The sequence below is a fragment of the Bradyrhizobium zhanjiangense genome (assembly GCF_004114935.1).
Taxonomy (GTDB): Bacteria; Pseudomonadota; Alphaproteobacteria; order Rhizobiales; family Xanthobacteraceae; genus Bradyrhizobium; species Bradyrhizobium zhanjiangense.
The window spans coordinates 9,122,751-9,178,509 of record NZ_CP022221.1; the positions used below are offsets into that span (position 1 = coordinate 9,122,751).

General features: G+C 64.8%; 55 protein-coding genes, 1 tRNA gene, 1 pseudogene and 1 riboswitch (1 of these 58 running past the window's edge). Of the genes and pseudogenes, 19 read left to right on the forward strand and 38 right to left on the reverse strand.

What is annotated here, in order from left to right:
• Positions 1-128, reverse strand: partial view of a PAS domain-containing protein gene (locus tag XH85_RS43590; RefSeq protein WP_245473874.1) — the 5' end (the start) only. It extends 685 nt beyond the left edge of the window; the window shows 128 of its 813 coding nt (coding positions 1-128); the start codon lies at positions 126-128; its stop codon lies off the left edge, out of view.
• Between the two features lie 178 nt (positions 129-306).
• Here XH85_RS43590 and XH85_RS43595 point away from each other — a divergent pair, with 178 nt between their 5' ends.
• From XH85_RS43595 to XH85_RS43605, 3 genes are all read left to right on the forward strand, one after another.
• On the forward strand, positions 307-1,230 hold the full coding sequence (locus XH85_RS43595) for a CE1 family esterase (protein WP_128937632.1): 924 nt from the start codon (positions 307-309) through the stop codon (positions 1,228-1,230).
• A 132-nt stretch (positions 1,231-1,362) separates the two neighbouring features.
• Positions 1,363-1,713 (forward strand): RidA family protein, encoded by a 351-nt coding sequence (locus tag XH85_RS43600; RefSeq protein WP_128936860.1) that lies wholly within the window; start codon positions 1,363-1,365, stop codon positions 1,711-1,713.
• A 200-nt stretch (positions 1,714-1,913) separates the two neighbouring features.
• Positions 1,914-2,279, forward strand: a complete 366-nt coding sequence (locus tag XH85_RS43605; protein ID WP_128936861.1) for a nuclear transport factor 2 family protein — start codon at positions 1,914-1,916, stop codon at positions 2,277-2,279.
• 187 nt (positions 2,280-2,466) lie between these two features.
• Here the strand turns inward: XH85_RS43605 and XH85_RS43610 are convergent, their stop codons facing one another.
• The 10 genes from XH85_RS43610 to XH85_RS43655 form a co-directional block, all read right to left on the reverse strand.
• Positions 2,467-3,318, reverse strand: a complete 852-nt coding sequence (locus tag XH85_RS43610) for an amidohydrolase family protein (RefSeq protein ID WP_128936862.1) — start codon at positions 3,316-3,318, stop codon at positions 2,467-2,469.
• A gap of 3 nt (positions 3,319-3,321) precedes the next feature.
• Positions 3,322-4,299, reverse strand: coding sequence for an aldo/keto reductase (locus XH85_RS43615; RefSeq protein WP_128936863.1), 978 nt, complete (start codon positions 4,297-4,299; stop codon positions 3,322-3,324).
• Between the two features lie 109 nt (positions 4,300-4,408).
• Positions 4,409-5,341, reverse strand: a complete 933-nt coding sequence (locus tag XH85_RS43620) for a sugar-binding protein (RefSeq protein WP_061879645.1) — start codon at positions 5,339-5,341, stop codon at positions 4,409-4,411.
• 96 nt (positions 5,342-5,437) lie between these two features.
• A complete protein-coding gene (locus XH85_RS43625; RefSeq protein WP_164935101.1) occupies positions 5,438-6,520 on the reverse strand; it encodes an ABC transporter permease in 1,083 nt (360 codons plus the stop codon).
• Complete coding sequence (locus XH85_RS43630) at positions 6,520-7,278, reverse strand: ATP-binding cassette domain-containing protein (protein WP_091885062.1); 759 nt, start codon at positions 7,276-7,278, stop codon at positions 6,520-6,522. Before XH85_RS43630 ends, XH85_RS43625 begins: the two co-directional genes overlap by 1 nt.
• 12 nt (positions 7,279-7,290) lie before the next feature.
• Positions 7,291-8,613, reverse strand: coding sequence for a xylose isomerase (gene xylA, locus XH85_RS43635; RefSeq protein ID WP_128936866.1), 1,323 nt, complete (start codon positions 8,611-8,613; stop codon positions 7,291-7,293).
• A complete protein-coding gene (gene xylB, locus XH85_RS43640) occupies positions 8,614-10,068 on the reverse strand; it encodes a xylulokinase (RefSeq protein WP_128936867.1) in 1,455 nt (484 codons plus the stop codon).
• An 81-nt stretch (positions 10,069-10,149) separates the two neighbouring features.
• Complete coding sequence (locus XH85_RS43645) at positions 10,150-11,193, reverse strand: LacI family DNA-binding transcriptional regulator (protein WP_128936868.1); 1,044 nt, start codon at positions 11,191-11,193, stop codon at positions 10,150-10,152.
• Positions 11,194-11,327: 134 nt separating this feature from the next.
• Positions 11,328-11,792 carry a GNAT family N-acetyltransferase gene (locus XH85_RS43650; protein ID WP_164935111.1) on the reverse strand — a complete coding sequence of 155 codons (465 nt, stop codon included), beginning with the start codon at positions 11,790-11,792 and terminating at the stop codon, positions 11,328-11,330.
• 42 nt (positions 11,793-11,834) lie between these two features.
• Positions 11,835-12,416: a helix-turn-helix domain-containing protein gene (locus XH85_RS43655; protein WP_128936870.1), complete on the reverse strand. Its 582-nt coding sequence runs from the start codon at positions 12,414-12,416 to the stop codon at positions 11,835-11,837.
• 181 nt (positions 12,417-12,597) lie between these two features.
• Here XH85_RS43655 and XH85_RS43660 point away from each other — a divergent pair, with 181 nt between their 5' ends.
• Positions 12,598-13,590 carry an alpha/beta fold hydrolase gene (locus XH85_RS43660; protein ID WP_128936871.1) on the forward strand — a complete coding sequence of 331 codons (993 nt, stop codon included), beginning with the start codon at positions 12,598-12,600 and terminating at the stop codon, positions 13,588-13,590.
• 4 nt (positions 13,591-13,594) lie between these two features.
• On the opposite strand, the gene XH85_RS43665 is transcribed toward XH85_RS43660, so the two are convergent.
• Positions 13,595-13,668: transfer RNA gene (locus XH85_RS43665), tRNA-Gly, on the reverse strand.
• A 173-nt stretch (positions 13,669-13,841) separates the two neighbouring features.
• Here XH85_RS43665 and XH85_RS43670 point away from each other — a divergent pair.
• From XH85_RS43670 to XH85_RS43695, 6 genes are all read left to right on the forward strand, one after another.
• Entirely contained in the window at positions 13,842-14,420 is a 579-nt protein-coding gene (locus tag XH85_RS43670; protein ID WP_128936872.1) for a methylated-DNA--[protein]-cysteine S-methyltransferase, read from the forward strand.
• Positions 14,421-14,430: 10 nt separating this feature from the next.
• The gene (locus XH85_RS43675; RefSeq protein ID WP_128936873.1) at positions 14,431-15,270 is read left to right on the forward strand and encodes a helix-turn-helix transcriptional regulator; all 840 of its coding nucleotides are present in this window, start codon (positions 14,431-14,433) and stop codon (positions 15,268-15,270) included.
• A 128-nt stretch (positions 15,271-15,398) separates the two neighbouring features.
• Positions 15,399-15,758: an SdpI family protein gene (locus tag XH85_RS43680; protein ID WP_128936874.1), complete on the forward strand. Its 360-nt coding sequence runs from the start codon at positions 15,399-15,401 to the stop codon at positions 15,756-15,758.
• A gap of 104 nt (positions 15,759-15,862) precedes the next feature.
• Positions 15,863-16,222 (forward strand): VOC family protein, encoded by a 360-nt coding sequence (locus tag XH85_RS43685; RefSeq protein WP_164935100.1) that lies wholly within the window; start codon positions 15,863-15,865, stop codon positions 16,220-16,222.
• Positions 16,223-16,431: 209 nt separating this feature from the next.
• Positions 16,432-16,833 carry an SRPBCC family protein gene (locus XH85_RS43690; RefSeq protein ID WP_128936876.1) on the forward strand — a complete coding sequence of 134 codons (402 nt, stop codon included), beginning with the start codon at positions 16,432-16,434 and terminating at the stop codon, positions 16,831-16,833.
• Positions 16,834-16,946: 113 nt separating this feature from the next.
• Positions 16,947-17,414: a hypothetical protein gene (locus XH85_RS43695; RefSeq protein ID WP_164939714.1), complete on the forward strand. Its 468-nt coding sequence runs from the start codon at positions 16,947-16,949 to the stop codon at positions 17,412-17,414.
• 97 nt (positions 17,415-17,511) lie between these two features.
• Here XH85_RS43695 and XH85_RS43700 read toward each other — a convergent pair whose 3' ends face one another.
• The 4 genes from XH85_RS43700 to XH85_RS43715 form a co-directional block, all read right to left on the reverse strand.
• A complete protein-coding gene (locus tag XH85_RS43700) occupies positions 17,512-18,957 on the reverse strand; it encodes an MATE family efflux transporter (RefSeq protein ID WP_128936878.1) in 1,446 nt (481 codons plus the stop codon).
• A 320-nt stretch (positions 18,958-19,277) separates the two neighbouring features.
• Positions 19,278-20,330, reverse strand: coding sequence for a hypothetical protein (locus XH85_RS43705; protein ID WP_128936879.1), 1,053 nt, complete (start codon positions 20,328-20,330; stop codon positions 19,278-19,280).
• A gap of 104 nt (positions 20,331-20,434) precedes the next feature.
• Complete coding sequence (locus XH85_RS43710) at positions 20,435-20,848, reverse strand: PAS domain-containing protein (RefSeq protein WP_128936880.1); 414 nt, start codon at positions 20,846-20,848, stop codon at positions 20,435-20,437.
• A 107-nt stretch (positions 20,849-20,955) separates the two neighbouring features.
• Entirely contained in the window at positions 20,956-22,062 is a 1,107-nt protein-coding gene (locus XH85_RS43715; RefSeq protein ID WP_128936881.1) for a 2'-deoxycytidine 5'-triphosphate deaminase, read from the reverse strand.
• Positions 22,063-22,171: 109 nt separating this feature from the next.
• Positions 22,172-22,251, forward strand: a riboswitch (SAM riboswitch).
• A 73-nt stretch (positions 22,252-22,324) separates the two neighbouring features.
• On the opposite strand from XH85_RS43715, the gene XH85_RS43720 reads away from it, so the two are divergent.
• Entirely contained in the window at positions 22,325-23,512 is a 1,188-nt protein-coding gene (locus XH85_RS43720; protein ID WP_164939713.1) for an O-succinylhomoserine sulfhydrylase, read from the forward strand.
• Between the two features lie 129 nt (positions 23,513-23,641).
• On the opposite strand, the gene XH85_RS43725 is transcribed toward XH85_RS43720, so the two are convergent.
• The 3 genes from XH85_RS43725 to XH85_RS43735 are packed head-to-tail and all read right to left on the reverse strand — an operon-like array spanning position 23,642 to position 26,682.
• Complete coding sequence (locus tag XH85_RS43725; RefSeq protein ID WP_128936883.1) at positions 23,642-24,634, reverse strand: SGNH/GDSL hydrolase family protein; 993 nt, start codon at positions 24,632-24,634, stop codon at positions 23,642-23,644.
• 12 nt (positions 24,635-24,646) lie between these two features.
• Positions 24,647-25,426 (reverse strand): SGNH/GDSL hydrolase family protein, encoded by a 780-nt coding sequence (locus tag XH85_RS43730; protein WP_128936884.1) that lies wholly within the window; start codon positions 25,424-25,426, stop codon positions 24,647-24,649.
• Complete coding sequence (locus tag XH85_RS43735) at positions 25,426-26,682, reverse strand: OpgC domain-containing protein (RefSeq protein ID WP_128936885.1); 1,257 nt, start codon at positions 26,680-26,682, stop codon at positions 25,426-25,428. Before XH85_RS43735 ends, XH85_RS43730 begins: the two co-directional genes overlap by 1 nt.
• Positions 26,683-26,877: 195 nt before the next feature.
• On the opposite strand from XH85_RS43735, the gene apaG reads away from it, so the two are divergent.
• Positions 26,878-27,270, forward strand: coding sequence for a Co2+/Mg2+ efflux protein ApaG (gene apaG / locus XH85_RS43740; protein ID WP_128936886.1), 393 nt, complete (start codon positions 26,878-26,880; stop codon positions 27,268-27,270).
• Between the two features lie 294 nt (positions 27,271-27,564).
• On the opposite strand, the gene XH85_RS43745 is transcribed toward apaG, so the two are convergent.
• From XH85_RS43745 to XH85_RS43755, 3 genes are all read right to left on the reverse strand, one after another.
• A complete protein-coding gene (locus XH85_RS43745; RefSeq protein WP_128936887.1) occupies positions 27,565-28,572 on the reverse strand; it encodes an Hsp33 family molecular chaperone in 1,008 nt (335 codons plus the stop codon).
• 141 nt (positions 28,573-28,713) lie between these two features.
• Entirely contained in the window at positions 28,714-29,637 is a 924-nt protein-coding gene (gene argF / locus XH85_RS43750) for an ornithine carbamoyltransferase (protein ID WP_091884961.1), read from the reverse strand.
• Positions 29,637-30,845 (reverse strand): aspartate aminotransferase family protein, encoded by a 1,209-nt coding sequence (locus tag XH85_RS43755; protein ID WP_164939712.1) that lies wholly within the window; start codon positions 30,843-30,845, stop codon positions 29,637-29,639. Before XH85_RS43755 ends, argF begins: the two co-directional genes overlap by 1 nt.
• A gap of 468 nt (positions 30,846-31,313) precedes the next feature.
• Between XH85_RS43755 and XH85_RS43760 the strand changes: the two genes are divergently transcribed.
• Together XH85_RS43760 and XH85_RS43765 are read left to right on the forward strand one after the other, a co-directional pair.
• The gene (locus XH85_RS43760) at positions 31,314-31,826 is read left to right on the forward strand and encodes a GcrA family cell cycle regulator (RefSeq protein ID WP_091885401.1); all 513 of its coding nucleotides are present in this window, start codon (positions 31,314-31,316) and stop codon (positions 31,824-31,826) included.
• 329 nt (positions 31,827-32,155) lie between these two features.
• Positions 32,156-33,101 (forward strand): annotated as a pseudogene (locus XH85_RS43765) (IS630 family transposase).
• 32 nt (positions 33,102-33,133) lie between these two features.
• Here XH85_RS43765 and phoB read toward each other — a convergent pair.
• From phoB to XH85_RS43815, 10 genes are all read right to left on the reverse strand, one after another.
• Positions 33,134-33,841 carry a phosphate regulon transcriptional regulator PhoB gene (gene phoB / locus XH85_RS43770; protein WP_008143479.1) on the reverse strand — a complete coding sequence of 236 codons (708 nt, stop codon included), beginning with the start codon at positions 33,839-33,841 and terminating at the stop codon, positions 33,134-33,136.
• Between the two features lie 14 nt (positions 33,842-33,855).
• Entirely contained in the window at positions 33,856-34,572 is a 717-nt protein-coding gene (gene phoU, locus XH85_RS43775; protein ID WP_091884957.1) for a phosphate signaling complex protein PhoU, read from the reverse strand.
• 11 nt (positions 34,573-34,583) lie between these two features.
• A complete protein-coding gene (gene pstB, locus XH85_RS43780; RefSeq protein ID WP_128936889.1) occupies positions 34,584-35,402 on the reverse strand; it encodes a phosphate ABC transporter ATP-binding protein PstB in 819 nt (272 codons plus the stop codon).
• Entirely contained in the window at positions 35,399-36,244 is an 846-nt protein-coding gene (gene pstA, locus XH85_RS43785) for a phosphate ABC transporter permease PstA (RefSeq protein WP_128936890.1), read from the reverse strand. Before pstA ends, pstB begins: the two co-directional genes overlap by 4 nt.
• A gap of 1 nt (position 36,245) precedes the next feature.
• Complete coding sequence (gene pstC, locus XH85_RS43790) at positions 36,246-37,235, reverse strand: phosphate ABC transporter permease subunit PstC (protein ID WP_164934782.1); 990 nt, start codon at positions 37,233-37,235, stop codon at positions 36,246-36,248.
• A gap of 171 nt (positions 37,236-37,406) precedes the next feature.
• Positions 37,407-38,420 (reverse strand): phosphate ABC transporter substrate-binding protein PstS, encoded by a 1,014-nt coding sequence (gene pstS, locus XH85_RS43795; RefSeq protein ID WP_091885397.1) that lies wholly within the window; start codon positions 38,418-38,420, stop codon positions 37,407-37,409.
• A gap of 144 nt (positions 38,421-38,564) precedes the next feature.
• Positions 38,565-39,863, reverse strand: coding sequence for an ATP-binding protein (locus tag XH85_RS43800; RefSeq protein ID WP_128936891.1), 1,299 nt, complete (start codon positions 39,861-39,863; stop codon positions 38,565-38,567).
• Positions 39,864-39,896: 33 nt separating this feature from the next.
• Entirely contained in the window at positions 39,897-40,952 is a 1,056-nt protein-coding gene (locus XH85_RS43805; RefSeq protein ID WP_128936892.1) for a putative bifunctional lysylphosphatidylglycerol flippase/synthetase, read from the reverse strand.
• Between the two features lie 382 nt (positions 40,953-41,334).
• Positions 41,335-41,637 (reverse strand): hypothetical protein, encoded by a 303-nt coding sequence (locus XH85_RS43810; RefSeq protein WP_164939677.1) that lies wholly within the window; start codon positions 41,635-41,637, stop codon positions 41,335-41,337.
• 2 nt (positions 41,638-41,639) lie between these two features.
• The gene (locus XH85_RS43815) at positions 41,640-43,034 is read right to left on the reverse strand and encodes an OmpA family protein (protein WP_128936894.1); all 1,395 of its coding nucleotides are present in this window, start codon (positions 43,032-43,034) and stop codon (positions 41,640-41,642) included.
• A 166-nt stretch (positions 43,035-43,200) separates the two neighbouring features.
• Here XH85_RS43815 and XH85_RS43820 point away from each other — a divergent pair, with 166 nt between their 5' ends.
• A complete protein-coding gene (locus XH85_RS43820; RefSeq protein WP_128936895.1) occupies positions 43,201-44,259 on the forward strand; it encodes a polysaccharide deacetylase family protein in 1,059 nt (352 codons plus the stop codon).
• Between the two features lie 128 nt (positions 44,260-44,387).
• Positions 44,388-45,197, forward strand: coding sequence for an SDR family oxidoreductase (locus tag XH85_RS43825; protein ID WP_128936896.1), 810 nt, complete (start codon positions 44,388-44,390; stop codon positions 45,195-45,197).
• A 168-nt stretch (positions 45,198-45,365) separates the two neighbouring features.
• Here XH85_RS43825 and boxB read toward each other — a convergent pair whose 3' ends face one another.
• The 4 genes from boxB to XH85_RS43845 all read right to left on the reverse strand — a co-directional run bounded on the left by boxB (position 45,366) and on the right by XH85_RS43845 (position 51,417).
• Positions 45,366-46,817 (reverse strand): benzoyl-CoA 2,3-epoxidase subunit BoxB, encoded by a 1,452-nt coding sequence (gene boxB / locus XH85_RS43830; RefSeq protein WP_128936897.1) that lies wholly within the window; start codon positions 46,815-46,817, stop codon positions 45,366-45,368.
• A gap of 125 nt (positions 46,818-46,942) precedes the next feature.
• Complete coding sequence (boxC, locus tag XH85_RS43835; RefSeq protein ID WP_128936898.1) at positions 46,943-48,631, reverse strand: 2,3-epoxybenzoyl-CoA dihydrolase; 1,689 nt, start codon at positions 48,629-48,631, stop codon at positions 46,943-46,945.
• A 182-nt stretch (positions 48,632-48,813) separates the two neighbouring features.
• A complete protein-coding gene (locus XH85_RS43840) occupies positions 48,814-49,632 on the reverse strand; it encodes an alpha/beta fold hydrolase (protein ID WP_128936899.1) in 819 nt (272 codons plus the stop codon).
• Positions 49,633-49,875: 243 nt separating this feature from the next.
• Positions 49,876-51,417 carry a benzoate-CoA ligase family protein gene (locus XH85_RS43845; RefSeq protein WP_128936900.1) on the reverse strand — a complete coding sequence of 514 codons (1,542 nt, stop codon included), beginning with the start codon at positions 51,415-51,417 and terminating at the stop codon, positions 49,876-49,878.
• Between the two features lie 121 nt (positions 51,418-51,538).
• Here XH85_RS43845 and XH85_RS43850 point away from each other — a divergent pair, with 121 nt between their 5' ends.
• Positions 51,539-52,447 (forward strand): helix-turn-helix transcriptional regulator, encoded by a 909-nt coding sequence (locus XH85_RS43850; RefSeq protein ID WP_128936901.1) that lies wholly within the window; start codon positions 51,539-51,541, stop codon positions 52,445-52,447.
• 2 nt (positions 52,448-52,449) lie between these two features.
• A complete protein-coding gene (locus XH85_RS43855) occupies positions 52,450-52,845 on the forward strand; it encodes a group II truncated hemoglobin (RefSeq protein WP_128936902.1) in 396 nt (131 codons plus the stop codon).
• Positions 52,846-52,883: 38 nt separating this feature from the next.
• Here XH85_RS43855 and XH85_RS43860 read toward each other — a convergent pair whose 3' ends face one another.
• Positions 52,884-53,216: a PRC-barrel domain-containing protein gene (locus tag XH85_RS43860; protein WP_128936903.1), complete on the reverse strand. Its 333-nt coding sequence runs from the start codon at positions 53,214-53,216 to the stop codon at positions 52,884-52,886.
• 100 nt (positions 53,217-53,316) lie between these two features.
• The gene (locus XH85_RS43865; protein ID WP_128936904.1) at positions 53,317-54,102 is read right to left on the reverse strand and encodes an IclR family transcriptional regulator domain-containing protein; all 786 of its coding nucleotides are present in this window, start codon (positions 54,100-54,102) and stop codon (positions 53,317-53,319) included.
• 110 nt (positions 54,103-54,212) lie between these two features.
• On the opposite strand from XH85_RS43865, the gene XH85_RS43870 reads away from it, so the two are divergent.
• Positions 54,213-55,571: an aromatic ring-hydroxylating dioxygenase subunit alpha gene (locus tag XH85_RS43870; protein WP_128936905.1), complete on the forward strand. Its 1,359-nt coding sequence runs from the start codon at positions 54,213-54,215 to the stop codon at positions 55,569-55,571.
• Positions 55,572-55,759: the final 188 nt, after the last annotated feature.

Below are 55,759 nucleotides of genomic sequence, written 5' to 3' on the forward strand. Positions count from 1 at the left end.
CGGCCTTCGGCATCGCAGCGCCAGACGCCAGTCCCAAATTTCTCCTCAAAAAAACGAAGTATCTCCGAAGGATCGAGGTAGTTTTCCAGGTGGCGCAATTCAGCCCCCGTCGTGATAATTTTTCTCAACTCCCAATTGCAGTCTATCTCGGTTTCTCCGTTTGACGCAGCTCAATTCGCGATTGCTACAAAATATTTGTGCAATCACGCGGTATATACATGCGGTTGAAGGTCGCGCCGAGATCTTGAACTTGGTTACGTTCGTCGAAGCGGCTAAACGCTATCGATGGTACCGATCATGGCCTGGATGATACGACCCGCCTTGCACGTTGCCCCGTTCTGGCTGGCGGTGATCTGCTGCTTCTCTCCTGCATGGGCCGACACTGTCGACGTCAACGGCGTGAAGCGCTCCTACACCGCGCAGCTGCCGGCGAAAAAGCCGGCACCTCTCGTCATCGTGCTGCATGGCAAGACCCAGCGCGGCGCCGACATGGTCGCGCGGACGGCGTGGCCGCAGCTTGCCAAGCGCGAGGGGCTTGCGGTCGTCTTTCCGGACGGGCTCAACCACGCCTGGGCCGATGCGAGGACCAAGGCGGGACCCGCGCTCCGCGGCCCACCCGATGGCACCGATGACGTCGCGTTCATCGCAAAGCTGGTCGAGAAGCTGGTGGCCGACGGCACCGCCGATGCGAAGCGCGTTTATGTCACCGGCATCTCCAATGGCGGCGCCATGGTGATGACGCTGGTTTGCGCCCGCGCCGATTTGTTTGCGGCGGGCGCGAGCGTGATCATGAACCTCACTGAAGAGGCCGCCGTCACCTGCCATCCGTCGCGGCCGTTGCCGATGCTGCTCATGAACGGCACCGCCGATCCGCTCGTCCCCTACGAGGGCGGGCGCGGATCGAGCTATTATGCCGCAGACGGGTTCTGGTCGACGGACGAGACGCTGGCATTCTGGCGCAGCCTCAATGGCTGTGAAACCGATGACGCCGAGGTGACCGAGATGCCCGACAGGGCGCCCGCAGACCAGTCCACCGTGACACGGATCAGCTCGCGCTGTCCGACCGGGCACGACGTCGTGCTCTATCGCATCAACCATGGCGGCCACCGCATGCCCGGATTTGCACCGGATGCGCGTTTCCCGAAAGTCGCGACCAAACTGCTTGGGCCGCAGAACGGCGACATCGACGGCGCCGAGACGATCTGGGCTTTCTTCAGCCAATTTCGCTGAGCGGCGCATCGCGCGCAGGCAACGCATGCGTGCCTGGCAACGCATGCGTGCCTGGCAACGCATGCGTGCCTGGGGTGGCAGAGCGCGGGTCGCTGGGCTAGACAGGGCCGCCCTTCCACCAGGAGACCCCAAATGAGCATTCAGCGTTTTGAAACCGGCCCGCGCATGAGCCAGGTCGTCGTGCACGGCAACACCGTCTATCTCGCCGGCGTCGTCGCGAACAAGGCTGCCGGCGAAAGCGTAACGAAACAGACCCAGGACATCCTGGCGACCATCGATGGCCACCTCGCCAGGGCCGGCACCGACAAATCGAAGCTGCTCTCGGCCACGATCTACATCACCGACATGAAGACGTTCGGCGAGATGAACGCGGTGTGGGACGCCTGGGTCTCGCCGGGCAATACGCCGGCCCGCGCCACCGTCGAAGCCAAGCTAGCGGCGCCGCAATACACCGTCGAGATCATGGTGACCGCGGCGAAGTGATGCCCGCATGAGATTGTGCGTGCGCCTGAGGCGCGATGAAACATCATCGCGCCTCAGTTTTTTTGCGCATGGTCTGATCGGAAAACCGCTCCACGCTTTTCCGGATCATGCGCATGACCTCCGAGGTAATCGATCGGCGCGCGCATTCCTTCGATAGTCGCGGTCAGCCGGACAACACGGCGCCATCGAAGGAGAGTACCATGACCGACCCCGTCACCATCGCCCGACGCTACATCGAGCTCTGGAACGAACGCGCCGCCGGCCGCCGCCGCGAGCTGCTCCGCGAGAACTGGACGGCGGATGCGAACTATGTCGATCCCCTGATGAAGGGCGACGGCCAGGACGGCATCGACGCGCTGATCGCCGGCGTGCAGCAGCGCTTTCCCGATTTCAGATTCAAGCTGATCGGCGAGCCCAACGGCTACGGCGACCATGTGCGCTTCAGCTGGGGACTCGGCCCTGATGGTGTCGACAGCCCGATCAAGGGCACGGATTTTGCCGTGCTGAAGGACGGTCGGATCAGAAGCGTGACAGGATTCTTGGATCAAGTGCCCGCGGGGGCATGAGGTCTCTTACCCTCCCCTGGAGGGGGAGGGTCGGCTCACATTGAGCGCAGCGAAAATGTGAGGGTGGGGTGACAGTCTCTCCACGGCAGCGGTGCCCGAGTGGAGAGATCACCCCACCCCGCCCGCGCTACGCGCGCTCGACCCTCCCCCTCCAGGGGAGGGTAAGAAACAGTCCGCTGCTTCGGCTCTAACTGGCAACCGCCAACCGATACGCAGCCATCGCGTTCACACCAAACGCCTTCTCCCTCACCTGCGGACCAAGCTTCATCAAGCACGCTTCCAACGCACCCTTGATCTCGCCGTAGCTGCCCGCAAGCAGACACACCGGCCAGTCCGAGCCGAAGATCAACCGATCCTCGCCAAAGCATGTCGCGACATGTTGAACGAACGGAAACAGCCGCTCCGCATCCCAATCACCCCAAGCCGCTTCCGTCGCTAACCCTGAAATCTTGCACCAGACATTGCCGCAGGCGGCGAGCGCTTTGATGCGATCGGCCCATTCGTCGCTTCCATCATCGGCGATCGGCGGCTTGCCGGCGTGATCGAGCACGAAGCGTGCTTGCGGGAAGGCCTGGGCGGTTGCGATGGCCGAGGGCAGCTCGCGGGTTCGAACGAGGAGATCGTAGGCGAGATCGCGGGCGAACACCGCCGTGAGACCGCGCTGGACGTCTTCGCGGAGCAGCCAGTCGGGATCGGACTCGTCGTGCACCTGGTGGCGGATGCCGACCAGCTTGTCGCCACCGGGGGAGGCTCGCAGGCGATGAAGCGTCTCGTCAAGCGCACCGTCCGTCAGATCAGCCCAACCGACGACACCGACAACAGAGGGCGTCGCATCCGCGATGCGCAAGAATTCCTCGGTCTCCTCCAGCGCGGAGCGGCATTGCACCAGGATGCTGGCGTCGATGCCGTTGGCTTTCAGCAATGGTGCGAGATCGCCAGGACCGAAGGCACGGCGGATCGGCGCGAGCTCGTCCGCCTCCATCCAGGGATAATCGGCACGCGCCGGATCCCAGAAATGCTGGTGGCCGTCGATGATCATGGCTCACGCTCCGCCCGGCAGCGGCGCCCGCGCATCGACGAGGTTTCGCGCGCGCAGCTCCTGCCAGAAGGCCTGCGGCACCGCCGCCTCCGACATCGCGATGTTGTCGGCCACCTCGGCGGCATTGCGTGCGCCCATCACGGCGACTGTCACGGCCGGATGGGCCATGCAGAACTGCAGTGCTGCGGCCTTCAGCTCGGTGCCGTGCTTGCGGCAGAGCCCGTCGAGTTCGAGCGCCTGCGCGACGAGCGCGGCATCGGCGTCCTGATAATTGAACTTCGCGCTCGTGTGCGGATTGGCCAAGATGCCGCTGTTGTAGATGCCGCCGAGCAGGATGCTGATGTTCCTGGCTTGGCAGGCCGGAAACAGCGCATCCAGCGCGCCCTGATCGAGCAGCGTGTATCGGCCGGCGAGCAGAAAGCAGTCGACCGGCACGGCGTCGGCAAAGCGGACTGGCATCTCCGACTGGTTCATGCCGGCGCCGATCGCCTTGACCGTGCCGTCCTCGCGCAGGCGCTGCAGCGCGCGGAAGGCACCGGCGACGGCATCGTCATAATGATCGTCGGGATCATGCACGAGCAGGACGTCGACACGGTCGAGCCCGAGCCTGGCGAGGCTTTCCTCTACCGAGCGCATCACGCCGTCATGGCTGAAATCGAACACCGGCCGCTCGCGCGGCGTGCCCTTGTAGTGCTCGTCCTCGGCGGCACCGCCCTCCGGCGCGCGCAAGAGACGCCCGACTTTGGTCGAGATCGCATAGGATTCGCGCGGCTGCTGCTGCAGGAACGCGCCAAGCCGCCGCTCGGCCAGGCCAAAGCCGTAAAGCGGCGCGGTATCGAAGAAGCGCACGCCGAGCGACCAGGCACGTGCGATCGTCGCTTGCGCATCGGCATCGCTGACGGGGGTGAACAATCCGCCGAGCGGGGCGGAACCGAGGCCGATTGAGGTGACGTCGAGAGAGCCGAGGCGCGACCGTTTCATTCCCATTGCCCTCCAGGAGTCTTCCTTCCAACGGTCCAAATCATCTCCCCCGCTCGCGAAAACCGCAAGCGGGGGAGGCACGCGGGAGCGCGGGGCTGGCGGCGCGCTCCTACTTCAACATCTGCGCGACGTTGTCCTTGGTCACGAGGTCGAGGCCGGTGTAGACGATCTCCGGCACCTTCTCGCCCTTCTTGATGGCGAGCAGCGTGTCCATCGCCTTCTCGCCCATCTCGAACGGGCGCTGACCGACCAGCGCGTTGGCATAGCCGTCGCGCAGCAGTTCGAGCTGCATCTTGAGCGTATCGGCGACGACCAGCGTGAACTTGCCGGAATCGATGTCCTTCTTGTTCCTTGAGGCGAACGCCTTGAAGCCTTCGGGCGCGAACATCGGCCAGCCGCCGATGGGAACAATGGCCGCAAGGTCCGGCGTTGCGGTGCGCATGTCCGTCATCTGCTGAACCGCCAGCGCGGGATCGTCGTTGCAGAAGGTCGGCGAGCCCGCGACCTCGGTCCATTTCGAGCCCTTCAGCGCCTCGCGAACGCCGTCGACGCGCTCGGCGAGGTTCTTGGCGCCGGGACCGCCGGAGACCATCGCGTATTTGCCGCCGTCAGGCCGCATCTTCAGCAATTGCTTGCCGAGGGCTAAGCCGAACTCCTTGTTGTTGGTGCCGATATAGGCGATGCGCTTGGAGCCCGGCGCATCGGCATCGAAGGTGATGACGGGAATGCCGGCGGCGGTCGCCGCCTCGATCGACTTGGTCATGGCCGCGACGTCGGCGACCGAGATGGCGAGACCGTCAACCTTCTGCGTGACGAAGTCCTGGATGATCTGGGCCTGCGTCGCCGGCTCATGCTCGACCGGACCTTTGTAGATGCACTCGATATTGCCGAGCTCCTTGGCGCGCTTCAGGCAGCCGTCGCGCGCGAAGTCGAAGAACGGATTGTTCATCGCCTTGGGCACGATGACGAAGCGGTAGTTCGCAGCGAACGCCGGCGTTGCCATCATTGCAACGGCGATGCCGGCAAGAAGAAGTTTCCTCATTGTCTCCTCCACCCTTCTCTTGCGCCTATCCTCTCAAAGAAGCGTCCGGGAAGCGGATAGGCGGCATGTTCGTTGCCCTCCCGAAACGACGTCACCTCAGCTCATCCGCGAACGGATCCGGTCGACCAGCACGGCCAGGATGATGATCACGCCCACCAGCGTCTGCTGCCAGTAGGAGCTGACCTGCGCCAGCACGAGGCCGTTGCGGATCACCTCGAGCAGCACGCAGCCGACGATGGCCCCCAACGGACCGCCGATGCCGCCGGCCAGATTGGCGCCGCCGATGACGGCCGCCGCGATCACGTTGAGCTCGTAGGATGTCGCCATGTTGGCGGGCGCCGATCCGAGCCAGCCGGAGATGATAATGCCCTGGAGCCCTGCCGCGAGCGCGCAGATCACGTAGACCTCGATCTTCACCCGCACCACCGGAATGCCGGTGAGCTCGGCCGCCTTCTCGTTGCCGCCGAGCGCGAAGACGTGACGGCCGAACGAGGTGTGGTGCAGCACCACGGCCATCGCCAGCGCGAGAACCACGAGATAGATGAAAGGCACGGGCACGCCGAGCACGTCACCCGAGGTGAGCGCATAAAAATAATCGGCGTCCGGCCCACCCGGAAAACTGCCGCGGCCGTTGGAGACGACATAGCCGAGCCCGCGCACGATCGAGAGCATGCCGAGCGTTGTGACGAAGGGCGACAGGCCGAGCACGGCGATGCAGAAGCCGTTGACGAGACCGGCGATCAGCGCGACGCCGAGGCCGGCGAGAATCGACACCAGCAGGATCAGACCCGGCACGTTGGCGAGCACGGTCTTGCCGTCGGCCGCCATGTGCACGAACAGCGAGCCCGCCGGCGAGCCGGGCGCCGACAGCTCGGTCATCACCATCGAGGTGATCATGGCGGAGAAACACATCATTGAGCCGACCGACAGGTCGATTCCGCCGGTGATGATCACGAAGGTGACGCCCAGCGTCGCAATGGCGATGAAGGAGAAGTTCTTCGCCACGTTCTGCATGTTGCCTTCGGTGAAGAAGTATGGGCTGGCGAAGTGCATGATCACCAGCAGCACGGCCAGCGCGAGCAGGACATAGCCGGTCTGGGAGGCGAAGATGCCGCGCTGCCACCATCTGATCCGGCCGATATTGGTGAAGCTGATCGGGGATTCCATGGGCATGGCCATCACGCCGCCTCCTTCGCGCCGGTGATGAGAGCGGTGACCTCCTCGGGGGAGGTCTGGTGGATCGGCTTGTCGGCCCGCTTCTCGCCGCGGCGCATGACGACCACGCGGTCGCACACCGCGAATACGTCGGGCATGCGGTGCGAGATCAGCATCACAGCGACGCCCTGCTCCTTCAGCCGGTGGATCAGGCCGAGCACCTGCTCGACCTGACGCACCGAGATCGCGGCCGTCGGCTCGTCCATCATCACCAACCGCGCATTGGAGAGCCGCGTCCGCGCGATCGCGACGGCCTGGCGCTGGCCTCCGGACATCTGCTTGACGAGGTCGTCGGGCCGCGTCTCCGAGCGCAGCTCGCCGAACAGCTCCAGCGCGCGCGCCGCCATCGCCTTGTGGTCGAGCAAGGCAATGGGTCCGAATTTGCGCTTCAGCTCGCGGCCGAGAAAGACGTTGGCGGCCGCGGTCAGATTGTCTGATAGCGCAAGGTCCTGGTAGACGACCTCGATGCCGACGGCGCGGGCATCGACCGGCCGGTTGAAGTGGACCGCGCTGCCGGCAAAGCGGATCTCGCCGTGCGTGGGGCGGAAATTGCCGGCGATGATCTTGACCAGCGTCGACTTGCCGGCGCCGTTGTCACCCATCAGGCCGACCACTTCGCCCGGGAAGACCTGCATGTCGACGTCGTGCAGCGCGCGGATCGCGCCGAACTCCTTGCCGATGCCGGTCAGCTCCAGGACCGGGGTCGCGTCAGCATTTGCCATCAGCGGACTTCCTCAGACGTAGCGGTTGACCAGGGATTCCAGATATTCCTGCCGCCCCGAGCGCGGCTGCGGGTCGAAGCCGGGGCCAAGCGCACGGTCGGCGAGATCGGCGAGCGAACGCTGGCCGCCGAGAATGGCCCGGCCCTCGGGGCCGGCCCATCCCTCGTAACGCTTCGCAAGCGGCGTGGTGAGCGCGCCGGCGTCGAGCATGTCGGCGGCGGCGAGGAAGGCGCGCGCGCAGGCATCCATCGAGCCGACATGGGCATGGATCAGATCGTCAGGATCGATCGACTGCCGCCTGATCTTGGCATCGAAATTGAGCCCACCCGTGGTGAAGCCGCCGCGGTTCAGGATCTCGTGGAACACCAAGGCGAGTTCCGGCACGTTCATCGCGAACTGGTCGGTGTCCCAGCCGAGCAGATCGTCGCCGCGGTTGATGTCGAGCGAGCCGAACACGCCGAGCGCCTCGGCGAGCGCGACCTCGTGATGGAACGAGTGGCCGGCGAGGATGGCGTGGTTCTGCTCGATGTTGAGCTTGACGTCCTTGAGAAGATCGTAGCGTTCGAGGAAGCCGTAGCAGGTGGCGACGTCGAAATCGTATTGATGCTTGGTCGGCTCCTTCGGCTTCGGCTCGATCAGGATCGGGCCCTTGAAGCCTATTCTGTGCTTGTGCTCGACGACCAGCGAGACGAAGCGGCCGAGCTGGTCGAGCTCGCGCTTGAGATCGGTGTTGAGCAGCGTCTCGTAGCCCTCGCGCCCGCCCCACAATACGTAGTTCTGGCCGCCGAGCCGATGCGTCACCTCCAGCGCGGCGCGAACCTGGCCGGCGGCATAGGTGAATATCTCGGGATCCGGGTTGGTCGCGGCACCCGCCATGTAGCGGCGATGCGTGAACAGATTGGCGGTGCCCCAGAGCAGACGGACCTTCGCGGAGGCCATCTTCGCTTCGAACAGATCGGCGATCGCGTTGAGATTGGCGACGGATTCGGCGAGCGAAGCACCTTCCGGCGCCGCATCGACGTCGTGGAAGGTGAAGAACGGCACGTCGAGCAGGCGAAACAGCTCGAAGGCGGTATCGGCCTTGGCCCGCGCCAGCGCCATCGCATCATTGCCGTGGTGCCAGGGTCGCAGGAAAGTCTCACCGCCGAAGGGATCGCCGCCCGGCCAGCAGAACGAATGCCAATAGCAGACCGCAAAGCGCAAGTGATCCTCCAGCCGGCGGCCATGCACGAGCCGGTCCTTGTCGTACCAGCGGAAGGCGGGGGCGTTTCCTGCATCCTCACCGCCGAAGGTGACAGGAGCGCTTGCATCGAAGAATTTGGCTGACACGTTCACTTAAAGAGACTCCTTCAATGCAGGATAAAGCGCGCGCCACCGCAGATAGGCCTCGTCATAGGCCGCAGTGACGGACGGGCGGGGTGTGAAGCTCGCGAGCCGCCGCGGGGGTTTGCAGACCTCCGCAGGAGCTTCGCCGGTCGCGGCGATGCGGCCGAGACGCGCAGCGCCGAGCGCGGCGCCCACTTCGCCTTCCTCGATGCGGTGGACGGGAATGCCGAGTACGTCGGCGCAGATCTGTGCCCACAGCGGCGAGCGCGAGCCGCCGCCGACGAGATCGACCTCGGCAAGCGGCCCACTCGCTGCGCTCAGCGCCGCCAGATTGTCGCGCGCGGCAAAGGCGACGCCTTCAAGCACGGCCTGCACGATCTGCGCCCGCGCGGTCGCGCCGCGCAAGCCGACGAAGGCGCCGCTGGCGGCGGCATCGTTGTGCGGGGTGCGCTCGCCATCCAGGTACGGCAGGAAGGAGACGGGGCTCGGTCTGTCGACGCGCTCGCCGAGCGGCGCCAAGAGCGCTGCGGCCGGCGTCTCCATCACGCCAGACAGCCAGGCGAGCGAAGCCGCTGCCGACAGCATCACCCCCATCTGGTGCCAGAGGCCGGGCAGCGCGTGGCAGAAGGCATGCACGGCCGAAGCGGGCGCTGGCGCGAACCGGTCGGTCACGCGGAAGACCACGCCGGATGTGCCCAGCGACAGGAAGGCATTGCCCGGCGCGATCGCGCCAAGCCCGATCGCGCTCGCCGCATTGTCGCCGGCGCCGCCGGCAACCACGACATTCCCGGTCATGCCCCAGCGCTGCGCCCATTCCGGCGCGAGCACCGCGCTCACTTCGCAGCCCTCGACGAGGCGCGGCATGTGGTGCAGATCGAGCCCGGTGGCATGCAGCAACAGGGCCGACCAGCGGCGCAGACCGACATCGAGCCACAGCGTGCCAGACGCGTCCGACATATCCTCGACCATTTCGCCGGTGAGGCGATAGCGGACATAGGCCTTGGGCAGCAGCACCTTTGCCACGCGATCGAAGATTTTTGGCTCATGCCGCGCGACCCAGAGCAGCTTCGGCGCGGTGAAGCCGGGCATGGCGAGATTGCCGGCGATCGCGTGCAGTGACGGACAGCGCCGCTCCAGCGCGACGCATTCGGCCTGCGAGCGGCCGTCGTTCCAGAGAATGGCGGAACGCAGCGGCCGTCCATCCTCACCAAGCAGCGTTGCGCCGTGCATCTGGCCGGATAGCCCCATACCGCGCACCGCGGCGACTTCGCGCGGATGGCGGGCGGCGAGATCGTCGACCGCGCCGATCGCTGCATCGACCCAGGCGTCCGGATCCTGCTCGGACCACAGCGGCGCGGGATGCGACAGCGTAAGCTCGCGCGCTGCCGTCGCGACAATCGCGCCGGCTTCGCTCACGAGCACCGCCTTCACACCGGACGTGCCGATGTCCACGCCGAGATACACGCCATCCTCCCTTTTGCCTGTCGCGGTGCGCGATCTTGATGTCGCATTCACCGCTGAGGGCCATTTCGAAATCCACTGCCGCTACGGCAGATTGTCCCGCATCACGATGTCGATCCTGATCTTCTCCTGCTCGCGCAAAATCGGCTCGCCGCGGGCGAGCGCGAGCAGCACGCGCACGGCAGCACGCGCTTCGTGGCCGGGATTCTGCGAGATCGCGGCATCCATCACGCCCTGCAACAGCAGCCGCCGTGTCAACGCGGTGACGTCGTGCCCGACGAACACCACCTGCTTATCGCGGCCGGCATCGGTCAAAGCCTTGGCCACGCCTTGCGTGCCGGCGCCGACGTTATAAAGGCCGACAATGTCGGCATGCCTGCCGAAAAGCCGCGCCAGCAGTTGCTCCGAACGCTCGTCCTCGTCGCGCCCTTCCAGCACCGGCAGCACGCCAAGATCGGGGAATTCCGTCGCCATCACCTGGTTGAAGCCAAAGATGCGCTCGGCGTGATCGCGCAGGCCCTGCGAGCCCGCGACGATCGCGACCTTGCCGGACCTCTGGCCGACCAGCCGCCCGACCAGCGCGCCGGCGGTGCGACCCGCAGCGATGTTGTCGATGCCCACATAATGATGGCGGCCCGAGGACGGCACGTCCGAGACCAGCGTCACCACCTTGGTGCCAGCATCGACGAGATCGTTGATGGCGGCGCGGACGCCGGGATGGTCCAGCGCCACCACGGCGATGCCGTCGTAATCGCCCGAGAGCGCCTCCAGCGAGGCGGCGAGCGCTGAGGGGTCGAACACGTCGGTTGCGACCATCTCGACGCTGAGGCGGCGGGCCGACAGCCAGGCCGACATTTCACCGAGATAGGCTTCGATCTGCTGCATGAACGGATTCGGCCCCGACGGCATCACGAAGGCGAAGCGCCGGACGCGGCTGCGGGCGAGCTCGGCGGCGGCGACGTGTGGCTGGAACGCATTGCGCTCGATCGCTTCCCTGACGCGCCGGACCGTGTCCGGCCGGACGCCCGGACGGTTGTGCAGTACGCGGTCGACCGTGGCGAGGCTGACGCCGGCCTCGCGGGCGATGTCCTTCAGCGTCAGCGCAGTCGGGGTGAGCGTCTCGGCCATGGCTGAAGGCTAGCAGAGGTGTTTTGAGGTACGCAACTCATTTTGAGGGATGCTGGTCATTTTCCTCCCCGCCACCGCTCTCACGAACAGTGCGAACAGGTTGAGGCTGGATGCGCCTCGCGCCGGTCGCAGGCTCAGCCGGTGGTCAGGTCGAGCGTCAGGAACAGGCTGTTGGGGTCCTCGACATAGAACTCGAATGGGCCGCAGGCGACGAAGCCGTGGGCCTGGTAGAGGGCGTGCGCGGGCTTGAAATAGTCCCAGGAGCCGGTCTCTAGGCTGAGCCGCGCCATGCCGCGCACACGGGCTTGCGTGATGATGTGGCGGAGCATCTGGCCGCCGAAGCCGCGCCGGCGCGTGGTCTGCAGCGTGTGCATCGACTTCACCTCGCCGTGGTCAGCCGAAAGCGTCTTCAGCGCGCCGGTGGCGACCAGCGTCTCGCCGTCCCAACCTGTCCAGAACGCGATATCAAGCGCGCGAAGCCCCGCGAGATCGAGCGCATGGGCGCTGCCAGGCGCAGTCTGCGCCCGCGCCGCCGTGACGTGATGATCGAGCAGCGCGATGACGCGCGGATCAAAGGTGTCGCCGGTGCGGATCTGCATCGTCAAGGCTTCACTCCAGCGTCTCGGATCGCGTCAGTGCCATCACATCTTTCCGTAAGAGGCGCCGCGCCGCGTGATGATGACGTAGCGTGCATCCTGACGGGTCTCGTTCTCGAACATCACCGCGCGCATCACATCGAAATCCAGACAGTCGCCCTCGCGCAGCCGCACCGCCTTGGCGTCGATATGCACGGCGATCGCGCCCTCCAGCATCAACAGTTGCTGGGTGAAGGCGTTGCGGCCCCAGGGACTGTAGGAAACGCGGGCGCCGGCCGGCAGGTCGACGACGATGATCTCGATGCCGCTTGCCGCATCCGGCGGCGAGGCATGACGTCGCCGGTAGCCGCTGTCGGGATCGCGCCAATGCGGCTGGTCGACAAGCCGCACCAGCCGCTCCGGCGGCTTCTCGGCCAGCGCGACGACATCGCTCAGCGACACGTCCAGCGCCGCGCAGAGTTTTCCGAGCAGTGCGGCCGTCGCACTGCTCTGCGCCCGCTCCACCCGCCCGATCATGGCCCGGCTGACGCCGGACCGCGCCGCAAGTTCGTTCAAGGTCATGCCGGCCTGCGTCCTCAGCGTCTTCAGGCGCCGACCGATCGCGCGATCGAGTTTCTGCTGGTCCATTTTTTCAGCCCTGGCCTTCATCCAAGCGTTGCCCAGCACAAGGACTGCATGCCGCCTGGGCAAGAGCCTAAGCTGGGCGAGAGGCAAACGCCGGGAGCGACGGTGCAATATATTAGAATCTTTGCGCAGCCTGGAGGCCCGATTAGGATGCTCCCAACAATCATGTCAGGGAGGCGACGACATGGGCGAGCCGACGCAGCGGACGATCAAGGCCAACGGCATCAGCCTCAACATCGCCGAGCAGGGCGAGGGGCCAATGGTGCTGCTCTGCCACGGCTTTCCGGAAGGCTGGTACTCCTGGCGCCACCAGCTCGAGGCGCTGGCAGCGGCCGGTTACCACGCTGTCGCGCCCGACATGCGCGGCTACGGCAAGAGCGACCGGCCGGAAGCGATCGACCAATATACGATCTTCCATATGATCGGCGATCTCGTCGGCGTGCTCGACGCGTTCGAGGCCAAGGACGCCGTTATCGTCGGGCATGACTGGGGCGCGACGATCGCCTGGCACACGGCGCGCCTGCGTCCCGATCGCTTCCGTGCCGCCGCCATCCTCAGCGTACCCTATCGCCCACGCAGTCCGGTGCGGCCGACCAGCGTCATGCCGCAGACGGCGGATGCGCAGTTCTATCAGCTGTACTTTCAGGAGCCGGGTGTCGCCGAAGCGGAATTCGAAAGGGATCCGCGCGCAACACTCGGCGCCATGCTCTTTGGCGGTTCCGGCGAAGGGGCGGCAGCGATCCGCGCCAATGCCGAGCGCGCCGGCAGGACTGTTGGCATCGGAATGGTCTCGCGCAAGGATGGCATGCTGCCGAAGGTGCAGGTGCCGCTGCCCTCATGGCTGAACGGCCCGGACCTCGACCATTATGGCGCCGAATTTGCCCGCAGCGGATTTCGCGGACCGCTCAATTACTACCGCAACATCGATCGCAACTGGGAGCTGATGGGCGCCTTCGAGGGCGTGAAGGTGGTCGTGCCATCGCTCTTCATCGCCGGCGACCATGACATGGTCCTTGCCTTCCCCGGCGCCGCCGAGCATCTCGCCAACATGAGACAATGGGTGCCGCAGCTACGCGAGATCAAGATGCTGCCGGGCTGCGGACATTGGACGCAGCAGGAGCGGCCGGCGGAGGTGAACGCGGCGCTCGTGGAATTCCTGCGAAGCCTGCCGAACTGAAGCTTGGAGCGGGCGAAGGGAATCGAACCCTCGTATGCAGCTTGGGAAGCTGCCGTTCTACCATTGAACTACGCCCGCGGATGCGCAAGCCGCGCGCCTCCTGATTAGCCGAGACGGCGCCGCGCGCCAAGCGCTTTGGCGCGGCCGGCCTGACGCTTCTTAACGTTTTGGCAAGATTCCAGGTGCGCCGGATTGTGGCGGTGTTATGATCGCCGGTCTGGGGAGAAACGTGCACTGAGTGGGGCGTGTGCATGGTGGGGCGTGTTTACGCGATATTCGACACGGCCATAGGGCGCTGCGGCATCATCTGGAGCAGCACCGGCGTGGTCGCCGTGCAATTGCCCGAGGCGCGGGAGATCGACACCCGCCGCCGGATTTTTGCGATCCATCCCGAGGCGCGCGAGCAGCGGCCGTCCGAGAACGCCGAGCTTGCGATCGAGGGCATCGTAGCTCTGCTGCAAGGCAGCGACCCCGATTTTTCCGACGTCAGCCTGGACGCCGGCGGCGTGCCCGGCTTCAACCGGCGCGTCTATGAGTTCGCCTGCACCATTCCGCGCGGGGAGACTCGCACCTATCACGAGGTCGCCAAGGCGCTGGGTGCCTCCGGTGCCGCGCATTCGGTGGCGCAGGCGATCGCGAAAAATCCCTACATGCTGATCGTGCCCTGCCATCGGGTGCTGGAGGCCGGCAACTATACCGACCGGCTCTCGCCTTACGGCGGCGTGATCTCCAAGCGGCGGCTTCTGGCGCTCGAGGGCGCTCATCCCGTCGCCAGCAAGACGCTGTTCGAAGTGCTGCTGCCCGTTGCCCCGCCGCGTGCCCCCACCTAGATAAGGCGGCATGGACGCGACCACGCTGCTGACGACACGCTCGATGACCGTCTCTGAGTTTCGCTGCGATGCGGGACCGGACGACACGCCGTTTGCCGAATGCCGCACCGGCCATTCCATCGCCTATGTCCGTTCGGGCAGCTTTGGTTGCCATTGCCGCGCCGGCTTCTTCGAACTGGTGGCAGGCTCGATGCTGGTCGGCGCCCCCGGCGAGGAATACACCTGCACGCATGAGCACGTGTCCGGCGACGTCTGTCTGGGCTTCTTCCTCAGTGAGGACCTGGTCGACGCTCTTGGTGGACGTCGCGAGGTCTGGCAGATCGGCGCGACGCCCCCGCTGCCCGAGCTGATGGTGTTCGGTGAACTCGCCCAGACGGCGGCAGATGGCAACAGCGACATTGGCCTCGACGAAATCGGTCACATCCTGGCCGGCCGCTTTATCGATGTCGCCTCGGGCAAGGCGCGCAAGCAGACACCACCGACCGCGCGCGACCGACGGCGCGCGGTGGAAGCTGCGTTGTGGATCGACGACAATTCGCAATCCGAAGTCGGCCTGGAACAGGCCGCGCGGCAAGTGGGCCTTAGCCCATTCCATTTCCTCCGACTGTTCTCGAGCGTGCTCGGTGTCACCCCGCATCAATATCTGGTGCGCTCGCGCTTGCGACATGCGGCGCGGCTACTCACTGATGAAGACATCGCGGTCACCGACATCGCTTATGACGTCGGCTTTGGCGACCTCTCCAACTTCGTCCGCACCTTCCACCGAGCCGCGGGCGTGTCTCCGACCAAGTTCCGTCAGGCCTCGAAGGGGGAACGCAGCATTTTTGGGGAACGCCTCGTCCTCAACTGAGACAGGCCCGGCATCGCAGGTAACCGTCTGTTGACCAGACAGGCGCGACGCGCTGGCGCCCGCGGCACATCGCGCTGTACTACAACCGAAGGGCGAATCAACGCCCCGTCAATGCGGCGAGCCGGCAGATGGACAGTCCCTCGGGTAACGTGATTGCGGCCACGCTGATCGCGCTTGCCGTGGGGCTCGCCTTCATCGCGGGCTGCGCCCTCTATTACGGCCGCCAGATCAACTCGCGCAAGATTCCGATGCAGTGGGGCCCCGATGGAGAGCCAACCTGGTTTGCACCACGCCTCATCGGGCTCTGGTCCAGCTTTGGAGTCACGGCGATCCTGTCCGCGTTCCTGCTCGTCCTCGCCCTCCATAAACCGCACAAGCTCACGGCATTGATCGTCGCAACGGTTAGTGTGATCGGAGCCAACATGTGGGTCCAGCTGTATCACCTAAAGCGGGTGATCCGGTGGCAGGCGGAGACGCCGGCGACCTAACCGGCCACCGAGCGCAAGATTTTCCAAGAGCGTCCCACCTCCCCTCGACTAGCTTCGGCTCCGGCGCGCGCCAGTTGCGGCGCGCTTTGCAAATGGAGACGAATATGTACGACCACATCGGATTGCGCGTTGCCGACCTCGACGCTGCCACGCGCTTCTACACCGCGGTGCTGGCGCCGCTCGGCCATGTCCTGTGCTCGAGCGGCGACGGCTATGCCGGCTTCGGGCCGAAGGGCGAGCCGGCGCTGTGGCTGCACCTGAACAAGGGACGCAAGGCCGACGGCGCCCACATCGCGTTCCGTGCCAAGGACCATGACGCGGTGAAGGCGTTCCACAGCGAAGGCCTGAAGAACGGCGGTCGCGACAATGGCGGCGCCGGCCCGCGCAAGGACTACAGCCCGACCTATTATGCGGCGTTCTTGATCGACCCTGATGGCAACAATGTCGAGGCGGTTTGCGTGTGAGCTTTAGCCGCTTACGAGACTTCGTAGGGTGGGCAAAGCGAAAGCGTGCCCACTAACTGCTCGCGACAATGCCGACAAACGGTGGGCACGGCGCTATGCGCCTTTGCCCACCCTACCAATACTGTCTCCGCGGAAAGACTCTGGGTTGCTTCGCTACGCTTGCAATGACGGTGTTTGTGGCGATCACCTATTGAATCAAGGACACCTCCATGGCCTCCATCCACAATGACATTCCCCTTCCCGCCTCCGCGCACGATGTCTGGGACGCGGTGCGCGATTTCGGCGCGCTGCATCAGCGGCTGGTGCCGGGCTTCGTCACCGCCTGCACCCTCGACGGTGACGCGCGCATCGTCACCTTCGCCAATGGCTCGGTGGCACGCGAGGTGCTGGTCGATTGCGACGACGCGCGACAGCGGCTGGTCTACGCCATCAGCAACGAGCGGCTGAAGCACTACAGCGCCTCGGTGCAGGTGATTGCCGATGGTGAGAAACGGTGTCGCCTGGTCTGGATCATCGACATGCTGCCGAACGAGCTTGCGCCTTATGTTCAGGGGCAGACCGGCGAAGCCGTGACCGCCTTGCACAGAGCGTTTCCGCCCGCGGCGGCCTGATCATCCTATGTGAGTTTTCTCACGGAGGCCTCCGTTCATCGGCCGTAACCATGGCGACGTGCGCCCGGTTGCCTCCGCTCTCCCGGCGGAGCCACGCACGCGAGGAGCATGCCATGAGAGGTGCGGACAAGGTGACCTGTCAGGCGGCCGCCGTGCTGCTGTTGTTGTCGATCGCGAGCTCGCCGGCGAAGGCGCAGTTCGCAGGTTTTGGCGGCGGCGGTGCCGGCGGCGAGGACATGATGACCCAGATGGCCCCGATGCTGGAAATGATGAAGGCAAAGATGGGCAAGCGCCGCTTTGCCATGCTGATGCAGACCATGGGCCCGATGATGAGCCGCATGATGGAGAATGGCGGCGGCGGGGTCGGCGGGATGATGGGCGGCGGTTTCGGTGCGCCGAACTACGGCGGTTACATCCCGATGGGTGGAGGCGGCTATATGCCGACCGGGCTCGGCGGCATGGGCGGCGGCGACATCATGGGCGTGGTCGGTGGCGGCGACATGATGGCGATGATCCCGCAATTGATGCGGCTCGCCAACACCGGCGGCGGTGGCGGCCATCGCCGCCATAGGCATCGCTAAAGCATGATCCGGAAAAGTGCGCAGCGGTTTTCCGAAAAGATCATGCTCAAACAACAACCTAAAGCGCGATGACGATTCATCCTAATCTCATCGCGCTTTAGTCGGCAGCACCTGACAGAGCTGGCCTGATCGCAGATTTCGTCTGGCGCGGTCCCCAGCGGGTCAGCACCACACTGGAGCACGACAGCAGGCCGAGCACGACCATCGAGCTCGCGGCCAGCCAGAAGAAGCTCTGCGCGGTGGCGTCGTGGGTCGACAGCCACCAGCCGACGGCTGCGATGTAGATCAGCCGCGCGGTCTGCGCCAGCACCGGCCCGATCACCTTCGCGGCGCCTTGCGAGGAGAAATACATCGTCGTTGCAAGGCCGAAGAAAGCGTAGAACGGTCCGACCGTTGACAGATATTGATGGCTCGCTGCGCGCACGGCGACGCTGTCGGTGAAGATATTGACCCAGAGATCGGGGAACATCGCAACGAAGCATGCCGGCGCGCCGACCGCCACGAAAGCGGCAGCACTGGCGATCCAGGCGATGCGCCGGGCGCGCGCGATGCGACCCGCGCCGATCGCCATCCCTACCATTGGCACACAGGCAATGCCGAACGAGAACGCGATCGAGGTCAGCAAAAATTCCAACCGCGCGCCGATGCCGTAGCCGGCGAGGATCGCAGTGCCGAACTTCGCCAGCATGTGGGTGAAGATCGAGATCGTCAGCACCGATTGCAGCGGCGAGAAGCAGGCGATGGCGCCGACCTTCAGGATGTCGAAAAACATCGCCCATTGGATGCGCAAGCCGCGCAGCCTCGGCGCGATGCGGGCCCGGCCGGAAAACAGGTACCAACCCATGATACAGATATTCATGGAGTAAGCGATCAGCGCGCCGGCCGCGACGCCGCGCATGCCGAGCTGCGGCACCGGTCCGAGCCCGAGGCCCAGGGTACCGCCGAGTACGACCTGCCAGGCCGCCGAATTGAGGATCAACAGCGACGGCAGCTTCATGTTGCCGGTGCCGCGCAGGACGCCGGCCATGGTGTTGAGCAGCCAGGGCAGCACCGCGCCGCCAAAAAACACCTGCGTGTAGGCGATTGCGTGGGTCAGCACATTGCCGCGGCCGCCGAGCAATTCCAGCAGGGGCGGCCCGAAGATCAGCATGCCCAGCATGAAGACGAGACCGAAGCTGATGCCGATCAGCATCGCGTGTACGGCGAGCGTTCCGGCGCGCTCGCGATCTCCGGCGCCGAGAGCGCGCGCGATGGCGGAGGCCACCGCGCCGCCCATGGCGCCGCCCGACATCGTCATGGTTAGGATCACGGTCGGAAACACCAGCGCCATCGCGGCCAGCGCCTCGACACCGAGCCGGCCGACATAGGAGGTCTCGGCGATGACCACGCACATGCCGGCCGATAACCCGATCACGTTCGGCCAGGCGAGCCCGAGCAGCGTGCGCAGGATCGGGCCATCGGTCAGCGCGCTTCTGACCGGCCGCGGAGGCGGCGGCAGCGGGCGCTCCTGTGCATCGACCGGGATTTCGGCGATGTCGGACATGTCCTCTCCCGGGCACAAGCGCCAATTGCGGCGCGGCAATGAACAGGTGTGCGAATAAATCAATTCGCGCGCAGGGCGCGGCAGGGGCTTGTTAGCACGCTGCGCGCCGATTCCCCCTGCGTCAGGTGCAGGAGTGCCCTGCGGCAGCGGCTTTCCTTCTCCCTCTCCCCGTTCTTACGGGGAGAGGGCTGGGGTGAGGGGCTGCTGCGGCAAAGGCAGTGACAGTTGGACTCGTGGAGACCCCCTCACCCGGAATTTGCTTTCGCAGATTCCGCCTCTCCCCGCAGGCGGGAGAGGCGAAGTGGTGGCGGCCCGCTCGCCTATTCAATCGTCCACACCAGCGGCGGGCGACCGCTCTTCGCGGTGCGCATGTGCACGCCTATGTTTCGTCCGCATCCCGCAGCCAGCCCTTGGAACAACCCCTCCAGCACCTTGGTGCAGGCGGGGTGATAGTCGGTGACATCATCCATCAGCTTCCAGCTCTGCTGGCTTGTTTCGAACGCGCCTTCTGATTGCACCGTTTCGGACGCATCGTCCTGCGCGGCGAACAGCGCGTTCAGGAACGATGCGAATTCGCGCGCACCGCCGCGGCTCATCGCCAACGCCGCCGCGACCTCGTCGAAATACTGCATGCCGATCAGCTTGCCGGTGAGGTGCAGCAGATAGCCGGCATCTTCCGGACCGAACACCTGCACCATCACCGGCGCGGCGGTGCGGACATATTCCATCGCGTAGTTGCGATAGGCTTTTTCCAGCCGCGGTTTCGGCCAGCTCGCAACCGGCAAAGCCGGCGCGGTCTTCGCATCGAACGTAGGGGCCTCCAGATGCCGCGCGAACACCAGGCGCTGGTCGAGCTCGAGTGGGTGGTCGTATTGATGGTAATAGCCTTCGAGACCGTCCTGGCCATCGACGCTCTGCTTGGTGCAGACGAAGCCTAAGCGGAGATCGCCGAGCGCGACGCCGTTGTTGGCGTGCCAGCCGCGCAGCATCGCGCGGCTGACCTCGCCGGGCACGCCGCAGATCGCGGTGCCCTTCCAGATCCAGCGCGGCGGCGGATAGCGGATCCAGGCTTTGCGGTCGCTCTCATACATGTATTCGACATGCACGCCGCCGATCCAGTTGGAGAGATAGTGATATTGCGCAGCAGCCACCGCCGGCGGCAGATGACGCAGGCCGAGCTTTTCCAGGCCCGGCAGGAAGCGCTCCTGCTGCTGGCGGCGGAACACGCGGAAGACGAATTCTGCGGCATCCGCCGTGCCGCGCCGCGTGACAACAGTGAGGATCAGGCCCGTGAAGTAGGCGTGATAGAGATCCGCGACCGCGCGCCAGCGTTTCCATTGGGCTTCCTGCGCTGTGTCTGATGCGGCGGTCATGTTCGCTCCCGATCGTTGTTTCGATCGAGTGTGTCACTGCGCCCGGTGTCAGGCAACATGACGCGCATGCAGGCCGCCCTGCACGGCGGCCCGTCAATTCCGCATCACGAATTTTGCGCGGCCTTGGCAGCGCGCTCGCGCTCGACGCGTTCCGTCACGTCGCGCGCCATCGCCACCGATCCCTGCACCGCTCCAGCGGCATCGCGCACCAGCGCGAAGGTCATCTCGATGTAGAGCTTGCGTCCGCTCTTGTGCAACGCGCGTGTCAGCGTCGGACGCCCTGCAAGCTTCATCGTGCCGCTGGAAAGCGCAGCCTCGAAACCCTTCCAGTGCGCGGCGCGCAGATGCTCGGGAATGATCAGATCGAGATTTTGACCCAGCGCTTCCCCGGCGGAGAAGCCGAACAGGGCGGTCGATGCCCGATTCCAACGCGTGATCGTGCCGGAGCGATCCGAATAGATCAGCGCGTCCGCGACGTCTTCGATGATGTTTGCGTCGAGTTCGGATTGATCGGTCATGCCAACACCTTGTAGCCCGGATGGAGCGCAGCGTAATCCGGGATTGGTGCCACAAGCGAGAGAACTCCCGGATTACGCTTGCGCTCCATCCGGGCTACAGGATCGGGCTACACCCGAAAATGCTTCGATAGTTTGAGGCCCTGCGCCTGGTAGTTGGAGCCGATGCGCTGGCCGTACATGGCGTCGGGGCGTGCCAGCATCTTCTCGTAGACGAGGCGGCCGACGATCTGGCCGTGTTCGAGAATGAACGGCACTTCGCGCGAGCGCACCTCCAGCACGGCGCGCGCGCCTTGCCCGCCGGCACCGGCATAGCCGAAACCGGGATCGAAAAATCCGGCATAGTGCACGCGGAATTCGCCGACCAGGGGATCGAACGGCACCATCTCGGCGGCGTAGTCGGGCGGGACCTGCACAGCTTCCTTGGAGGCGAGGATGTAGAACTCTCCGGGATCGAGGATCAGGCTGCCGTCGGGACGGGCCGAGATCGGCTCCCAAAAATCTTCCACTGCATAGCCGGAGCGGCGATCGACGTCGACGACGCCGGTGTGGCGCTTGGCGCGGTAACCGACGAAGCCGTTCGCTTTCTCACCCGACAGGTCGACGGAGACGGCGACGCCGCCGGAGAGATCGGCATCGTCGATGTCGACCAGGCGCTCGGTGGCATGCAGCGCATCGAGCTCGTCGGCATTGAGGATGGCGTCGCCGGTGCGGAAGCGCACCTGCGACAGGCGTGAGCCCTCGCGCACCAGCACCGGAAACGTCTTCGGACTGATCTCGGCATAGAGCGGGCCGTGATAGCCGGCGCCGATCATGTCGAAGCGTCGGGTACCATCGGCGATCACGCGGGTGAAGACGTCGAGCCGGCCGGTCGAGCTCTTGGGGTTCGCGGCCGCGACGATCTCCGGCGGCAGCGCGAGGCTTTCCAGCAGCGGCACGATGTAGACGCAATTGGTCTCCAGCACCGCGCCGTCAGCCAGGCTGAACTCGTGCAGCTTCAATTCGTCGATGCGCTCGGCGACGGTGGCGCCGGGACCGGGCAGGAAGCTGGCGCGGACGCGATAGGCGATGTCGCCGAGGCGCAAATCGAGGCTCGCCGGCTGGATCTGGCTCTCGACGAAGTCGTACGCGGGCAGGATGAGCCCCGCCTCCGCCATCGCCGCGATCATGCGGTCGGGCAGGATACCATTGGCGTCGGCAGCGACCGTGAACGTCAACCGGGGATCCTCAGCAAGGGGCAACGCATCCCGATATACGGGAAATACTAGCCTTTTACGGCTATCCGATGGACGCCTTGACGGAAAGGGCATTGCGGAATATGAGCATCACTTATCCCGTGGTGATTTGAGCCGGCCGGCTTGCAGCCACGTTAAATAAGTCGCTAAACAGGCCGGGGACCTCTGTGATCCCGGCCCGTGGAGATATCCAGGCCGGTTTTTTTGTGACCGTTCTCGTTCGACGGTCATGTCGGAGGGTCTTATGTCGAAGTCGCCTGCCACCTACCGTCCCGAAACCCGCCTGGTCCATTCCGGGACCCTGCGCTCGCAATATGGCGAGACGTCGGAGGCGCTGTTCCTGACGCAAGGGTATGTCTACAACAGCGCCGAGGAGTGCGAGGCGCGGTTCAAGGGCGAGGATCCCGGCTTCATCTATTCGCGCTACTCCAATCCGACCATCGCGATGTTCGAGCGCCGCATGATCGAGCTCGAAGGCGCCGAGGCGGCCCGCTCGGCGGCAACCGGCATGGCGGCGGTGACGACCGCGATCCTGGCGCCGCTGAAGGCGGGCGACCATGTGGTGGCTTCGCGGGCGCTGTTCGGCTCATGTCTCTATGTGGTGCAGGATTTGCTGCCGCGCTACGGCATCGAGACCACGCTGGTCGACGGGCTCGATCTCGACCAGTGGCAGCGGGCGCTCAAGCCCAACACCAAGACGTTCTTCCTGGAGAGTCCGACCAACCCGACGTTGGATGTGCTCGACATCCCCGGCATTGCCGAGATCGCGCACAAGGGCGGCGCGCGGCTCGTGGTCGACAACGTGTTCGCAACGCCGATCTGGCAGAGCCCGCTCGCGCTCGGGGCCGACGTCGTGGTCTATTCGGCGACCAAGCACATCGACGGCCAGGGCCGGTGTCTGGGCGGCATCATCCTGTCCTCGGAAGCCTTCATCGCCGAGCACATCCACAATTTCATGCGCCAGACCGGCCCGTCGATCTCGCCGTTCAACGCCTGGGTCCTGCTCAAGGGCCTTGAGACATTGGGCGTTCGCGTGCGCGCGCAGACCGACACCGCGGCGTGCATTGCCGAGGTGCTGGCCAGCCATCCGAAGATTTCGCGGCTGGTCTATCCCGGCCGCGCCGATCATCCGCAGGCAGCCCTGGTGAAGAAGCAGATGCGCGGCGGCTCGACGCTGGTCGGCTTCGAGGTCAAGGGCGGCAAGCAGGCCGCGTTCCGCGTGCTAAATGAATTGAAGCTGGCGAAGATCTCCAACAATCTCGGCGATGCCAAGAGTCTCGTCACGCATCCGGCGACCACGACGCATCAGCGTTTGAAGCCGGAAGACCGCGCCGCGCTCGGCATCAGCGAGGGCTTCATCCGCTTCTCCGCCGGGCTCGAGCATGCGGACGATCTGATCGAGGATCTCACCGCGGCGCTGGAGAAGGCGTGAGCGAGCCAAAGGCTCGGACTCGTAGGGTGGGCAAAGCGAAGCGTGCCCACCATTCACGATCACACTGCCGATAGATGGTGGGCACGGCGCGCGAAGAGCGCGCCTTTGCCCACCCTACGGCATTTATACCTACATCGGCCGATACGCGCGCACGTCGGCCGGCACGTTCACACCCAGCTTGATCTGGCCGACGGAGTGGATGATGTCGTCGCCGAGGAGCTGGGCGAAGCAGGCATAGCCCCAATCGTTCATGTGCAGACCGTCGGCGATGACGAAGCCCTCGACCGGGATCGCCTGCTTCTCGTGCCACTCGCGCATCACCTCGAAGCGCGGGAAGATGCCGACGTGACGGAGCTCGGCGACCTTGCCGAGCAGCTTCACCATCTTGCCGGCGCTCTCGGCGCGCTGGTTGACCGCCGGCGAATATTGCGGATCGACCAGCACGATGTCGGCGCCGCCCGCAGCCTGGATGCGGGAGATGCCGTCCTCGACCATCTTTGCGGTCTCGCCGGGATCGAGGTTGCGCAGCACGGCGTTGGTGCCGACCTGCCAGATCACCATATCCGGATGCACGTCGATCACCTGCGTCTGAAGGCGCTTCATCATCTCGGGCGCATCCTCGCCACCAACGCCGGCATTGACGACGGTGATGTCGGCAGTCGGATAATGCCGGCGCAGCTGTGCGGCGAGGCGGTTCGGATAATTGAACTCCGGCGAACTCGCACCGAATCCTGCTGTCGAAGACGAGCCGAACGCGACGATGACGACGGGCTGGCCGGCGACGAGCTTGCTTGCGACATGCGGCAGCGTGCCCATCGCCTTCGAGCCGCCCTTCGGCGGCAGGCAGGGCACGCGGCTGAAGATGTCGCCGGCGGACTTTGCGACCTCCTTCACCTTGTCGATGGCGCGCGCGGTGATGCCGCGCCGGTCGGGGGACGTCGCGGCGACAGTGGTTTGGGAGGACGGGGCGGAAGCGGGATCAGCCGGCTGCGCGGGCGCGGGCGTCGCCTGTGCGGCTTGCGTCTGCGCGCGCAGCTGCGAAGCGGGTGCCAGCACCAGCAGCATTGCTGCTGCGGGCGCAGCCAGCCATGACGTCAGACAAAAAGGGCGGAGAGAACTCATTAACGCTAGACCTCAATTTTGCTGCTGGGCCGGCTCCAGATGGGCAGCGTCGATCACGAATTGTGCCAACGCCCGGCCGAGGCAATCATGAACCTGTTTCGCCAGCTCAGGCCCGCGGGACGGGTTGAACAGGTCGAACTGGCCCTGATCATTCCACTGTCGCATGATCGCGAAACGGTCGAACAGCGGGATGTCGTGCTCCTGCGCCACCACGCGCATATTATCGAGAAAAGGCTGCGCCGCGATCATGGTTTCGGTACGCGGGCTGTACTGCAAATTCATCAAGACGACGTCAGCCCCTGTCTTTTGCAACGCAGTAACCCCTTCGGTTACTGCGCTGCGAAATTCGTCGGGATCGATGGATCGGATAGCATCCACGGTCCCGGTCTGCCAGATGACCAAAGTAGGCGTTTTTGCTTCCATCAGCTTAACGAAGGTGGCGGCGGTCTCCTGTGCCGTCCTCTTGCTCTGTATTTCTACGGAGACGTGCACCGCTTCCGAGGGCGGCAGCTTGTCCTTGAGGCTCACCTCCATGCGCGCCGGATATGAGCTGCTCTCCGAGGAAGGAATCGTGGTCGAGCGGCTGCCGATGACCAGAATCTCGAGCGGCTTGCCGGCCTTGACGGCGTCGGCGACCTTGGGAAGCCGGCTTTCGCTGGTGAGCAGATAGGGCGGCAATTCGCAGGCCGCGGGCGCGGCCGGAGCAGCAGACGCACCATCGCCCGCGCGCGCCATGGGCGCGGCGAGACCACCGCATAGCAGGATCAGGCTCAGGAGAACCTTCGCCTTCATCAGCCCCCTCCCGCCAGATCGGCGTTGCCGACGGCGTTTTTGGTTTTCGCACCGCTCTTGTCAGCCACGCTCTTGTACCACGAAATGACCCAGGCCACCCCCCACATGATCAGGATTCCGGAGAGACTAATCAACGCATGCATGGCTGCGCCGCCGGAGACCTCGGCCAGGATGAAATGGCCGGCGAAGGCCAGGAAGACGCCGAGACAGAAGATCTCGAGGGAATGCTGCCCACACAGGATCAGCGGCCGCAGCCAGCGCGATTTCAAACCCGGCCAGGTCCGCGGCAGGAAGCGCACGGTGAGCGCGGCCAGCGCCAGGAAATGGGTGAAGCGCAGCACGTCGAGATCGGTCTTGTCGATCGGATACATCCACTGTTCGATGCGCTTCGGCATGAGGTGACCGAGCTGCGGCACGTACCAGGTCAGCGTCACGTAGAACGCTGCGACCAGATAGGCGATCGCAATCCACATCGTCACCGGTGAGGCCAGAATGCGCGACATGCGTCGCGCACCTCCGAGCGCACACCATGCACCGAAGACGAAAAGCAATTGCCAGGCCAGCGGATTGAACGCCCAGAAGCCGTTCGGATAGGCCGAAAAGTAGAGGTCATATTCCCAGGTCACCGCGTAGAGCACGACCGAGAGGCCGAGCGTGACGTCGGGCTTCCACTTCATCGACCACAGGATCAACGGCAGCGCCAGCATCAGCACGATGTAGAGCGGCAGCACGTCCATGTTGACGGGCCGGAAGCGCAGCAGCAACGCCTGCACGATGGTGACGTCGGGCTGCTTGAGGAAATCCATGATGCCCATCTCTTCGGTGTAGAGCGGGTTTTCGAAGCTGGTCGCCACATAGGAAATCTCGGCGAGGAAGATCGTGAACAAGAAGACGTGGGCGACGTAGATCTGCCAGACGCGCCGCAGGATGCGCGCGGTGGCGATGACGACGCCGTTCTCCAGCATCGCCCGCCCGTAGACGAAGGCGGCGGTGTAGCCTGAGATGAAGATGAAGATCTCGGTGGCGTCGCTGAAGCCGTAATTGCGGATGGTGAACCAGGTCAGCAGGCTGGTTGGCAGATGGTCGATGAAGATCAGCCACAGCGCCAGCCCGCGGAACAGATCGAGCCGGAGCTCGCGCTCGCCGATGGCCGGCAGCGTGATGGCCGGCGCGGCGGCCCGCGGCTTGGTGCCTGCGGGTTTGGCACCCGCGGTTCCCGCGATCGTCGATCCCGTCACTTGGTCGGCAATGGTCATCGGGGGCCAAAACCCTTCCGCAAATCGCGACGTGCAATGGAGTTTACCGGTCCGGCCGTCGTCTCGCAAAGCGGCCAGATCACATAAGGGTGTCTTCCCTTGGGGGAGTCCTTCCCCGCGAATTCTGGCGGGACGATGTCGCCAAAGCCGCCTCCAGGGTTTGGTTCCCCGGGCGGATTTCGGTATGATGGCATCATGTACCGCGCCGTGACCCGCCAGATCGAAGTGACCGTCGAGCCGAACTTTGTTCCGGAGCAGTCGTCGGCCGACCGCTCCCGCTATTTCTGGTCCTACACCATCGTCATCACCAATTCCGGCGACGAGACCGTGCAGCTGAAGACGCGGCACTGGATCATCACCGATGCCTCCGGCCGCCAGCAGGAGGTGAAGGGCGAGGGCGTCGTCGGCGAGCAGCCGATCCTGGCTCCCGGCGAGCGCTTCGAATATACCTCCGGCGTACCGCTCACGACCGCCTCCGGCTTCATGACCGGCCGCTACCAGATGGTCAGCGAAAGCGGCGAGCGCTTCGAGATCGACGTGCCGACGTTCTCGCTGGACAGCCCGGACTACAAGCGGGTGTTGAATTAGGGGCGGTGCGGCGACGCCCACCGCTGTCATGCCCCGCCACCGGGTCTCGCCTTCGGCGAGCCCGATGACAGGCTCCGGCGAGTACGCCGCGGCCTATCGGTTCAATCAGCGCCGTCTCAGAGTACTGGATCGCCCGGTCAGGTGTTCAGGCCGGGCGATGACAGCGAGAATGAGGCGCGAGCGTGCCCCAAACTCGTCATTGCGAGGAGCCCTTGCGACGAAGCAATCCAGACTGACACCGCGGATGCATTTCTGGATTGCTTCGCTGCGCTCGCAATGACGGGAAATGGAGGCCTACGCGTTCTCCACGCCCGCCTCGTGCGGCGTGAACTGGTAGACCGACGAGCAGAACTCGCAGGTCACCACGACCTTGTCGTCCTTGACCATCGCGGCGCGATCGTCGGACGAGAAGCTCTTCAGCATGGACGCCACCGCATCGCGCGAGCAGGAGCATTGTGCCTTCAGGACCTGTGGATTGAACACGCGCACGCCGCGCTCGTGAAACAGGCGGAACAGCAGCCGCTCACCGGACAGCTCGGGATCGATCAGCTCGACGTCCTCGACGGTCTCGATCAACGAGCGCGCCTCGACCCAGGCGTCGTCTTCCGCGACGCTGTGCACCTCGGTGCCTTCGGGCGCGTTGCCGGGATGCAAATCGGCCTGCCGCGCGCGCTCCGGCGCCTTCGGCAAAAACTGCATCAGCATGCCGCCGGCGCGCCAGCGATGCTTGCCGCCATCGCTACTGCGCCATTCCTCGCCGACCGCGAGGCGCACGCGCGTCGGGATCTGCTCGGAGCGCAGGAAATATTCGTGGGCGGCCTCTTCGAGGCCGCCGCCGTCGAGCGCGACCAGGCCCTGGTAACGGCTCATGTCGGGGCCCTGGTCGATGGTCATGGCGAGATGGCCGCGGCCGAGCAGCGTCCCTGAATCCCTGGCGTCACCGAGGCGCGCAGCATCGAAGCGCGCATAGGCGCGCAGGCGATCCGGCGCCATGTAGTCGACGACCAGGAACGATACCGGACCGTCGGTCTGGGCTTGAAGGATGAAGCGGCCCTCGAATTTCAGCGCCGAGCCGAGCAACGTCGTCAGCACGATGGCCTCGCCGAGCAGCTTGCCGACGGGAGCGGGATAATCGTGCTTGGTGAGGATGTCATCGAGCGCCGGGCCGAGCCGCACCAGGCGGCCACGCACGTCGAGCGCATCGACCTCGTAGGGCAGCACGGCGTCATCGATCGGAACTGCTGATGGCGCGCGAACCGGGCCTTCTAGCCCGGTTTTCATGTCAGGGGATTGGAAAACCATGGCGCTCTATCTGGGGTCGGAGGTGAGGGATTGGAAGGGGTGCGAGGCGGCGTGTTCCGGATGCAGCTATGAGTGCACACGATCCTGCAAATTCGGTGCCGTCCTGGCGAAAGCCAGGACGACGATCCAGATCCGCCCCGCCTACTTCACCGCGTCAAAGCACCAGGCCAGAATGCCCTTCTGCGCGTGCAGGCGGTTTTCGGCCTCGTCGAACACGACCGATTGCGGGCCGTCGATCACGTCATCGGTGACCTCTTCGCCGCGGTGGGCGGGCAGGCAGTGCATGAACAGCGCATCGGACTTGGCCAACGACATCAGCTTGGCATTGACCTGGTACGGCTTGAGCACGTTGTGACGGTGCTCGCCCTCCTTGTCGCCCATCGACACCCAGGTGTCGGTGACGACGCAGTCGGCACCGCGCACGGCGGCCTCCGGATCGGTGCCGAGCACGATCGGCGCATTGGTCGTCTTGATCCAGTCGCGCATCGCCTTTTTCGGGGCGAGCTCCGGCGGCGTTGCGACGTTGAGCTGGAATTTGAAGCGCTCGGCGGCGTGGGCCCAGGACGCCAGCACGTTGTTGTCGTCACCGGTCCAGGCCACCGTCTTGCCCTCGATCGGACCGCGATGCTCCTCGTAGGTCATGAGGTCGGCCATCACCTGGCAAGGGTGTGAACGGCGCGTCAGGCCGTTGATGACGGGCACGGTCGCATAGGCCGCAAGCTCCAGCAGCGCCTCGTGATTGAGGATGCGGATCATGATGGCGTCGACATAGCGCGACAGCACACGCGCGGTGTCGGCGATGGTCTCGCCGCGGCCGAGCTGCATTTCGGCACCGGTGAGCATGATGGGCTCGCCGCCGAGCTGGCGCATGGCGACGTCGAACGACACTCGCGTCCGCGTCGAGGGGCGCTCGAAGATCATCGCCAGCGTCTTGCCTTCGAGCGGCCTGACCGGCTGATGCGCCTTCTGCTTCGCCTTCATGGCGGAGGATGCGGCGAGCATGCGCTTGAGCTCCGACAGCGGGAGCTCGTTGATGTCGAGGAAGTGCTTTGGCGACTTGCTCATCAGCTTGCCGCCCGCTTGGTCTGACCGGACGAGATCGCCGTGCAGGCGCGCTCGAGCCGCCCGATGCTGTCCTCGATCTCGGCTTCGGTGACGATCAGAGGCGGCAGGAAGCGCACGACATTATCGCCGGCGCCGACGGTGAGCAGCTTTTCGTGGCGCAAGGCGGCAACGAGATCACCCGAAGGCACGACCGCCTTGATGCCGATCAGGAGACCCTCGCCACGCACTTCGCTGACGACATCAGGATGGCGATCGATCACGGAGGCGAGCTTCTGCTTGAGCAGCAGCGACATCTTCTGCACGTGGTCGAAGAAGCCGGGCTTGAGCATGACGTCGAGCACGGCGTTCGCAGCGGAAATCGCGAGCGGATTGCCGCCGAAGGTCGAGCCGTGCGAGCCGGGTGTCATGCCGGAGGCCGCTTCCGCGGTCGCAAGGCAAGCACCGATCGGGAAGCCGCCACCGAGCGCCTTCGCCAGCGACATCACGTCGGGCGTGACGCCGAAACGGCGATGCGCGAACAGATCGCCGGTGCGGCCCATGCCGGTCTGCACCTCGTCGAACGCGAGCAACAGGCCCTTCTCGTCGCAGAGCTGACGCAGCGCCTTGAGGAAGGCGGGTGTCGACGAACGCACACCGCCCTCGCCCTGGATCGGCTCGATCAGGATGCCGGCGGTCTGCGGACCGATCGCCTTCTTCACGGCCTCGATATCGCCATGCGGGACCTGGTCGAAGCCGTCCATCGGCGGGCCGAAACCTTCGAGATATTTTGCCGAGCCCGTCGCAGCCAGCGTCGCCAGCGTGCGGCCGTGGAAGGCACCCTCGAAGGTGATCATGCGATAGCGATCGGGATGGCCCTTTGCGGCGTGATAGCGCCGCACGACCTTGATCACGCATTCCAGCGCTTCAGCGCCGGAATTGCAGAAGAACACGAAGTCGGCGAAGCTTTCGCTGCACAGGCGCGCCGCCAGTTTCTCACCGTCCGGGCTTTGGAACAGGTTCGACATGTGCCAGAGCTTGGTCGCCTGCTCCTGCAATGCCTTGACCAGCGCGGGATGAGCATGGCCGAGCGCGTTCACCGCAACGCCCGACGTGAAATCGAGATAGCGATCGCCATTGGTCGCGATCAGCCAACAGCCTTCGCCGCGCTCGAAACCAAGGTCGGCCCTGGCGAAAACGGGAAGCAGATGCGGCGCGGCGCTGTTGGTCATGACCATCACTTGGATGTTGCATTTGAATGTTGAGACCTGCCTGGCGTGCCTTGCGCAGCGCACCATTGATCGGTCCGGAAAACGAAACGTGCCGCCTTTTAAGGGCGGCACGCGCCACTATCTTATGCCTGGCAAGACCGGTGTCAATGCCGCCTGGAAAGCCTCGCGAAACGCTGAATCCGTAGTCTTGCGGTGCCGATTTTGCGGGGTTTTCACCACGGAACATGTGGAAGCGAGTCGGCGGACTCTTGCGCGGGAGTCACGCCATATTGTAGCGTTTGGCCTGTCAGATACGACATCTCGTGCAGCGGTTCTGATCCTCTAAGTCCTCATGTACCGGCGTAAACGTTCGGGCGTCAGTAGCGCGCCCGGCGAGCCTTAAGGGATTCTGGCGGCACGGGTTTTTCAAGGCTTAGGCATTCGCTGTGAGGCCCCAGGATGGTGGCGCGCAGCGAGGGAAAGGGTGCAATGACGGTTTTGACCTGGTCCGACGATCGCGTCGAGCAGCTGAAAAAGCTCTGGGAGGCCGGACTTTCGGCCAGCCAGATCGCGGCCGAGCTCGGCAATGTGACCCGCAATGCCGTGATCGGCAAAGTGCACAGGCTCGGCCTGTCGGGCCGCGCCAAGAGCCCATCTTCGGCCGCGCCGCGGCCGCGCAAGGCGCGCCCAGCACAGCACATGATGCGGGTGACCCGGCCGATCTCGCGCGGCAACACCGCGCTGGCGCAGGCCTTCGAGGTCGAGGTGGAGGCCGAACCGGTCACCTACGACAACGTGGTGCCAATGAGCCAGCGGCTGTCGCTGCTGGAATTGAACGAGGCAACCTGCCACTGGCCGGTCGGCGATCCATCGAGCCCGGATTTCTTCTTCTGCGGCGGCAGGGCGCTGTCCGGCCTGCCCTACTGTGCCCAGCACTCGCGCGTGGCGTATCAGCCGGCCGCGGATCGGCGGCGGGCGCCGGCCAAGCCGAGCACGCGGTGAGTTTGTTCTGAGACCAGAAATGAGCCGTCGTGCGATCGCGGCTCTACAAATCCGATGTCGTCCCGGACAAGCGCGCCTCAAGCGCGCGTAGATCCGGGACCCACAGCCACCGCAAGCTGTGGCTACGGGGACTCGGAGTTACCTTTTTAGCGCAACAATCACTCCCTGTGGCTATGGGTCCCGGATCTGCGCTTACGCTTGTCCGGGACGACAGTGAGAGTGTGGCAGCCGCCTGCTAGAGCATCCGCCGAGCTGAATGAATCGAAAGGGATTCCCAAATCAGCTGTGAGGTGATTCAAACTGCCTGCCGGGGCTGGAGGCCGGCGGGCATGTCGAAGGCTCTTTCGCTGGATCTTCGAGTTAGGGTTCTGGCCGCGGTGAAGGCGGGGGCATCGCACCGCGAGGCAGGTGAACGGTTTGGGGTGAGCGCGGCAAGCGTGAGCCGGTGGGGAATGCGCGAGCGCCAGCAGGGTGATGCACGCCCGAAGGCGCTCGGTGGAGACCGCAGGTCCGGCCGCATCGAGGCGCACAAGGAGACGATCCTTGCGATGCTGAAGGCGACGCCGGATGTCTCGATCGAGGAGCTGCGCCGGAGCCTGGCCCAAAAGGGGCTGGTGTTCGGCGAAGGCACACTCCGTCGCTTCCTGATGCGGCACGGCATCACGCGCAAAAAAAGACCGCACACGCCAGCGAGCAGGACCGGCCGGACGTCGTAAAGCGGCGCCAGGATTGGCTCGAGGGCCAGCCTGCGCTTGATCCCAAGCGCCTCGTCTTCATCGATGAGACCTGGGCTTCGACCAATATGGCCCGCCGCTACGGCCGCTGTCCGCGTGGAGAGCGGCTGAAGGTCGGGATCCCCACGGCCATTGGAAGACCACGACCTTCGTGGCCGGAATCACCTCCAGCGGCATCATCGCCCCCTGGGTCCTCGACGGACCGATCAATCGCGACGCCTTCGAAGTCTATGTCGAGAAGGTTCTCATCCCCGACCTTCCGCCAGGCGCCATCGTCGTCATGGACAACCTGTCCAGCCACAAGGGACCAAGGATCCGCCAGATGATCGAAGCTGCGGGTGCAAGCCTGCTCTACCTGCCTCCCTACAGCCCCGACTTCAATCCGATCGAGAATGCCTTCGCCAAGCTCAAGGCACTCTTGCGTCAGGCCGCAGAACGAACCGTCGACGGCCTCTGGAGCGCGATTGGTCGCATCATTGATCGCTTCACATCAATGGAATGCCGCAACTACTTCATCGCCGCAGGATACGCTGCAACATGATCGGCGGATGCTCTAAAGCAACACCGCCTAACTTACGTCTGCTCCGCCTTTGCAAACCGATCATCCAGCGCATAGCCGGCGCCGCGGACGGTGCGGATCGGGTCCTGCTCGCGGCCGAGATTGAGCAGCTTGCGCAGGCGGCCGATATGGACGTCGACGGTGCGCTCGTCGATATAGATGTCGCGGCCCCAGACGCTGTCGAGCAGCTGCTCGCGCGAGAACACGCGGCCGGGATGCTCCAGGAAGAACTCCAGCAGGCGATATTCGGTCGGGCCGAGATCGATCGGCCGGCCAGAGCGCGCCACGCGGCGCTTGTCGCGATCGAGCTCGATGTCGCCATAGGCGAGCACGGTGGCGAGCCGCTCCGGGCTTGCCCGTCGCAAGAGCCCCTTCACGCGCGCGAGCAGCTCCGGCACCGAGAACGGCTTGACGATGTAGTCGTCGGCGCCGGTCGCAAGACCCCGCACCCGCTCGCTCTCCTCGCCGCGCGCGGTGAGCATGATGATCGGGAGTTGCTTGGTCTCGGGACGGGTGCGCAGCCGCCGGCACAGCTCGATGCCTGATAGTCCCGGCAGCATCCAGTCGAGCACGATCAGATCGGGGATGTGTTCCTTGAGGCGGGTGTCGGCGTCGTCGCCGCGCATCACCGTCTCCACGTCATAGCCGTCGCCTTCGAGGTTGTAACGGAGAAGCTCGGTGAGAGCTTCCTCGTCCTCAACCACCATGATGCGTGCGCCCATGTTGTCGTCGCTCCCTAGGTATTCGGTACCGTCGTGGCGAAGGTCGTCATGTCGCCCTTCGGCCGCTTGTCGGTGATCGCCTGACCCTCGATCATGTAGAACACTGTTTCGGCGATGTTGGTGGCGTGGTCACCGATCCGCTCGATGTTCTTGGCGCAGAACATCAGATGGATGCAGAACGAGATGTTGCGCGGATCCTCCATCATGTAGGTGAGGAGCTCGCGGAACAGCGAGGTGCAGATGGCGTCGACTTCCTCGTCGCCCTTCCACACCGCCATTGCCGCCGGCAGATCATGCGCGGCATAGGCGTCCAGCACCGACTTGACCTGCTGCTGCACGAGGTCGGTCATGTGCTCCAGGCCGCGGAACAGTTTTAGCGGATGGAAGTCCGTCTCCAGCGCCGCAACGCGCTTGCCCATGTTCTTGGCGAGGTCGCCGATGCGCTCGAGATCGGTGGCGACGCGCATGGCGCCGACGATCTCGCGCAGATCCACCGCCATCGGCTGGCGGCGGGCGATGGTGAGCACGGCGCGCTCCTCGATGCGTTTCTGCAGCGCGTCGAGCTCGGCGTCGGTGGTGACGACGCGCTGGCCGAGCGCGACGTCGCGGCGGATCAGCGCGTCGACGGAATCGACGATCATGCGCTCGGCGATGCCGCCCATCTCGGCGACCAGGCGGGTGAGCTCCTGGAGGTCGGTGTCGAAGGCCTTTGCGGTATGTTCAGTACCCATTTCCCGTCTCCTCAGCCGAACCGGCCGGTGATGTAATCCTGCGTACGCCGGTCGCTCGGCGACGTGAAGATCTTGCTGGTGTCGTCGAACTCGATCAGTTCGCCGAGATACATGAAGGCGGTCTTGTCGGAGACGCGCGCCGCCTGCTGCATGTTGTGGGTGACGATCGCGATCGTGTAGTTCTCGGACAGTTCCTGGATCAGCTCCTCGACCTTGGCGGTCGAGATCGGATCGAGCGCCGAGCAGGGCTCGTCGAACAAGATCACTTCAGGCCGCACCGCGACCGTGCGGGCGATGCAGAGGCGCTGCTGCTGGCCGCCGGAGAGCGACAGGCCCGAGGCGTTGAGCTTGTCCTTGACCTCGTTCCACAGCGCGCCGCCGCGCAGCGCCTTCTCGACCCGGTCGTCCATCTCGGACTTCGAGATCTTCTCGTAGAGGCGGATGCCGAAGGCGATGTTCTCGTAGATCGTCATCGGGAACGGTGTCGGCTTCTGGAACACCATGCCGACGCGGGCGCGCAGCAGATTGAGGTCGAGCTTGGGATCGAGGATGTTGGTCTGGTCGAGCATCAGCTGACCGGTCACGCGCTGGCCCGGATAGAGGTCGTACATCCGGTTGAAGATGCGCAGCAGGGTCGACTTGCCGCAGCCCGACGGGCCGATGAAGGCCGTGACGCGGTTGGTGCCGAGCGTCAGGTTGATGTTCTTCAGCGCGTGATGCTCGCCGTAATAGAAGTTGAGGTTGCGCACCATCACCTTGGCGGGCGCTTCCGGCAGCGGATGCGAGGCCAGGTGACCGTTGGAACTCACGGATACGGACAGGTCGGTCATTTTGCGGTCCTCTCGGCGCCGAGGATGCGGGCGCCAATGTTCAGGGCAAGCACGGTGAGCGTGATCAGCAGTGCGCCGCTCCAGGCGAGCTGCTTCCAATAGGCGTAGGGGCTCTGCACGAAATTGTTGATGGTCACGGGCAGGTTGGCCATCGTCTTGTTCAGGCCGAGGCTGAAGAACTGGTTCGACAGCGCGGTGAACAGCAGCGGCGCGGTCTCGCCCGCGACGCGGGCGGTGGCGAGCAGCACGCCGGTGATGAGGCCGGAGCGCGCGGCGCGGTAGGCGATGCGCTTGATCACCAGTGAGCGCGGCAGGCCGAGCGCGGAGGCCGCCTCGCGCAGCGCGTTCGGCACCAGAAGCAGCATGTCCTCGGTGGTGCGCAGCACCACCGGGATGACGATCACGGCGAGCGCGAGGCTACCGGCGATCGCCGAGAAGCCGCGCATCGGCACCACAACGGCGCCGTAGATGAACAGGCCGATGATGATCGAGGGCGCCGACAACAGGATGTCGTTGATGAAGCGGATCACCGAAGTCAGCTTGTCGTTGCGGCCGTATTCGGCGAGATAGGTGCCGGCGAACAGGCCGAGCGGCGCGCCGATGCCGACGCCGAGCACGGTCATGATCAGCGAGCCGACGATGGCGTTGAGCAGGCCGCCTTCGGACGCGCCGGGCGGCGGCGTGTTCTCAGTGAAGACCTGGAGGTTCAGGCCGCTAAGGCCGTTGTAGAGCAGCGTGATCAGGATCAGTGCGAGCCAGGTGACGCCGAAGACGGCGGCGGCGATGCAGAGCCCGCGGATGACGACGTCGGTGCGGCGGCGGCGTGCGTAAATCGGGTTCATGTCACTTCCCCGCCTTCTGTTCCAGGCGCAGCAGCATCAGCCGCGCGGCCGCGAGCACGAAGAAGGTCAGCACGAACAGGAGCAGGCCGAGCAGGATCAGGCCGGACTGGTGCAGGCCGTCACTCTCGGCGAACTCGGAGGCGATCGCCGCCGAGATCGTGGTGCCCGGCGCGAAGATCGACGAGGAGATCCGGAACGAGTTGCCGATGATGAAAGTCACCGCCATGGTCTCGCCGAGCGCACGGCCTAGCGCCAGCATGACGCCGCCGATGATGCCGACCCGGGTGTAGGGGATCACCACGCTGCGGACGACTTCCCAAGTGGTGCAGCCGACGCCGTAGGCGGCCTCTTTCAGCACCGGCGGCACCGTCTTGAACACGTCGACCGAGATCGAGGTGATGAAGGGCAGCACCATGATGGCGAGGATCAGCGCAGCGTTGAACAGGCTGAGATAGGACGGGGGACCTGCGAAGATCGCCCCCAGCACCGGAACGCCGTCGAAGACCCTGATCATGAAGGGCTGGAAGGTGTTGGCCAGGAACGGGCCCAGCACGAAGAAGCCCCACATGCCGTAGATGATCGAGGGAATGCCGGCGAGCAGCTCGATCGCCATGCCGATCGGGCGGCGCAGCCATTGCGGGCAGAGCTCGGTGAGGAAGATCGCAATGCCGAGACCGACCGGAATGGCGATCAGCATCGCGATGAAGGAGGTGACGAGCGTGCCGTACATCGGCCCGAGCGCGCCGAGCACGGGCGGATCGGCCGAGGGCGCCCAGCGCTGCGTCCACAGGAACGACAGGCCGTATTCCTTGATCGCCGGGAAGGCGCCGACGATCAGCGAAATGATGATGCCGCCGAGGATCAGCAGCACCGAGATCGCGGAAAGCCGCGTGATCCAGTAGAAGGTGACGTCGCCGAGCTTGAACGCGCTCAAGGCCTTGGCGCGGTCGTACGGTCCGGCGTCGTCGATTACATCGCTCTGAACAGCCATCTCTGCCACGCCGATCCCCTGTACCCGTTCTATATATGCTTGTTGCCGGACTTGTGCCCCGGATGCGGCGCGAGCAGCGAAGCGGCGCGACGCTGATCCGGGGCCCGGTTCTTGTCGGTCCCGGCGCTGCGCAGCAGCGTTTCACGCTGCAGCGCGTCCGGGCCATTCGCTTCAGCTCTTGATCTCGGCAGCCCAGGTCTTCTCGATCAGCTGGACGACGCTGTCCGGCATCGGGATGTAGTCGAGCTCTTCAGCCGCCTTGCCGCCGTTCTTGAACGCCCAGCGGAAGAACTTGATGGCTTCCTGGGAGGCAGCCTTGTCCGTCGCAGACTTGTGCATCAGGATGAAGGTCGCCGCCGTGATCGGCCAGGACTTGTCGCCGGGCTGGTCGGTCAGGATAACGTAATAGCCGGGAGCCTTGGCCCAATCGGCGTTGGAGGCGGCGGCCTGGAAGGCCTCGACGGTCGGCTGCACCGGCTTGCCGGCCTTGTTGACGAGACCGGTGTAGGTCAGCTTGTTCTGCTTGGCATAGGCGTACTCGACATAGCCGATCGAGTTCTTGGTCTGGCTGATGTTGCCCGACACGCCTTCGTTGCCCTTGGCGCCGACGCCGACCGGCCACTCGACCGCGGTGCCCTCACCGACCTTGCTCTTCCAGTCCGCGCTGGCCTTGGAGAGGTAGTTGGTGAAGTTGAAGGTGGTGCCCGAACCGTCCGAACGGCGGACCACGGTGATCGCCTCCGCGGGCAGCTTCACGTTCGGATTGAGCTTCTTGATCGCGGCGTCGTCCCACTTGGTGATCTTGCCGAGATAGATGTTGGCCAGCGTCTCGCCATCGAACACCAGTTCGCCGGGCTTCACGCCCTCGAGGTTGACGACGGGGACGATGGCGCCCATCACCATCGGCCACTGGACGAGGCCGTCCTTCTCGAGCTGCTCGGCCTTGAGCGGCGCGTCGCTGGCGCCGAAGGTCACGGTCTTGGCCTGGATCTGCTTGATGCCGCCGCCCGAGCCGATCGACTGGTAGTTCAGACCGTTGCCGGTTTCCTTCTTGTAGGCGTCAGCCCACTTCGAATAGATCGGGAACGGGAATGTCGCACCGGCACCCGTGATGTCGGCTGCAAACGCCGCCGTCGTCGATGCGGCGACCAAGCCGGCAGCGACGATAGTTTTGAGGAAATTCATGCTGGTCTCCATACAGGGGAGCGAAGCGCCATCCGCGCCCGATCGCGCTCCCCGCGCCGCCCCTTTAGGAGCGGTCGGCTGTGCTTTTACGAAGGTTTCGTGACAGCTGGATGACACCCTCAAGCGCTTGGAATCGCTTGATTTTCACGTCGATGCCGGAGGCCTGGCCTGGGGAAAACAAGCGGTAAAAGTGGCGCCCTGTTTGGGTACGCTTTCGATCAGGAGCCGGCCGCGATGACGGTTAAGAATATGTTTCACCAGCGATAATCCGAGCCCGGTTCCACCCTGCGAGCGGCTGTCGCCGACGTCGACCCGGTAGAAGCGCTCGGTCAGCCGGGGCAGGTGCTCCGGTGCGATGCCCGGACCGAAATCCCGGACCATGGCCCGGATTTCCTGAGATCCATCAGTGGCCGCGCTTGACGTCAGCGACACGATGACGCGTCCGCCCGAGGCGCCGTATTTGAGCGCGTTCTCGATCAGGTTCTCGAACAGGCGAAGCAGCTCCTCGCGGTCGCCCGCGATCATCACGGGGGCTTCCGGCAGATGGGTCTCGACATCGACCTGGCGTTCCCGCGCCAGCGGCTCGAGCCCGTCGGCGACCTGGAGGATGATAGGCAAGAGGTCGACCAGCGTGTCGGGGCGGACATGGGCCGACAGCTCGACCCGCGACAGCGACAGCAGATCGTCGATCAGGCGCGCCATGCGGGTGGCCTGATTGTGCATGATGCCGAGGAAACGCTCGCGCGCCTTTGGATCGTCCTTGGCCTGGCCCTGGAGCGTGTCGATGAAGCCCGACAGCGCGGCGAGCGGGGTGCGCAGCTCGTGGCTGGCATTGGCGACGAAGTCGGCCCGCATCTCCTCGACCCGCCGCAGCGGCGTCTGGTCGTGGAAGGTCATCAGCATGCATTTGTCGGCGCCGCCGAAGGTGGTCGGCACCGGCACCGGCGTGATCATGAGCTCCATCCAGCGATCGACCGGTACATGGTCGAGATAGGTCGCGCGGCGCGGCTCGGTGGTCGCGATCGCCTCGCGCAACGCCGTGATGATCTCCGGCGAGCGCAGCGCGAATTGGGCGAGCTCGTTCCTGCGCAGCGCCGGCGCAAGCTGGGCGGCGGCGGCATTGAGATGGATGACGCGGCCGGCGCGGTCGAGCAGCACCGCAGGATCCGGCATGCCGGCGACGACGGCGGCCACCGCTGCGCTCTCGACCGGGTTGATGCGCCTGACGTCGTCGCGCGAGGCTGTGGGATCGTGCAGGCGCCAAGGGATCAGCGCCGCGGCTGCGATGCAGAGGAACACGATCGCGGCGTGCAGCGCCGACAATTCGCCGAGCGAGACCACCACTGACAGCGCCAGCGCCGCCGCGATCAGGATGATGGTCGAGTGCCGCAGCCGATCGGACCAGGGCTGGGTGTTGGGAGAAGATGGGGCGTCGATCGCCATCGGGGAGGGCTTCTCCTTAAAGGCTTGCGCCGCTCAGGCGCCGCTGTCGCTGCGCTCTCTCACATAAGCGGCCTCACGCGCGGGGCCGGGATCGAGCTTGAGCGCCGCCTGCTGCAAGCGCTTCGAACGTGCGCCGATGATAACTTCGCGAAACGTCAGCAAGATTACAGATAGAACGAAGGGGGACAGATAATAGAGGACGCGGAACAGCAGCATCCCGCCCAAGAGCTCCTCGCGGTCCATCTGCCAGAGGCCGACCAGCATGGCGGCGTCGAACACGCCAAGGCCTCCCGGCGAATGGCTGGCAAAGCCGAGCAGTGTCGCCGAGACGAAAATCACCGCGACCACGACGAAGCCGAGATTGGGCTCGTCCGGGACCAGCACGTACATCGCGAGCGCACAGAAACCGAGATCGACGATGCCGATCGCGATCTGGAGCAGCGTCAGCGGGCCGCCCGGCAGCACCACGGTCCAGGGCCCGCGGCCGACCACCCGCGGCTGGGTCCAGACCCACACCACATAGGCGACCAGCCCCACGATGATCATCATCGCCAGCGCCCGGTTCAGCCAGGGCGGCAGCTGGTCAATCGCGGCGGCGGCCTCCGGATGGTAGGAGATGCCGAGGCCGAGCACGGCGGCATTGCCGAGCCAGAAGGTCAGGCCGGCGAGAAAACAGATTTTTGCGACGTCGATCGCGTTCAGCCCATAGGCCGAATAGATGCGGTAGCGCACCGCGCCGCCGGTGAAGACGCTGGCGCCGACATTGTGGCCGATTGAATAGCTGGTGAAGGCGGCGAGCGCGTTGATCCGGTAGGGCACGTGGGAATGCCCGATCGCGCGCGTGGCGAACAGGTCGTAGAAGGTCAGGGTGAAATAGCCCGCAGCCACAAAAAGCGCCGCCATCGCAATCTGGCTCGGCTCGGTGCTCTTGATCGCCTCCAGAACCTCGTTGCGATCGATGCCGCGGAGCATGTGGTAGAGCACATAGCAAGCGATGCCGATGACCGCGACGCTGATCACAACTCCAAGCTTATGCAGGATTTGCTTCTGGCGCAGAAACGTCGTCGCCCTGCGTATGGCTTCCAGCATCTAGACCTCGAACAACGCTTCAGCGGCCAGGTTGGCCGGCAGACAGGCGGACGACGCACCGGCACTCAACGACCCCTCGCCGCCGGCTTCGGCATCGCGCATGCCCCCTGCCCTTCCACTAGCGCGTTTTCGGGCGAAGTGGAATTCGCCAATTCGAACAAAAACACGTGCCTTCAATATTTTACGCAGGGTTGCGGGCTCCTGATGCACGGTTTGGCGCTTTCGGCGGCAAGGCTTGACGCGAATCTCCTTGGCAATCCTGCGCAGACGCCATGAAGTTTTGATGATTTCAACCGCACAATGTTCCGTCGCGGCTTAAGCCGACGTCAATCTATGGGGCGCGCCGGCCACCCATCCCTAGGAGTGAGGGTGCACGGCAATGTCACAGGGCAGCTGGCGGCGCGCTTCGCGAGACCACCCGGTCGCGTAGCCATGCACCAATGGTGCAACCCACGAGATAGCACGCGAACATGATCAGGCCGAGGTCGAGCCAGTAGCCGAAACGACCGCGGACCACATGTGACAACGAAGCTGCGACCAGACCCGCGGCAAGGGCGGCAAGCCACCGCGCGGTCACCTTCGAGGTGCCGTTGCCGCGCTGGACCACCGAGATCCAGCCCATGCAAAAGCCCAGCAGCAGCGAGCCGATCAGCCAACCCATATGGAACGAGACGAGGTAGGGCATCATCACCTCACCAGAAATTCGATGCGGCGGTTCTGCGCCTTGCCCTCGTCGGTGTCGTTGCCGGCGAGGGGCTGCGTGCTGCCGTGGCCGACCGCAGTAAAGCGGCTGGCGGGCAGGCCGGCCTTGACCAGATAATCGATCACCGCCTGCGCGCGCTTCTCCGAGAGAGCCTGGTTGAAGGAGTCCTCGCCGTCGGCATCGGTATGCCCGACGACCTCGATATTGGTGGCGGGGCAGCGCAGCGCCGTCTCGATCAGATGGTCGAGAATGCCGGCGGAATCCGGATCGATGTCGGCGCGCTTCGCCGCGAAGCGGATCTTGCCCTTGCCCAGGAGGTCCGAGAACAATTGCTGGCACACGGTGCCGTCGACCGGGCCTGCCGCAGGCTTCACCGTGATCTCCGGCTTGTATTGCCAATTCTTCGGAAAGTCCTTGCCGAGCCCTGCGCGGATGTCGTTGGCAGCACCTTCATAGAGCGCATCGCCCGACAGCTTCACCTCGCGATCCGAGACCACGAGTGTGCCGGTGGACAGCCGCGACAGCGCGCCGAGCGCTGCGACCACGGCGGTGTTGAAGGCGCCGGGCGCGCCGATGCTGGCCTTGAGATTGTCGACGACCTTCTCGTTGAAGAACTTTCGCGCGGCGCTGGTTGCGATCGCGGCGTGGATGGTTTTGTCCGGGACGTAGCCGGTCAGCGTCACCGTCGCGGCCACCGGATCCTTGTAGGCCTGGAAGATGTAGGGCGGCGCCTTGACGTCGTTGGCGGCGATCGAAAAACCCTCCGGCAGGTTCTTCAGCGCGGCCGCAATCGCCTCGCGACCGCCGAGCTCGCGCGCCATGCCCGACAGACTGACCTTGGTATCTGTGATCGTGATCTTGCCGTCCTTGAGCTTGCCGATCTGGTCGAGCAGCAACGTTGCGGCGGCCTCGAACCGTGGCGGCGCACCGCGCGCCAGCCCCATCTGATCGGTCACCTCGACGCCGGCGACTTCCTTGCGCGCCGCCTCGGTCAGCCGCGCCCGCATCGAGGGCAGCGGCGCGGAGCCCGACAGGGTCACCCGCACCACGTCACGTTCGGCATTCCAGACGAAGGGTTTGGCCTCGGGAACAAGGCGGGTCCGGTCGTCGACCAGCCGCACACCGGGGACGGTTTCGACCGCCGTCACGGCGTCCCGGCGCCCCTCCTCGGAGAAGGCGTCCGCGGCCAGGCTGACGTCGCGGCCGTCGACCGCGATCCGGGTCTTGTCCAGAACGGTATCCTTCAGCGCTGCCGAGCTGCGGGCCGCCAAGTCCGCCTCGACCGGCAAGGTGTTATTCCAGGCCGCAAATCCCCACATGACGGCCAGGGGGATCAGCCCCGGCCACCATTTGCTGGCCCACCTGAAAAGCTTCTGCATTCGACGACCCGAACTCTGGAACCGGAGACAAAACAAACCCTTGGCGGGCTGTCAAACCGGAAATGGTGCCCTTGTGGAGGCCCTGCGTGGACAACCGGAATAACTTTTTCTTCAAGGGTCCTTCCGTAAGTTGTGGGCGGAATGCCCGGGGGTCCGCCAGCCTGCAATGAAACAACTCCGCAACAACGTCATCCGCGCCGGGCTGGAAGCGCTCTATTTCAGCGGCGCTCATCACCTGCTGCGCCCGCTCTTGTCGGGTGTGGGTGCCATTTTCATGCTGCACCACGTGCGGCCGGCCCGTAAGGCTGCGTTCCAGCCGAACCGGCATCTCGAAGTCACCCCCGATTTCCTGCGCGCCACGCTGTGCCATTTGCGCTCACGCGACATCGACATCGTCGGCATGGACGAGCTGCATGAGCGGCTGGCGCAGGGCCGGTTCGCCCGGCGGTTCGCCGCCTTCACGCTCGACGACGGCTATCGCGACAATCTGGACTATGCGCTGCCGGTGCTGCGCGAATTTGACGCGCCTTTAGCGGTCTATGTCGCAAGCGATTTTGCCGAGGGCAACGGACGTCTGTGGTGGACGGCGCTGGAAGCCGTAATCGCCAAGGCCGAGCACATTGATGTGCAGATCGGCAAGTCCGCGTTGCGGCTCGATGCGACGACACTTGCGGCCAAGCAAGCGGCGTTCGACCGCCTGCACGACTGGCTGCGCGCGCTGCCGAACGAACATGACCTCAAGCGCGAGATCGAGGCGCTCTGCACCAAGCATGACGTCGACATGGAAGCGCTGTGCCGCAGTCTCTGCCTGTCCTGGGACGAGGTGAAGACGTTGGCCGCCGATCCCCTGGTCACGATCGGCGCGCACAGCATCAGCCATAGCAATCTCGCCAAACAGGCGGCGGAGATCGCCACGCAGGAAATGGCGATGAGCCGGGCACAGATCGAACAGGCTCTGGAGCGCCCCGTGCTGCATTTTGCCTATCCCTATGGCGACCGTGAAGCGGCCGGTGAGCGCGAATTTGCGCTCGCTGCGGCAGCCGGATTCAAGACCGCGGTGACGACGCGGCCCGGTATGCTGTTCGCCGAGAACGCCGGCCACATGACCGCGCTGCCGCGCGTCTCGCTCAACGGCAACTACCAGGACAGGCGGATTCTGCCGGTGCTGACCTCGGGCGCCGCGACCGCGATGTGGAACGGTTTTCGCCGGATTGCGGCGGCGTAGCCGTCAAGCTCCGCCGTCGTGGCAAACCTCAGGCGTCGTCCTGGCGAAAGCCAGGACGACGACGGGGGCGCATTCCTTGACTCTCCCCGGGCACCGGCTCACACAGCCTCCAACCCAAGGGAGGCACCATGTTCAACGATCTGTTCTCGCTCAAAGGCCGCGTTGCGCTCGTGACCGGCGGCTCGCGTGGCATCGGCAAGATGATCGCGGCGGGATTTCTCAGCGCCGGCGCGGCAAAGGTCTACATCACCGCGCGCAAGGCGGGGCCGTGCGAGGAGACCGCGAAGGAGCTCACCGCGCGATATGACGGCGAATGCATCGCGCTGCCGATCGACATCTCGACGATCGCCGGCGCCGAGCTGCTGGCGAGCGAATTTGGGAAGCGCGAGCCGAAGCTCGACATCCTCGTCAACAATGCCGGCGCGGCATGGGGCGCGGCGTTCGACGAATTCCCCGAAAGCGGCTGGGACAAGGTGATGAATCTGAATGTGAAGGCGCCGTTCTTCCTGACCAAGGCGCTGGCCGGCCCCTTGCGCGCGGCAGCCTCCGCCGAACGGCCGGCGAAGGTGATCAACATCGCCTCGATCGACGGCATCTTCGTCAATCCGATGGAGACCTATTCCTATGCCGCGAGCAAGGCCGGGCTGATCCACCTGACCCGGCGCATGGCGGTGAAGCTGATCTCGGATCATGTCGTGGTCACGGCGATCGCGCCGGGCCCGTTCCAGTCCGACATGAACCGCGCTGCGCGCGATCATGGCGACGAGGTCGCAACGCGCGTGCCGGCGGGGCGCATCGGCACCGACGAAGACATGGCGGGCGCCGCGATCTATCTCGCCTCGCGCGCGGGAGACTACGTGGTGGGCGCGACCATCGCGGTCGATGGCGGCATCGTCTATGCGAATCCGGGGATCAAGGGGAGCGGGTGGGATAGTTGAGGGTGAGGCACCGCGGTGCGCTCCCTCGCCCCGCTCTTGCGGGGAGAGGGTTGGGGTGAGGGGCCCCTCTCCGCGGACGAGATTGTCGACGCACCTGTACCCCCTCACCCGGATCGCATCTGCGATGCGATCCGACCTCTCCCCGCAAGCGGGGAGAGGTGAAGAAACTTACGACTCGATCTTCACATACTCGAAATCGCCGGGCTTGTTGTCGATGCCGACCTTCGGCGGCGAGATCCAGGAGGCGAACCTGCCGGTTTCGGTGACGGGCTGCATCAGGGAGGTGATGAAGTCGCCGTCGCTCGCCGACGGCAGCCACTCGTCCTTGCGCTTCGCCCAGGTGGCCTCGTCGATCAAAATGCCGTCGGGCGTGGCGTGGATGTCCTTGAACTCGCCGATGTGGCGGTGGAAGGCGACATTGGGCAGGGTCAGCTTGTAGTCGTAGCCCGCGGTCGAGATCACCTTGTTCCAGCGCAGCATGCCCTTGACGCAGTCCTGGCTGTAATCGTCGCGCAGGCGCATGTTGAGCGCGGTCAGTGCCGGCTCGTCGACCAGCTTGATTTCGCCGTTGATGAACTTCAGCACCGGATAGGTGGCGTTCTTGAGCTGGTGATCGTCCTCGATCTGGGTCTCGTGATAGCGCCCCTTGATGCCGGCATTGAAGGCATTGGCCGCGTTGGTCGAGACCTCAGAGCCGAACAGGTCGAGCGACAGCGTGTAGTGCAGGTTCAGCTTCTTCTGGATGGTCGGCAGGTCGATCACGCCGAGCGCGCGGACTTTTGCGATGTCGGTCGGGTCGGTGATGCCGGCTTCGCGCATCGCGTCGCAGGTGCGCTGCACGACGCGGGTGATGCCGGTCTCGCCGACGAACATGTGGTGCGCCTCTTCCGTCAGCATGAAGCGGCAGGTGCGCGACAACGGATCGAAACCGGATTGCGCGAGTGAGTGCAGCTGCATCTTGCCGTCACGGTCGGTGAAATAGGTGAACATGAAGAAGGACAGCCAGTCCGGCGTTGCCTCGTTGAAGGCGCCCAACATGCGCGGCGCATCGGCATCGCCGGAGCGGCGGCGCAGCAAATCATCGGCTTCTTCACGGCCGTCGCGACCAAAGTACTTCTGAAGCAGATAAACCATCGCCCAGAGGTGACGGCCTTCCTCGACGTTGACCTGGAACAGATTGCGCATGTCGTAGAGCGAGGGCGCGGTCTTGCCGAGATGGCGTTGCTGCTCGACCGAGGCGGGCTCGGTGTCACCCTGGATCACGATGAGGCGGCGCAGCATGGCGCGATGCTCGCCCGGCACTTCCTGCCAGGCCGGCTCGCCATAGTGCTCACCGAACGGCACGACGCGGTTGTCTTCCTGCGGCGCCAGCAAGATGCCCCAGCGATACTCGGGCATACGGACATAGTCGAACTTGGCCCAGCCGCGCGGATCGACGGAGTAGGCGGTGCGCAAGTACACCAGCGATTCCTGGAAGCCCTCGGGCCCCATGTCGCTCCACCAGTCCATGTAGCCGGGGTGCCAGCCTTCCAGCGCCTTGAGCACCTGGCGGTCTTCGGCGAGATTCACGTTGTTCGGAATCTTGGTCGAGTAGTCGACGTTCATGATGTTCATGTTCATGGCCGTGCTCCTTGCGATTTCGTTCCGTCATGCCCGGCCTTTGTGCTGGGCATCCACGTTCTTGCTTCCTTGAGCCAGGGACGTGGATGGCCGGGACAAGCCCGGCCATGACGCAGTGAATGTCGTTACACCCGCGTCATATCGAATTTCGGCTTCTGGCCGCTGCCGTAGCGGCGCAGCGCGCCTTCCTCGCCGACCGCGTTCGGGCGCTGGAAGATCCAGTTCTGCCAGGCCGTCAGACGCGCAAAGATCTTTGATTCCATCGTCTCGGGGCCGACGAAGCGCAGGCTCGCTTCCATGCCGGTGAGGCTGTCGGGCGAGAAGCTGGCGCGCTCCTCCAGGAAGACGCGCACTTCATCATCCCAGTCGATGTCGTCGAGCGCGAAGGTCACGAGACCGAGCTCTTCCGCCTGCTCGGCGTCGAGCGCGGTGCCGAGCGTCGCCTCCGCGCGCTCCACGTCGGACGGATCGGCCTGGAAGCGCGATTGAAGCCGCGTCAGGCCGTGGCTCATCGGATACGGGCCGAAATTCATCGCGGACAGTTCGATCGATGGCGGCGGGCGGTTGTCACCCTGGCGCGTGCCGATCAGCATGTAGGAGCGGTCGGCGGCGAACACGAGCTCGGCCAGCGTGCCGGCAAAGCAGGACCCGGGCTCGACCAGCGTCACCAGCGTGCGCGAGGTCACGTCGATGCGCTTGAGGACTCGCTTCCAGTAGTGCCTGATTTCGTTGACCAGCCAGTGCGCCTTGTTGGCCTCGAGGAAGGCGTCGCTGGCAAGCACATGGGCGCGGTCGCCATGGCTCTTGAACACCAGCATGGCGATCTCGAGCTCGTTGATGCGCAAATGCAAAATGGCATCGTCGAGCTCGCGCGCGAGCTGAAGCGGCCAGAACGAAGCCCCTTGCGCCATCATGCCGTCGATGTCGGCCGGCGGCGCCGCTTCCGGACCCTTGATCGAAATGGTGGCGATGCGCGCTGTGCGATCGATATCGACCGTGACGAAGCCGTAGCGGATGCTGGTCTCGTCGATCAGGCGCTTGAGCGGCGTTAGCGCGATGCCCTTGCCGCTGCCCTTGCGCTTCGAGGCAGCCGCGAATTCCTTTGCGCGCTCGGTGATCTTGGCCTCGAGCTTCGAGTTCGGCGCGATCTCATCGACGAGGCGCCATTGCACGGCGCGCTTGCCCTTCACGCCCTCCTCGATGGTGCAGAAGAAATCGGCGTGGTCGCGGCGCACTTTTCGCTTGTCGACGACGCGTGTCAGCCCGCCGGTGCCGGGCAGCACCGCGAGCAGCGGCACTTCGGGCAGCGCAACAGCGGACGAGCCGTCGTCGGCGAGGATGATGTGATCAGTCGCGAGCGCGAGCTCATAGCCGCCGCCGGCCGCCGAGCCGTTCACCACCGTGATGAAACGCTGGCCGGAATTCTCCGAGGAGTCCTCCATGCCGTTGCGGGTCTCGTTGGTGAACTTGCAGAAATTGACCTTGTGGGCGTGGGTGGAGCCGGCGAGCATGCGGATGTTGGCGCCGGCGCAGAACACGCGGTTTTTGGCCGAGCGCATCACGACGACCTTCACCTCGGGATGCTCGAAGCGCAGCCGTTGGAGCGCATCCGCGAGCTCGATGTCGACACCGAGATCGTAGGAATTGAGCTTGAGCAGATAGCCCTCGAACAGGCCGCCATTCTCGTCGACGTCCATGGTCAGCGTCGCGACGTCGCCATCGACCGCAAGCTTCCAATGCCGGTAGCGGGACGGGTCAGTCTGGAAATCGATGAATGTCGCGCCGCCTGCGAGGCGCCGATCTTCCCCGGCCATGGGTCACACCCCTGAGCTTGATTATGCATTTTCGCCGTAGCGTTAGATGCACAATAATGCATCTTTTTGGATGCGTCTAGCCCCTAACAGCCATTACATGCACTTTGTTTCATGCCTGGTCCAAGGCCGCGCCGATGTTGCGGGCGCGCTCGGGTCTCGGACGTGTCACGCCGCTACCGCCATCATGCGGCGCGTCCTTGCAGTCCCTGATCCTCGCGCAGGGCCGCTGTCGCAAATTGCCCAATCGCCTCAAGCGTCGCCGCCGGCGCCTCGCGATGCGGGGAATGCCCCGCGCCTGGAATGATTTTCAGATCGACCGGGCAGTAGCACTCCTGCTGCGCAATCTCGACCTGACGCAGGGTGCCATATTGGTCGTCCCTGCCCTGCAGGACCATGACGGGAACGCGGATGTAGGCGAGGTATTCGGAAATGTCCCAGTCGCGGAATTTCGGATCGAGCCAGGCGCCGTTCCAGCCGTAGAAGGCGTTGTCGACGTCCTGATGCCAGCGCGCGAGCTTTGCCTTGAGGTCCGTGGACTCGTAGGCGATCTTGATCGCGGCGATCGATTTCACCGAGATGTCCTCGACGATGAAATGCGGCGCGATCAGCACGAGGCCGCTGAGGCGATGATCCTGATGCGCGCCGGCATAGATCGTCGCGATCGAGGCGCCGTCGGAATGGCCGAGCAGAAGGCCGCGCTTGAAGGAGATCGCGTCGAGCAGCTTCGGCAGCACGTCCAGCGCCTCGCGCTGCATGTAGTCGAGTGGTCGCGGCAGCGCGACCTTGCTCGACTGGCCGTAGCCTGCCCGCGAGTAGACGAAGATGCCGGCGCCTGTGGCTTGCTGAAGCTTGTCCGGGAAGTCGCCCCACTGCCCGACCGAGCCGAGGCCTTCATGCAGCATGACGATGGTGGGCGCATCTGCAGCTTGCGGCGCGAGCCATTTGTATTCGAGGCGGGCGTCGCCGATGCTGAGGAAGCCGGTGGGGGTGAGGTTGATCATTGTCGAATTCCCATTCCTAGCCACTGCCGAGATGCCCACCCTCCCCTGGAGGGGGAGGGTCGATTCACAGCGAGCGTAGCGAGATGTGAAGCGGGGTGGGGTGACAGTCTGTCCACGGATGCGGTGCCCGCGTGGAGAGATCACCCCACCCCGCTTCGCATTGCGCTTTGCTCCATGCGAAGCGACCCTCCCCCTCCAGGGGAGGGTAAGGCGCGGCGAGTGCGGTACGCTCAGCACCCAGCATCAATTCGCCCCTTCCCGCAGCTTGAACCGCTGGATCTTTCCGGTCGCCGTCTTCGGCAGCGAGTCCACCACATCGATCCAGCGCGGATATTTCCACGGGCCGATCTTCTGCTTGACATGCTCCTTCAGCATCTCCTGAAGATCGTTCGTCGTTGCGCCAGGGCGCAGCACGACAAAGGCCTTTGGCTTCAACAAGCCTTCTGGATCGGCCTCGGGTACGACGGCGGCTTCCAGCACGGCGGGATGCGTGATCAACGCGCTCTCGACCTCGAAGGGCGAGACCCAGATGCCGGAGACCTTGAACATGTCGTCGGCGCGGCCGCAGAAGGTGTAGCGGCCATCAGTGTCGCGGACATATTTGTCGCCGGTCCGTGTCCACGGTCCCTCGAAGGTGCGGCGGCTCTTGTGGCGCTGATTCCAATAGCCCTCGCCGGCGGAGGGGGCATCGACCAGGAGCTCGCCGACCTCGCCGTCAGCCACATCCTGGCCGGCCTCGTTGACGAGCCGCACCGCATAGCCCGGCACCGGCTTGCCCGAGGAGCCATACTTGATATCGCCGGGCGCGTTCGACAGGAAGATATGGAGCAGCTCGGTCGAGCCGACACCGTCGAGAATGTCGACTCCGAAGCGTGCCTTCCAGCTGTTGCCGACGGACTCCGGCAGCGCCTCGCCGGCCGAGGTGCAGATGCGCAGCGCCTTGCCGCCGCGCTCATTCTTCATGGTCTCGTCGTTGAGCATGGCCGCGAACAAGGTCGGCACGCCGTAGAAGATCGAGGGGTTGTAACGGTTCATCAGGTCGAACATGCGTGCCGGTGTCGGCCGCTCGCTGTTCAGAATCACCGTGGCGCCGACCGACATCGGGAAGGTCAGCGCATTGCCGAGACCATAGGCGAAGAACAGCTTTGCCGCGGACAGGCAGACGTCGTTCTCGCGGATGCCGAGCACCTGTTTTGCGTAGGTGTCCGCGGTCGCCTGCAAGTTCGAATGCAGATGGCGCACGCCCTTGGGCATGCCGGTCGAGCCCGAGGAATAGAGCCAAAAGGCAGGCTCGTCGGGATGCGTCGCCGCGGTAGTGAACTGATCGCTCTCGCCGGCGATCTCCTCGGCGAGCTGCTTGTGGCCATTCTGCTTGGCACCGGAGACCACGACATGCTCGAGATCCGGCATGCGGCCGACGACGTCCTTGATGACGGGATAGAGCGCCTCGGACACGAACAGCACGCGCGCGCGGCAGTCGGCGAGTATGTAGGCGTATTGGTCCGCGGTCAGCAGCGTGTTGAGCGGCACCGGCACGATGCCGGCGCGGATCGCGCCGAGGAATACGATCGGGAAATCGACCGTATCAAGCATGATCATCGCCACGCGCTCCTCGCGGCGAACGCCGAGCCGACGCAGCATGTTGGCGGCGCGGCGGCTCTCACGTTGAAGCTCGCCATAGGTGAGCTGCGAGACGGTGTCGTCGAACACGAGCTTGCCTCCCCTGCCCTCCTCGACGTTACGGTCGAGCAGCCAGGTCACCGCGTTGTAGGATCCCTCGCTCACGGACGTCTCCCCGACTTTAGAATTATAATTCATAGAAAGACACCACAGCGGCTTGCTGTCAATGCCAGCAGGCACTATGTTTCATTAAAACGCGCCGCAGGACATCCGCTAAAGAAGCCTCATGACCGAAAGTCCCGACGCCGAATCCCGATTTCTCGAACAGCTCGGCCAGCGCGTACGCACCATGCGCGCGCTGCGCGGCATGTCGCGCAAAGTGCTCGCCAAGGTATCGGGAATTTCGGAGCGCTACATCGCGCAGCTCGAGAGCGGCAAGGGCAATGTCTCCATCGTGCTGCTCCGCCGCGTCTCCGACGCGATGGGCGCACATCTCGAAGACCTGCTTCCCTCGGCGGATCCGACGCCGGACTGGCAGATGTTTCGCGATCTGTTGCGCAAGGCGACACCAGCGCAGATCGCGCAGGCCAAGGACCTGCTCGCCGGCGGCAGCGCGTCTGCGCCGCGGCGCGCGCCGTTCTGCGGCATTGCGCTGATCGGCTTGCGCGGCGCCGGCAAATCCACGCTCGGCCGGATGCTGGCGAAGAAGATCGGCTGGAGTTTTGTCGAGCTCAACAAGGAGGTCGAGCAGCAGAACGGTCTCTCGGTCGCCGAGATCATCGCGCTCTACGGCCAGGAAGGCTTTCGGCGCATGGAGCAGGCGGCGCTGCAGCAGCTGCTCGCGCGCAACGAGCTGATGGTGCTGGCGACCGGCGGCGGCATAGTCTCCGAGCCCCTGACCTTCGACCAGATCCTGTCGTCGTTCTACACGATCTGGCTGAAGGCCGAGCCGGAAGAGCACATGGCCCGCGTCCGCCGCCAGGGCGATCTGCGCCCAATGGCTGACGATCGCTCAGCGATGGCCGAGCTGCGCAACATCCTCTTGAGCCGCGAGCCGCTGTATTCGCGCGCGACGGCGGTGGTGGATACCGCGGGCCTCTCCATCGATGCCGCGGCCGCGCGGCTAATCGACGCGGTGCGCCCAGTGCTGCAGAACGAAGCGCGCAGTTTTGGATTGCGCAGCGTGGCGCTGTAAAGATGACCGACAGCACCGTCACTATCTCCATGTTCGAGCGGATCGGCGGCAGTGCCACGATCGAGCTTCTGGTCGATCGCTTCTACCAGCGCATGGACACGCTGCCAGAGGCGAAAGTCATCCGCGCGATGCATGCGGCCGACCTCGGCCTGATCAGGGACGTGCTGAAGCGATATCTCACCGAATGGACCGGGGGCCCACGACTCTATTCGGTCGATAAGGGCCATCCGCGGCTGCGACAGCGCCACATCGGTTTTTCCATCGGCGATGCTGAGCGCGACGCGTGGATGGCCTGCATGCGCGGCGCGCTGGAGGAGACGGTGGCGGATCGTGCCGCGCGGCAGGATCTCGACAAGGCGCTGTCCGGCCTCGCCGACTGGATGCGCAACCGGAATTGATCCGAGCGTGGAGCTCGCCCACAGGAGCTGCGACGCGGTTAGATCGACCAGTAATGCGGATGCGGATAGGGCCGCGAGCGGTCGCCCCAATCGAACGCGTCGCCGTCGAATTCGCATGGGCCGCTGCTGAGCTGGTCCAGCGTCACCTCGGCCTGGAAGGCCTGACGTCCCGGATCATATTTCAGCGCGCTCCACTGCAGAGGATAGTGGTGATGAGTGCCGAGCAGCCGGCCGGTCTTGATCACGGCGTAGGCGACGGTTCCGCTCACCTTGTCGAGCATCAATCGCTCGATCGTGCCGAGCTTGCTGCCGTCACTCCCATAGACGGCGACGTGCTCGACGCGATCACTGGGAACCATGGTGTGTTGCATGGCGTGCTCCCTGATCTTGTCCGGACAGCATTATAGCACAGACGGCGGCGTGTAGGACGGCTCTGCGTCAGCCCAGTCCGCTCTTGCGTTGCACCTAAAGCTACAGAAGTTGCGAGCGCACCGCCTCCGCGCCGTCGCGCAACAGCGGCAGGAAGCGATCGAGCAGCTCCTGAGCGGGCACGCGGTCGACATGGGCGCCCATGTTGATGGCGGCAACGATCACGCCGTCGTAACGGCGGACGGGGACCGAGATCGAGCGGAAATGCGGCTCCGCTTCGCGGTCAACCAGCGAGTAGCCCTGTGCGCGGTCGGCGCTGATGCGCGCGAGCAGCGCCTTCGGATCGGTTTCAGTCTGCGGCGTCAGCGCCTGGCGGTTCATCGCATTCAGGCGCGCGGCGAGATCGGCATCGTCGAACTGGCCCAGCATGGCGCGGCCAACCGAGGTGCAGAAGGCCGGCAGCCGGTAACCGATCTCCAATCCGCCGGAAAATATCCGCGTCGGACCGCCGCGGGCGATAAACACGACGTCATCACCATCGAGCACCGCCAGCGAAGAGATTTCCTGCGCCGCGATTGCGATGCGATCGAGCACGGGCTGAAGCACGGCGATGATCTGACTCGAGCGCAAATAGGATGTAGCCAACGTCAGCACATGCGGCGTCAGCGAGAACAGCTTGCCATCGCCGGAGACGTAACCGCCGCGCTGGAGCGTGAGCAGCATGCGCCGCGCCGTGGCGCGCGGCAGATCGGCGGCACGGGCGAGATCGCTCAGCGTCATCGGGCCGGCCGTGGCGCCGAAGCACTGCAGCAGCCGCAAACCACGATCGAGGCTCTCGACGAAATCCGTCGCGCGCTCGTCACTCTCGCTGCGCTTCAGCTTGGGCATGGCTTCGGGACAATCCTGCAAAATAGTGCTTGCTGCAGCTCCAAGGCATGTCATAATTCGCCCATTCGTTCAATAGGCGAACAAACGCCCTCCACAAGGATGCACCCGCCATGATGAGCCAGGAGCAGAACGACCTGATCACCCGCACCGGTCCGAAGGATCCTTGCGGCAAGTTGATGCGGAGTTATTGGCAGCCGGCGGCGCTGGTGGACGAGCTGGAGGGTGCGCGGCCGATCCGTCCCGTAAAACTGCTCGGCGAGAGCCTGGTGCTGTTCCGCGACGAGCAAGGGCGTTACGGCCTGATCGATCGCCACTGCGCGCATCGCGGCGCCGACCTCGCCTTCGGGCGGCTCGAACATGGCGGACTGCGCTGCGCCTTCCATGGTTGGCTGTTCGACGCCACCGGCCAGTGCATCGAGACTCCGGCCGAGCCGAAGGACTCAAAACTCTGCCAGAACATCCGCCAGCGCTCCTATCCCGTGGTGGAGAAGAGCGGCATCCTCTGGGCTTATCTCGGCGAAGGTGAGCCGCCGGCATTCCCGGAGATCGACTGCTTCGTTGCGCCGGGCTCTCACACCTTCGCCTTCAAGGGCCACATGGCCTGCAACTGGCTGCAGGCGCTCGAAGTCGGCATCGATCCCGCGCACGCCTCCTATCTGCACCGCTTCTTCGAGGATGAAGACACTTCCACCGCCTACGGCAAGCAATTCCGCGGCGCCTCGGCCGGCTCGGACCTGCCGATGACCAAAATCCTGCGCGAATATGACCGCCCGATCATCAATGTCGAGCACACCGAATACGGTCTCAGGCTGATCGCACTGCGCGAGATCGACGAGGAGCGCACCCATGTGCGCGTCACCAATCAGCTCTTCCCGCATGGCTTCATCATCCCCATGAGCACGGAGATGACGATCACCCAGTGGCACGTGCCGGTCGACGACGAGAACTGCTATTGGTACGCGATCTTCACCAGCTACACCAACCCGGTGGACAAGACGAAGATGCGCGAGCAGCGGCTCGAGCTCTATGAGCTGCCCGACTACAAATCGCGCAAGAACAGCAGCAACGATTACGGCTTCGATCCGCACGAACAGCAGACCGCGACCTACACCGGCATGGGCACCGACATCAACGTCCACGACCAGTGGGCGGTGGAATCGATGGGCGCGATCCAGGACCGCACCAAGGAGCATCTCGGTCAGAGCGACAAGGCGATCGTGCAATATCGCCGCCTGCTGCGGCAGGAGATCGAGAAGGTTTCGTGTGGCGAGAAGCCGATGCTGTTTCTGGACGAAGCCAACGCACGCAGCATCCAGGGCCCGGCGACCATGGACGGCATCGGCCCGACGCGGGGCTGGGAGACCTATTGGATGGAAGTCGACGTCAAGCGCCGCCGCGGCGCGCCATGGACTGCGCCGGTGCCTAAGGACATTGCCGACAACGTGCATCGGCTGACGGCGGCGGAGTGACCTTAGTGCATCGAAGCCGTAGGGTGGGCAAAGGCGCAAAGCGCCGTGCCCACCATGCTTTCTTTCAGACGATAGGCACGCGGTGGGCACGCTACGCTTTGCCCACCCTACGGTAGCGGAGTCAACGTGATGGCCTATCCTCGTCATTGCGAGCGCAGCGAAGCAATCCAGAAATGCCCCCGCAGAGA

Coding starts and splice junctions, on each gene's coding strand:
- XH85_RS43725 (WP_128936883.1), bottom strand. CDS start 24,634: ATGAGTTCTCTCCGCCCTTTTTGTCTGACGTCATGGCTGGCTGCGCCC.
- XH85_RS43805 (WP_128936892.1), bottom strand. CDS start 40,952: ATGCTGGAAGCCATACGCAGGGCGACGACGTTTCTGCGCCAGAAGCAA.
- XH85_RS43710 (WP_128936880.1), bottom strand. CDS start 20,848: ATGACCGATCAATCCGAACTCGACGCAAACATCATCGAAGACGTCGCG.
- XH85_RS43800 (WP_128936891.1), bottom strand. CDS start 39,863: ATGGCGATCGACGCCCCATCTTCTCCCAACACCCAGCCCTGGTCCGAT.
- XH85_RS43645 (WP_128936868.1), bottom strand. CDS start 11,193: ATGGCCGAGACGCTCACCCCGACTGCGCTGACGCTGAAGGACATCGCC.
- XH85_RS43850 (WP_128936901.1), top strand. CDS start 51,539: ATGACCGAAAGTCCCGACGCCGAATCCCGATTTCTCGAACAGCTCGGC.
- XH85_RS43685 (WP_164935100.1), top strand. CDS start 15,863: ATGTACGACCACATCGGATTGCGCGTTGCCGACCTCGACGCTGCCACG.
- XH85_RS43755 (WP_164939712.1), bottom strand. CDS start 30,845: ATGACCAACAGCGCCGCGCCGCATCTGCTTCCCGTTTTCGCCAGGGCC.
- XH85_RS43870 (WP_128936905.1), top strand. CDS start 54,213: ATGATGAGCCAGGAGCAGAACGACCTGATCACCCGCACCGGTCCGAAG.
- XH85_RS43855 (WP_128936902.1), top strand. CDS start 52,450: ATGACCGACAGCACCGTCACTATCTCCATGTTCGAGCGGATCGGCGGC.
- XH85_RS43670 (WP_128936872.1), top strand. CDS start 13,842: ATGGTGGGGCGTGTTTACGCGATATTCGACACGGCCATAGGGCGCTGC.
- XH85_RS43695 (WP_164939714.1), top strand. CDS start 16,947: ATGAGAGGTGCGGACAAGGTGACCTGTCAGGCGGCCGCCGTGCTGCTG.
- XH85_RS43840 (WP_128936899.1), bottom strand. CDS start 49,632: ATGATCAACCTCACCCCCACCGGCTTCCTCAGCATCGGCGACGCCCGC.
- XH85_RS43605 (WP_128936861.1), top strand. CDS start 1,914: ATGACCGACCCCGTCACCATCGCCCGACGCTACATCGAGCTCTGGAAC.
- XH85_RS43680 (WP_128936874.1), top strand. CDS start 15,399: ATGGACAGTCCCTCGGGTAACGTGATTGCGGCCACGCTGATCGCGCTT.
- XH85_RS43745 (WP_128936887.1), bottom strand. CDS start 28,572: ATGGTTTTCCAATCCCCTGACATGAAAACCGGGCTAGAAGGCCCGGTT.
- XH85_RS43675 (WP_128936873.1), top strand. CDS start 14,431: ATGGACGCGACCACGCTGCTGACGACACGCTCGATGACCGTCTCTGAG.
- XH85_RS43735 (WP_128936885.1), bottom strand. CDS start 26,682: ATGACCATTGCCGACCAAGTGACGGGATCGACGATCGCGGGAACCGCG.
- pstB (WP_128936889.1), bottom strand. CDS start 35,402: ATGACCGACCTGTCCGTATCCGTGAGTTCCAACGGTCACCTGGCCTCG.
- XH85_RS43615 (WP_128936863.1), bottom strand. CDS start 4,299: ATGAAACGGTCGCGCCTCGGCTCTCTCGACGTCACCTCAATCGGCCTC.
- XH85_RS43700 (WP_128936878.1), bottom strand. CDS start 18,957: ATGTCCGACATCGCCGAAATCCCGGTCGATGCACAGGAGCGCCCGCTG.
- XH85_RS43630 (WP_091885062.1), bottom strand. CDS start 7,278: ATGGCAAATGCTGACGCGACCCCGGTCCTGGAGCTGACCGGCATCGGC.
- XH85_RS43815 (WP_128936894.1), bottom strand. CDS start 43,034: ATGCAGAAGCTTTTCAGGTGGGCCAGCAAATGGTGGCCGGGGCTGATC.
- XH85_RS43760 (WP_091885401.1), top strand. CDS start 31,314: ATGACGGTTTTGACCTGGTCCGACGATCGCGTCGAGCAGCTGAAAAAG.
- XH85_RS43705 (WP_128936879.1), bottom strand. CDS start 20,330: ATGACCGCCGCATCAGACACAGCGCAGGAAGCCCAATGGAAACGCTGG.
- argF (WP_091884961.1), bottom strand. CDS start 29,637: ATGAGCAAGTCGCCAAAGCACTTCCTCGACATCAACGAGCTCCCGCTG.
- XH85_RS43600 (WP_128936860.1), top strand. CDS start 1,363: ATGAGCATTCAGCGTTTTGAAACCGGCCCGCGCATGAGCCAGGTCGTC.
- XH85_RS43650 (WP_164935111.1), bottom strand. CDS start 11,792: ATGCAGATCCGCACCGGCGACACCTTTGATCCGCGCGTCATCGCGCTG.
- XH85_RS43860 (WP_128936903.1), bottom strand. CDS start 53,216: ATGCAACACACCATGGTTCCCAGTGATCGCGTCGAGCACGTCGCCGTC.
- boxB (WP_128936897.1), bottom strand. CDS start 46,817: ATGAACATGAACATCATGAACGTCGACTACTCGACCAAGATTCCGAAC.
- XH85_RS43610 (WP_128936862.1), bottom strand. CDS start 3,318: ATGATCATCGACGGCCACCAGCATTTCTGGGATCCGGCGCGTGCCGAT.
- boxC (WP_128936898.1), bottom strand. CDS start 48,631: ATGGCCGGGGAAGATCGGCGCCTCGCAGGCGGCGCGACATTCATCGAT.
- pstA (WP_128936890.1), bottom strand. CDS start 36,244: ATGAACCCGATTTACGCACGCCGCCGCCGCACCGACGTCGTCATCCGC.
- apaG (WP_128936886.1), top strand. CDS start 26,878: ATGTACCGCGCCGTGACCCGCCAGATCGAAGTGACCGTCGAGCCGAAC.
- pstS (WP_091885397.1), bottom strand. CDS start 38,420: ATGAATTTCCTCAAAACTATCGTCGCTGCCGGCTTGGTCGCCGCATCG.
- XH85_RS43660 (WP_128936871.1), top strand. CDS start 12,598: ATGGGCGAGCCGACGCAGCGGACGATCAAGGCCAACGGCATCAGCCTC.
- XH85_RS43690 (WP_128936876.1), top strand. CDS start 16,432: ATGGCCTCCATCCACAATGACATTCCCCTTCCCGCCTCCGCGCACGAT.
- XH85_RS43595 (WP_128937632.1), top strand. CDS start 307: ATGATACGACCCGCCTTGCACGTTGCCCCGTTCTGGCTGGCGGTGATC.
- XH85_RS43625 (WP_164935101.1), bottom strand. CDS start 6,520: ATGGCCATGCCCATGGAATCCCCGATCAGCTTCACCAATATCGGCCGG.
- XH85_RS43865 (WP_128936904.1), bottom strand. CDS start 54,102: ATGCCCAAGCTGAAGCGCAGCGAGAGTGACGAGCGCGCGACGGATTTC.
- pstC (WP_164934782.1), bottom strand. CDS start 37,235: ATGGCTGTTCAGAGCGATGTAATCGACGACGCCGGACCGTACGACCGC.
- XH85_RS43825 (WP_128936896.1), top strand. CDS start 44,388: ATGTTCAACGATCTGTTCTCGCTCAAAGGCCGCGTTGCGCTCGTGACC.
- phoB (WP_008143479.1), bottom strand. CDS start 33,841: ATGGGCGCACGCATCATGGTGGTTGAGGACGAGGAAGCTCTCACCGAG.
- XH85_RS43820 (WP_128936895.1), top strand. CDS start 43,201: ATGAAACAACTCCGCAACAACGTCATCCGCGCCGGGCTGGAAGCGCTC.
- XH85_RS43730 (WP_128936884.1), bottom strand. CDS start 25,426: ATGAAGGCGAAGGTTCTCCTGAGCCTGATCCTGCTATGCGGTGGTCTC.
- phoU (WP_091884957.1), bottom strand. CDS start 34,572: ATGGGTACTGAACATACCGCAAAGGCCTTCGACACCGACCTCCAGGAG.
- XH85_RS43655 (WP_128936870.1), bottom strand. CDS start 12,416: ATGGACCAGCAGAAACTCGATCGCGCGATCGGTCGGCGCCTGAAGACG.
- XH85_RS43810 (WP_164939677.1), bottom strand. CDS start 41,637: ATGCCCTACCTCGTCTCGTTCCATATGGGTTGGCTGATCGGCTCGCTG.
- XH85_RS43620 (WP_061879645.1), bottom strand. CDS start 5,341: ATGAGGAAACTTCTTCTTGCCGGCATCGCCGTTGCAATGATGGCAACG.
- XH85_RS43720 (WP_164939713.1), top strand. CDS start 22,325: ATGTCGAAGTCGCCTGCCACCTACCGTCCCGAAACCCGCCTGGTCCAT.